This window comes from Kitasatospora sp. NPDC001527, assembly GCF_040298605.1.
GTDB lineage: Bacteria > Actinomycetota > Actinomycetes > Streptomycetales > Streptomycetaceae > Kitasatospora.
Window position 1 is genome coordinate 1 of the sequence record NZ_JBEPAM010000056.1, and the last position, 47,756, is coordinate 47,756.

42 protein-coding genes and 5 pseudogenes are annotated in these 47,756 nt (G+C 71.9%); 20 read left to right on the top strand and 27 right to left on the bottom strand.

Annotated elements, in window-relative coordinates; translation table 11 throughout:
- Window positions 1-432: 432 nt before the first annotated feature.
- Both ABT238_RS33305 and ABT238_RS33310 read right to left on the bottom strand, forming a co-directional pair.
- A complete protein-coding gene (locus ABT238_RS33305) occupies window positions 433-1,098 on the bottom strand; it encodes an alpha/beta hydrolase (RefSeq protein ID WP_350802827.1) in 666 nt (221 codons plus the stop codon).
- 331 nt (window positions 1,099-1,429) lie between these two features.
- Window positions 1,430-2,164 (bottom strand): annotated as a pseudogene (locus ABT238_RS33310) (AfsR/SARP family transcriptional regulator); the annotation flags it as partial.
- Here ABT238_RS33310 and ABT238_RS33315 point away from each other — a divergent pair.
- Window positions 2,145-2,450, top strand: a complete 306-nt coding sequence (locus ABT238_RS33315) for an RICIN domain-containing protein (RefSeq protein ID WP_350802833.1) — start codon at window positions 2,145-2,147, stop codon at window positions 2,448-2,450. The pseudogene ABT238_RS33310 and the gene ABT238_RS33315 overlap by 20 nt on opposite strands.
- A 363-nt stretch (window positions 2,451-2,813) precedes the next feature.
- Here the strand turns inward: ABT238_RS33315 and ABT238_RS33320 are convergent, their stop codons facing one another.
- Window positions 2,814-7,271, bottom strand: a complete 4,458-nt coding sequence (locus ABT238_RS33320; RefSeq protein WP_350802844.1) for a LamG-like jellyroll fold domain-containing protein — start codon at window positions 7,269-7,271, stop codon at window positions 2,814-2,816.
- Between the two features lie 283 nt (window positions 7,272-7,554).
- On the opposite strand from ABT238_RS33320, the gene ABT238_RS33325 reads away from it, so the two are divergent.
- Entirely contained in the window at window positions 7,555-14,889 is a 7,335-nt protein-coding gene (locus tag ABT238_RS33325) for a polymorphic toxin-type HINT domain-containing protein (protein ID WP_350802849.1), read from the top strand.
- Between the two features lie 532 nt (window positions 14,890-15,421).
- Window positions 15,422-16,011, top strand: a pseudogene (locus tag ABT238_RS33330) (IS5 family transposase); the annotation flags it as partial.
- 181 nt (window positions 16,012-16,192) lie between these two features.
- Here the strand turns inward: ABT238_RS33330 and ABT238_RS33335 are convergent.
- Window positions 16,193-16,486, bottom strand: coding sequence for a hypothetical protein (locus ABT238_RS33335; RefSeq protein ID WP_350802852.1), 294 nt, complete (start codon window positions 16,484-16,486; stop codon window positions 16,193-16,195).
- Between the two features lie 487 nt (window positions 16,487-16,973).
- On the opposite strand from ABT238_RS33335, the gene ABT238_RS33340 reads away from it, so the two are divergent.
- Window positions 16,974-17,528: a hypothetical protein gene (locus ABT238_RS33340; protein ID WP_350802858.1), complete on the top strand. Its 555-nt coding sequence runs from the start codon at window positions 16,974-16,976 to the stop codon at window positions 17,526-17,528.
- A gap of 260 nt (window positions 17,529-17,788) precedes the next feature.
- On the opposite strand, the gene ABT238_RS33345 is transcribed toward ABT238_RS33340, so the two are convergent.
- Window positions 17,789-19,075: an alpha/beta hydrolase family protein gene (locus tag ABT238_RS33345; protein WP_350802862.1), complete on the bottom strand. Its 1,287-nt coding sequence runs from the start codon at window positions 19,073-19,075 to the stop codon at window positions 17,789-17,791.
- Window positions 19,076-19,338: 263 nt separating this feature from the next.
- Between ABT238_RS33345 and ABT238_RS33350 the strand changes: the two genes are divergently transcribed.
- The 3 genes from ABT238_RS33350 to ABT238_RS33360 all read left to right on the top strand — a co-directional run bounded on the left by ABT238_RS33350 (window position 19,339) and on the right by ABT238_RS33360 (window position 22,105).
- On the top strand, window positions 19,339-20,559 hold the full coding sequence (locus ABT238_RS33350) for a sensor histidine kinase (protein WP_350802869.1): 1,221 nt from the start codon (window positions 19,339-19,341) through the stop codon (window positions 20,557-20,559).
- The gene (locus ABT238_RS33355; RefSeq protein WP_350802874.1) at window positions 20,556-21,227 is read left to right on the top strand and encodes a response regulator transcription factor; all 672 of its coding nucleotides are present in this window, start codon (window positions 20,556-20,558) and stop codon (window positions 21,225-21,227) included. The genes ABT238_RS33350 and ABT238_RS33355 overlap by 4 nt, the downstream gene beginning before the upstream one ends.
- Window positions 21,228-21,730: 503 nt before the next feature.
- Window positions 21,731-22,105, top strand: a complete 375-nt coding sequence (locus ABT238_RS33360; RefSeq protein WP_350802878.1) for a hypothetical protein — start codon at window positions 21,731-21,733, stop codon at window positions 22,103-22,105.
- A gap of 196 nt (window positions 22,106-22,301) precedes the next feature.
- Here the strand turns inward: ABT238_RS33360 and ABT238_RS33365 are convergent, their stop codons facing one another.
- The 5 genes from ABT238_RS33365 to ABT238_RS33385 all read right to left on the bottom strand — a co-directional run bounded on the left by ABT238_RS33365 (window position 22,302) and on the right by ABT238_RS33385 (window position 25,953).
- Window positions 22,302-22,769 carry an RICIN domain-containing protein gene (locus tag ABT238_RS33365; protein WP_350564709.1) on the bottom strand — a complete coding sequence of 156 codons (468 nt, stop codon included), beginning with the start codon at window positions 22,767-22,769 and terminating at the stop codon, window positions 22,302-22,304.
- A gap of 471 nt (window positions 22,770-23,240) precedes the next feature.
- Complete coding sequence (locus tag ABT238_RS33370) at window positions 23,241-23,936, bottom strand: hypothetical protein (RefSeq protein ID WP_350802888.1); 696 nt, start codon at window positions 23,934-23,936, stop codon at window positions 23,241-23,243.
- A gap of 342 nt (window positions 23,937-24,278) precedes the next feature.
- On the bottom strand, window positions 24,279-24,830 hold the full coding sequence (locus tag ABT238_RS33375) for a hypothetical protein (protein ID WP_350802893.1): 552 nt from the start codon (window positions 24,828-24,830) through the stop codon (window positions 24,279-24,281).
- Between the two features lie 189 nt (window positions 24,831-25,019).
- On the bottom strand, window positions 25,020-25,268 hold the full coding sequence (locus tag ABT238_RS33380; RefSeq protein WP_350564703.1) for a hypothetical protein: 249 nt from the start codon (window positions 25,266-25,268) through the stop codon (window positions 25,020-25,022).
- Window positions 25,243-25,953, bottom strand: a complete 711-nt coding sequence (locus ABT238_RS33385) for a hypothetical protein (RefSeq protein ID WP_350564702.1) — start codon at window positions 25,951-25,953, stop codon at window positions 25,243-25,245. Before ABT238_RS33385 ends, ABT238_RS33380 begins: the two co-directional genes overlap by 26 nt.
- Window positions 25,954-26,063: 110 nt before the next feature.
- On the opposite strand from ABT238_RS33385, the gene ABT238_RS33390 reads away from it, so the two are divergent.
- The 5 genes from ABT238_RS33390 to ABT238_RS33410 all read left to right on the top strand — a co-directional run bounded on the left by ABT238_RS33390 (window position 26,064) and on the right by ABT238_RS33410 (window position 28,167).
- The gene (locus tag ABT238_RS33390; RefSeq protein ID WP_350564700.1) at window positions 26,064-26,498 is read left to right on the top strand and encodes an Hsp20/alpha crystallin family protein; all 435 of its coding nucleotides are present in this window, start codon (window positions 26,064-26,066) and stop codon (window positions 26,496-26,498) included.
- 70 nt (window positions 26,499-26,568) lie between these two features.
- Complete coding sequence (locus tag ABT238_RS33395) at window positions 26,569-26,940, top strand: STAS domain-containing protein (RefSeq protein WP_350803022.1); 372 nt, start codon at window positions 26,569-26,571, stop codon at window positions 26,938-26,940.
- A gap of 46 nt (window positions 26,941-26,986) precedes the next feature.
- Entirely contained in the window at window positions 26,987-27,391 is a 405-nt protein-coding gene (locus ABT238_RS33400) for a DUF2267 domain-containing protein (protein ID WP_350564696.1), read from the top strand.
- Between the two features lie 56 nt (window positions 27,392-27,447).
- Window positions 27,448-27,846 carry a DUF2267 domain-containing protein gene (locus tag ABT238_RS33405; protein WP_350564694.1) on the top strand — a complete coding sequence of 133 codons (399 nt, stop codon included), beginning with the start codon at window positions 27,448-27,450 and terminating at the stop codon, window positions 27,844-27,846.
- An 87-nt stretch (window positions 27,847-27,933) separates the two neighbouring features.
- Window positions 27,934-28,167, top strand: coding sequence for a DUF6296 family protein (locus ABT238_RS33410; protein ID WP_350802910.1), 234 nt, complete (start codon window positions 27,934-27,936; stop codon window positions 28,165-28,167).
- A 559-nt stretch (window positions 28,168-28,726) separates the two neighbouring features.
- Here the strand turns inward: ABT238_RS33410 and ABT238_RS33415 are convergent.
- The 3 genes from ABT238_RS33415 to ABT238_RS33425 form a co-directional block, all read right to left on the bottom strand.
- Window positions 28,727-28,879: a hypothetical protein gene (locus tag ABT238_RS33415; protein WP_350564691.1), complete on the bottom strand. Its 153-nt coding sequence runs from the start codon at window positions 28,877-28,879 to the stop codon at window positions 28,727-28,729.
- A 423-nt stretch (window positions 28,880-29,302) separates the two neighbouring features.
- Window positions 29,303-30,493, bottom strand: a complete 1,191-nt coding sequence (locus tag ABT238_RS33420) for a GDSL-type esterase/lipase family protein (protein ID WP_350564864.1) — start codon at window positions 30,491-30,493, stop codon at window positions 29,303-29,305.
- A 584-nt stretch (window positions 30,494-31,077) separates the two neighbouring features.
- Entirely contained in the window at window positions 31,078-31,536 is a 459-nt protein-coding gene (locus ABT238_RS33425; RefSeq protein WP_350802919.1) for a hypothetical protein, read from the bottom strand.
- A gap of 226 nt (window positions 31,537-31,762) precedes the next feature.
- Between ABT238_RS33425 and ABT238_RS33430 the strand changes: the two genes are divergently transcribed.
- The 5 genes from ABT238_RS33430 to ABT238_RS33450 all read left to right on the top strand — a co-directional run bounded on the left by ABT238_RS33430 (window position 31,763) and on the right by ABT238_RS33450 (window position 35,610).
- On the top strand, window positions 31,763-32,185 hold the full coding sequence (locus tag ABT238_RS33430; RefSeq protein ID WP_350802924.1) for a hypothetical protein: 423 nt from the start codon (window positions 31,763-31,765) through the stop codon (window positions 32,183-32,185).
- 169 nt (window positions 32,186-32,354) lie between these two features.
- Window positions 32,355-32,570, top strand: a complete 216-nt coding sequence (locus tag ABT238_RS33435; RefSeq protein ID WP_350802929.1) for a hypothetical protein — start codon at window positions 32,355-32,357, stop codon at window positions 32,568-32,570.
- A 698-nt stretch (window positions 32,571-33,268) separates the two neighbouring features.
- Window positions 33,269-33,835 (top strand): tyrosine-type recombinase/integrase, encoded by a 567-nt coding sequence (locus ABT238_RS33440; protein ID WP_350802934.1) that lies wholly within the window; start codon window positions 33,269-33,271, stop codon window positions 33,833-33,835.
- Window positions 33,835-34,158 (top strand): helix-turn-helix domain-containing protein, encoded by a 324-nt coding sequence (locus ABT238_RS33445; RefSeq protein WP_350802941.1) that lies wholly within the window; start codon window positions 33,835-33,837, stop codon window positions 34,156-34,158. The genes ABT238_RS33440 and ABT238_RS33445 overlap by 1 nt, the downstream gene beginning before the upstream one ends.
- A gap of 3 nt (window positions 34,159-34,161) precedes the next feature.
- Complete coding sequence (locus ABT238_RS33450; protein WP_350802945.1) at window positions 34,162-35,610, top strand: hypothetical protein; 1,449 nt, start codon at window positions 34,162-34,164, stop codon at window positions 35,608-35,610.
- A gap of 31 nt (window positions 35,611-35,641) precedes the next feature.
- On the opposite strand, the gene ABT238_RS33455 is transcribed toward ABT238_RS33450, so the two are convergent.
- From ABT238_RS33455 to ABT238_RS33485, 7 genes are all read right to left on the bottom strand, one after another.
- Window positions 35,642-37,036, bottom strand: coding sequence for a cytochrome P450 (locus ABT238_RS33455; protein WP_350802955.1), 1,395 nt, complete (start codon window positions 37,034-37,036; stop codon window positions 35,642-35,644).
- A 260-nt stretch (window positions 37,037-37,296) separates the two neighbouring features.
- On the bottom strand, window positions 37,297-38,073 hold the full coding sequence (locus ABT238_RS33460; protein WP_350802960.1) for a hypothetical protein: 777 nt from the start codon (window positions 38,071-38,073) through the stop codon (window positions 37,297-37,299).
- 47 nt (window positions 38,074-38,120) lie between these two features.
- Window positions 38,121-38,405: a hypothetical protein gene (locus ABT238_RS33465; protein ID WP_350802964.1), complete on the bottom strand. Its 285-nt coding sequence runs from the start codon at window positions 38,403-38,405 to the stop codon at window positions 38,121-38,123.
- Between the two features lie 333 nt (window positions 38,406-38,738).
- Window positions 38,739-39,227 carry a ricin-type beta-trefoil lectin domain protein gene (locus ABT238_RS33470; RefSeq protein WP_350802968.1) on the bottom strand — a complete coding sequence of 163 codons (489 nt, stop codon included), beginning with the start codon at window positions 39,225-39,227 and terminating at the stop codon, window positions 38,739-38,741.
- A gap of 801 nt (window positions 39,228-40,028) precedes the next feature.
- Window positions 40,029-40,823: a cytochrome c biogenesis CcdA family protein gene (locus ABT238_RS33475; RefSeq protein ID WP_350802974.1), complete on the bottom strand. Its 795-nt coding sequence runs from the start codon at window positions 40,821-40,823 to the stop codon at window positions 40,029-40,031.
- 385 nt (window positions 40,824-41,208) lie between these two features.
- Window positions 41,209-41,799, bottom strand: coding sequence for a hypothetical protein (locus ABT238_RS33480; RefSeq protein ID WP_350802980.1), 591 nt, complete (start codon window positions 41,797-41,799; stop codon window positions 41,209-41,211).
- A gap of 173 nt (window positions 41,800-41,972) precedes the next feature.
- A complete protein-coding gene (locus ABT238_RS33485; protein ID WP_350802987.1) occupies window positions 41,973-42,659 on the bottom strand; it encodes a GNAT family N-acetyltransferase in 687 nt (228 codons plus the stop codon).
- A 109-nt stretch (window positions 42,660-42,768) separates the two neighbouring features.
- Here ABT238_RS33485 and ABT238_RS33490 point away from each other — a divergent pair, with 109 nt between their 5' ends.
- Window positions 42,769-43,050 carry a hypothetical protein gene (locus ABT238_RS33490; protein ID WP_350802993.1) on the top strand — a complete coding sequence of 94 codons (282 nt, stop codon included), beginning with the start codon at window positions 42,769-42,771 and terminating at the stop codon, window positions 43,048-43,050.
- Here the strand turns inward: ABT238_RS33490 and ABT238_RS33495 are convergent.
- Window positions 43,028-43,153, bottom strand: a complete 126-nt coding sequence (locus ABT238_RS33495) for a hypothetical protein (protein ID WP_350802996.1) — start codon at window positions 43,151-43,153, stop codon at window positions 43,028-43,030. The genes ABT238_RS33490 and ABT238_RS33495 overlap by 23 nt on opposite strands.
- A gap of 130 nt (window positions 43,154-43,283) precedes the next feature.
- On the opposite strand from ABT238_RS33495, the gene ABT238_RS33500 reads away from it, so the two are divergent.
- Complete coding sequence (locus tag ABT238_RS33500) at window positions 43,284-43,748, top strand: hypothetical protein (RefSeq protein WP_350803000.1); 465 nt, start codon at window positions 43,284-43,286, stop codon at window positions 43,746-43,748.
- Window positions 43,749-43,791: 43 nt separating this feature from the next.
- On the opposite strand, the gene ABT238_RS33505 is transcribed toward ABT238_RS33500, so the two are convergent.
- The 6 genes and pseudogenes from ABT238_RS33505 to ndhC all read right to left on the bottom strand — a co-directional run.
- The gene (locus tag ABT238_RS33505) at window positions 43,792-44,622 is read right to left on the bottom strand and encodes an IS5 family transposase (protein ID WP_350803004.1); all 831 of its coding nucleotides are present in this window, start codon (window positions 44,620-44,622) and stop codon (window positions 43,792-43,794) included.
- A 270-nt stretch (window positions 44,623-44,892) separates the two neighbouring features.
- On the bottom strand, window positions 44,893-45,777 hold the full coding sequence (locus tag ABT238_RS33510) for a hypothetical protein (protein WP_350803008.1): 885 nt from the start codon (window positions 45,775-45,777) through the stop codon (window positions 44,893-44,895).
- Window positions 45,778-46,183: 406 nt separating this feature from the next.
- Window positions 46,184-46,309: a hypothetical protein gene (locus ABT238_RS33515; RefSeq protein WP_350803013.1), complete on the bottom strand. Its 126-nt coding sequence runs from the start codon at window positions 46,307-46,309 to the stop codon at window positions 46,184-46,186.
- A pseudogene (locus tag ABT238_RS33520) lies at window positions 46,310-46,548 on the bottom strand (NADH-quinone oxidoreductase subunit C); the annotation flags it as partial. It lies immediately after the preceding gene.
- A 97-nt stretch (window positions 46,549-46,645) separates the two neighbouring features.
- Window positions 46,646-47,078, bottom strand: a pseudogene (locus ABT238_RS33525) (NADH-quinone oxidoreductase subunit B); the annotation flags it as partial.
- Between the two features lie 33 nt (window positions 47,079-47,111).
- Window positions 47,112-47,360 (bottom strand): annotated as a pseudogene (gene ndhC, locus ABT238_RS33530) (NADH-quinone oxidoreductase subunit A); the annotation flags it as partial.
- Between the two features lie 54 nt (window positions 47,361-47,414).
- Between ndhC and ABT238_RS33535 the strand changes: the two are divergent.
- Window positions 47,415-47,741 (top strand): hypothetical protein, encoded by a 327-nt coding sequence (locus ABT238_RS33535; RefSeq protein WP_350803017.1) that lies wholly within the window; start codon window positions 47,415-47,417, stop codon window positions 47,739-47,741.
- Window positions 47,742-47,756 lie beyond the last annotated feature (15 nt).

A 47,756-nucleotide genomic window follows, 5' to 3' on the forward strand; every position in this document is an offset into this window, starting at 1 on the left:
GGGTTGTTTGCGGGGGGCTTGTCCGCCGTGCGGCTGGGCCGGGGGGACCGGTGCGGTCACGGTCTGGCGGAGGGCGGAGGGCGGAGGGCGGAGGGTGGAGGGTGGAGGGTGGGGGAGCGGGGTGCGGGTGCTGGTTCGACGGGGCGTGGCCGCCGTCGGTGCCCGCGCCGCTGTCGGTGCCCGCGCCGCTGTTGGTGGCCGGGGCCGCTGGTTGTCCGGTCTGTCGTGGTGTTGCGGGGGCGTGGCAGACGGGTCGTCTGCCGTGCGGGCGTGTGTGTCGGCTGTGGGCTATGGCCAAGGTTGTGCGGGCCGCGGGGCCGCGGGGGCGCGGGGGCGCGGGTTCGCGGGTTCGCGGGTTCGAGGAAGTGGTTGACGAGGCTGTCGGGGACGGCCGTGCCGCCCGGCGCCACGAGGGGTGCCGGGCGGGCCGGTTCAGCGCAGTACCTCCAGCTCCGGCCAGTCGTCGCCGGGCCGGTCGAGGAAGCCGGTGGGCCGCCCCGTCAGGTACCGCGTGAAGAACGCGGCGACGGTGGTGCGCTGGGCGGCCAGGGAGCGCTGGGGGTCGACGGTGCCGATGAGTCCGGCCGTGTCGGGGACCGGGAGGCGGTGGACGAGCTGGGGCAGGAGGACCTGGAGGTCGGTGTACGAGCCGTGGGCGGAGTTCCGTAGCCGCAGGGCGTGTCGGGGGCCGGTGGACGCCGCCCAGCAGGAGGCCCAGCTCGGTTCGGTGCGCAGGGTTTTCGTCCCGGAGGCCATCAGCAGGAAGGGCTTGGTGAGGCCGCTGTCGGCGACGGGTGGGAGGAGGGCGCCGTCGAGGTCGGCCGCCGCGCGGACGCGGGGCTCGTCGTGGGCGAGCTGGGCGGCGACGGAGCCGCCGAGGGACTGCCCGAGCACGCCGGTCCTGGCCGGGTCGGCGGCTTCGGCGAGCCCGTCCGGGAGCGGGGCGGTGCCGGTGTCGGGGCGGTCTCCGCGGGCGAGCCGGTCGAGTGCGTCGAGGACGAAGCGGGCGTCGGCGAGGCGGGCCCGGCAGGGCGCGGACGATCCGGTCGACGGGATCCCCGGCCCGGTCGCCGGCGGGCAGGCCGCCGGCCAGTACACCGGCCTCCGCCGGACGGCAGACAGCAGCCAGCACGACCTGGGCCGGCCCGTCCGGCCCGTCAACGCCCGCGAGTTCGGCAAGCCGTACGTCCGTCGCGGGCGGGGCGGCCATCGCGGCCGCGATGGCCAACCGCGTCTTGCCGACGCCGCCCGGCCCGGTCAGCGTCACCAGCCGGGAGCGGTGCAGGCGCTCCCGAACCGCCGCCAGCGCCTCGCCGCGGCCGACCAGAGCGGTGAGCCAGGTGGGCAGTGCCGCCCGCCCGGCCGGGTTCCCGGCGCAAGCCGGCGCCGGCCCCGGCCCGGGCGACTTCGCGCCGGACAGCACACGCAGGTGGACGTCCCGCAGTTCGGCGCACGGGGCGGCGCCCAGTTCCTCGGCCAGTGCCCGCCGGGTACGCTCGAACACCTCCAGCGCCGCCGCCTGCTGCCCGTCCGCGTGGAGCGCGCGCATCAGCCTGACGGCGGCCCGCTCACGCAGCGGGTGCGTGACGCAGAGCCCGGTGAGCTCGGCGACCAGCCGCGGCAGTGTGTCGCTCCCGCCGAGGGCGAGCAGGGCGTCGGCTCGCTCCTCCACCGCCGACAGCCGCAGCTCCGCCAGCCAGGCCGTCGGCGCCGCGGTGAACCCGGCGCCTTCGGCGTCCGCGAACGGCGTTCCCCGCCAGAGTTCCAGCGCCCCGCCCAGCAGAGCCACCGCCTCGGCGAACCCGCCCGCCGCCAGCGCCGCCCGCCCCGCCGCCACCCGTTGCTCGAAATCCCAGGCGTCCACGTTCCCCCGGGGCACATCGAGCAGGTATCCGGCGGGGTGCGAGCCGATCACGCTCCGGTCGGCGCCCAGCGCCCGGCGGAGCCGGGAAACCAGGGACTGCAGGGCGCCGGCAGGCCCCTGCGGCGGGGCGTCTCCCCAGAGGTCGTCCACCAGACGCTCACGGGTGACCACGCGCCCGGGGTCGAGCGCCAGCCGGACCAGCAGCAGCCGAAGCCGCGCTCCGCCGACCTCGAAAGCCACCCCGTCCCCACCCCGCACGACCTGAAGCGGCCCCAGAACATTGATCCGCACCCCGCCCACCCCTCACCCGGCACCAGCCGGCATCCAAGATCATTGTCCCGATGTCGCGCCGGACCCCGAGCGGCACGACACGACCCGACGCGAGGTCCCATGGCCACGCTCCAGCAACGTCCACAGCGGCAAGTGCCTGGACGTTGCCGGCGGCCGCCTCGACAACGGCACGCCGCTGATGCTGTCGGACTGCCACGGGGACACCAGCCAGCGGTGGCACTGGGGCAGTCAACGGGATCGGCGAGTCCTGGATGATGATGACCGCTCTGGGCGAGCTCACCGTCGAGACTGGTGACCTGTGACCTGTGACCTGTGACCGGCGCACGGACAACGGCTCATCGGCCGACATGCGGGCCCCCTACGCCAACCCTAACCACTGTCTGGATCACGAGGGGCGGCGCGTGTTGTTCGCTGCGGTGGGCAGCGTCGTGTGGGCAGCGTCGTGTGGGCAACGGCGCCGGGGCGGGGTGGAGTTTGCCGCGCTGTGCTGTTCGGCGTCGGGCTGGTCGTAGAACTGCTCGTGGGTCGGGTCGGGTCGGGGGAGTGGTGGGTGGTGCGGTAGTGGGTCCGGGTGGCCATGGTGGTGGGGTGGGGATGGGGTGGGCCCCCGCCGCGGTGGTGTGGCGGGGGCCCGGTGGTTGGGTGCGGGCGGGTGGGGTCAGGGGGTGGGGTTGAGGGTCCAGCGTTGGTTGGCGCCGGTGTGGCAGTCCCAGATGCCCAGGCGGGTGCCGTTGGTGGTGTTCCAGCCGGGCAGTTCGAGGCAGCGGTTGGAGTGGGGGTTGTAGAGGCTGTTGTCGGCGCGGCGCAGCCATTTCTGGCCGCCCTTGAGGTTGTCGCAGTCGGTGAGGATGACGGGGGTGCCGTTGGCGGTGCCTTCGTCGCGGACGGTGACGCACTTGTTCTGGATGATGAGGGCGTGGTTGTCGGTGTTGAACTTGAACTGCTGGTTGGGGCCGTTCCAGCAGTTCCAGACGCCGATCTCGGTTCCGGCACCGAGGTTGTCGAGGCATTTGCCGCCGTCGAGGGCGCTGCTCACGGAGATGGTGGTGTCGTTGATGGCGAGGTTGCTGACCTGGGGGTCGGTGAGGGCGTAGGGGTAGGCGCGGACGTCGCTGATGGCGCCGCGGAAACCGCCGTCGTCGGGGTAGTAGACGTTGGTGACGGCGCCGATGGTGAGGGGGCCGCCGCTGTACCAGGGGTGGGGGTTCTTGGCGGCGCCGACGGCGCGTCCGTTGACGTAGAGCGTCATGGTGGTGGTCTCGGCGTTGTAGGTGCCCACCAGGTGGGTCCACTGGCCGGCCTGGGGGCGGGCGTGGGTGGAGTCGGCGGCGGTGTAGTAGGTGGTGGTGTTGCGCCAGTCCTCGTGGGGGGCGATGAAGGCCCAGGTGCCGGTGGCAGCGGAGTGCTGGAGGTAGAAGGGGCTGCGGTCGTTGCCCCTGATCGAGAGCACGGTGCCGTAGCTGTCGGCCTGGTCGAGTCTGACCCAGGCGGCGACGCTGTAGCTGCGGCGGGTGTCGATGCCTGGGGCCTGGGAGCTCTGGTAGTAGCTGCCGCCGTCGAGGAGGGTCGCGTGGTCGGCGGTGGCGTTGCGGTCGGCGGTGAAGGCGGGGTTGCCGCTGCGGGTCAGGGGGTTGGTGGCGTTGCTGTCGGTCACCGGGGTGCCGGGGTCGGGGCGGAGGGTGTTGGGGCGGTCGAGGGTGTACCAGTCCGGGGTCACGCGGGTGTTGGCGATCTTCTCGGGGCCGGCGTCCCACGCCATGCCGGGGTTGGTGGCGTTTCCGGTGCGGTGGCCCCACCAGATCTGGAGGTCGCCGGTGTCCTTGTTGAGGCCCCACAGGCCGGGCGCACCGATGCCCAGGAGGTCGCCGTCGGAGCCGAGGACGGGCCAGGTGTCGACAGGGACGCTGCCGATGGTGGTGGTGCCGGCGATGCCGGTCAGGGTCGGGACGACGAGGGGGTTGCCGTTCTCGTCGAGGACGGGGTCGCCGAAGTCGGGGTCGACGACGTCGAGGGTGCCGGGGGTGAAGGTGTAGGCGGTCAGGTCACCCGAGGTGGCGGAGGCGTTGCGCGGGCGCAGGTCGCGGGCCCACAGGCCCGGGCGGTTCTGGCCGGCCCAGTCGCCGGGGGTGATGAGCTCCATGTCCTTCCAGCCGCCGGAGGCGAGGCGCACGGGCTGGCCGAGCTGGTTGGTCATGGTGGCGGGAAAGAACCACAGGGAGGCGTCGCTGCCGTCGCTGTTGGCTTCCACGGTCACGAGACCGGTCTTGTTCTTGAACTCGAGCTTGATGTCGAGATCGGTGTGGGCGGGGTCGCCGAGGGCGGCGACGCGCAGGGTACGTGACCAGGTGTCGGCGTAGCCGGTGCAGTAGGCGGAGTCGTTGGGCGGTGTGACGCAGGCCGGTCGACCGAGAGGGACCTTGCTGTTGTAACGGCCGATGGAGCGGCTGTTGCCGGGGTTGCCGTAGACGTAGAGGTTGGGGTCGTCCTTGACGTGGACGAACAGGTCGTCGACGTGTTTGCCGCCGGTGAGGGCGCCGCGGTGGCTGTACTGGACGGCACTGGTGGCCCAGGTCTGCCGGTTGGGGGTGTCGGAGGGCAGGGCGGCGAGGGCTGCGGTGGGGCTCTTGGCGACGGTGTTGCCGGGGATGCTGTAGGTGCGCAGGTTGCCGGCCTGGTCGGCGGTCAGGATGTCGGCGGCGCCGTCACCGGTGACGTCGCCGAAGACCGGCTGGGGGCCGTCGGGGTTCCAGGGGACGTAGAAGGCGTACTGGGCGACGGGGGAGATGTTGCCCGCGTTGTCGGCGACCTGGATGTAGAGGATGTTGGTGCCCCAGGCGGTGGGGTAGATGGGCAGGCCTCCGTTCGGCATGGCGCTGCCGCACTGCCAGGTCGCCCCTTCGAACTGGGGGTCCAGGCTCCAGCGGGCGCAGACGACGCCGGAGGTCTGGCCGCCCGAGGGGTTGGGGTCGAGGGGGGAGTAGGGGACGTACCCCCACTGGTGGGTGCGCAGCTTGGTGCTCTGCCCGTTGCCCGAGGGCGGGAACTGGGTGGCGAGCGCGTCGTCGGACAACTGCTCGTAGAGGGAGGGGACCTGCACGGTGGGCGGGGTCAGGTCGATGCCGAAGTGGCAGGTGGGGGTGGAGCCCGACGGGCCGACCAGCTGGTCGCTGGCCATGATGCTGTAGCCGTAGACGTGGCCGTCCTTCAGGACGCCGGCGGGGACCGGGAAGGCCGCGAAGGAACCGCTGGCAACGAGACTGCTGTATCCGGAGGCGACGTCGGGGACGCCGGGGACCATGTAGTCCCAGATGTGGCTCCAGGAGTACAGCTGCTGCTGGACGGAGCTGCTGACCCTGGCGTTGAGGGAGACCCCGCTCAGGTTGATGCCCGCGCCGAGCCAGCCCCAGCCGTTGCCGTCACAGCCGTGGATCAGCCGGTCGGGCGAGGTGGTCCTCGGAACGGGGTAGGCGTACGGATCGGTGGGGGTGTTGGGAGTGCGGTCGTACTCTACGACGACGGTCGGCCGGTAGTCGAGGCGCTTGAAGGCGAGCTTGTCGCTCTCGTTGCCCTCGACGGTGAAGGTCAGGTTGTTGTTGGAGCCCGCGTAGGAGCGGTAGACGGAGGTCACGTCGAACTTGAAGTCGATGCCGTTGGGACAGCCCGGGTTGCCGGACCCGCCGACCCAGGCGGTGTCCCCGACCTGCCCGCCGTAGTGCTGGGGGGAGTTGTTCCACGTCGTGCCGTAACCGATCGGCCGGTCCACGAGGAACAGGTTGAGCGGGAACTTCCTGTTGCAGTCGAACAGGGAGGACTTGGCCTGCCACATCGTCATGATGGCGGAGTTGATGATGGCGCCGCCGAAGCCGCTGGTGTCGATTTGGAAGAAGGAACGCTCGATCCCGGTCTTGGCCTTGTAGTCCTGCAGCCCGACACCAGGTCGGTTGTACGGTTCCTGGACGGTGACGGTCTTCAGGTAGTTGTTCGTGTCATCGTAGGCGGACTGGGTCCAGGTCCAGCCGTGGCCGGTGCGGTCGTCGTAGATCCAGCCCGGGTCGATGAACCACGGCCCCTCGCCGTGGGCGAGGAGGTCCTGGTCGGGGCTGAGGGTGATGCCGGCGGCGCCGGCGCTGGTGGGCATGACCGACACCCGGGCGCTGCTGCCCGGCCCGTCGACGGTGCTGGTGGCCGGGCCCTCCAGGTCGCCGGCTGCGGAGGCCGTCTCGGTGGAGGAGGTGGCGCCGCCCGTCAGCGCAGCCGGGGAGCCCGGGGTGTCCTGGGCGCCTTGGGGGGTCGGGGCCGGGGGAGCGGTGGTGCTGTCCCACATCCGCGGAGCGGGGGCGTGCCAGCGCACGGTACCGTCCTCAGCGGCGGCCGTGAGGCTGAAGTCGGCGTTCGACGTCACGCTCACACCCGTGGTGCTCACCGGGAAGGTGACCGACTGCAGTGCCGGGTTCGCGGCGGCCTCGGGGGTCTTCACGACGAGGACGGTGCTGAGGCCGCCGAACTTGGTGGCGGTGGCCTTCAGATCGATGCCGGGGGCGACCTCGGGGTAGAGCAGGCCGTCCCCGTCCTCGTCCACGTGCCCCTGGGTCAGCGGAAAGGGCGAGTGGAGGGTGAGCTGCTTCCCGTCGTCGCTGATGAGGGTCGCCAGCGCCCCGGAGCCGCCGGCCGACAGACGGACGCCGGCACCAGAGGCCTTCGGACGGAACCCGCCCTGCGGGTCGGCCACCAGAGTGGCGTCGAGCTGCGCCCACTCGCCGTTCTGCTTGACCCGCTGCCGCTCCACGTGCTGCGTCTTGCGCAGATGGCCCTCGGGGGTGGCGACGGTCTCGCTGTAGTCGTCGGTCAGTGATTCGACCGGCACCGCCACGCCGGTGGCCTTGGCCTGGGCGATCGCCTTCTCGGTCTCCGTCGCGGGCGGACGGGTCTTCACGTGCTCGGCGTCGGCCTCGGCCATCACCTCGGCCAGGCTCTTGGTACCGGGCTGGGATTCGGCCAGCGCGAAAGGCGCCGGAAGACCGGCGCACAGGACGAGTCCGAGGCCGAGCGCGGGCAGGCGCAGGGCCGCGGCCCGCGTTCGGCGCCGGGCGGGGCGTGGGCGGGGGGACGTGGGCATGGCGAAGCCTTCCCGACGAGGAGAGTGGGTGCGGACGCGGCCGGCTGGCGCTGCGCGCAGGACAGACGCAACCTCCCGTGACCCACGACGGCGCGTCAATGGTTCGTCCACGGCGGCGAACTGATTTGACACCAGTTGGCACGATTCGCTCGCGGAGTGATTTAAATCACGTCATACGGTTCTTTGTCGACTCCTCGACTTGGGATGTAAACGACCCATAAGGTCGGCTGGCCTTGATCGACTCGCCGTGTCCCCGGGGCGCGGTCACCAACGGAGGGTGACGGTGCTCTCTCACCGTGCTCACTCGGCCCGCACCCGGGCCGCCAAGCTGCGACGCTCACGGACCGCCCTGCTCGCCACCCTGACGGTCATCGCCTCACTCGTGGTGCCCGCCGGGGGAGTGGCCTTCGCCCAGGCCCCGGACTACCACCGTGTCTGGTCACCCCCGAACACGCCCCTGCCCGGTACCGCCTCGGTCACCGGCAAAGACGCCCCGGCCCCCGCCGCGCCCGCCGCGAAGGCCGCCCCGGCCAAACCCGCGGACAACAGCGGCCGCACCGCACCCGCCGGCACGGCGACGGTCGCCCTCGCACCGGCCCCCGCCACCGAAGCGGCCACCGCGCGCCCCGACGGCCTCGGCACCACAGCGCGGGAAGCGCCCGCGGCGCCCGCCACCAAGGCCGGCGACCTCCCGGTGTGGGTGGCCTCCATAGCCGACGGCGCCACGACCCCCACGCCGCGCTCGGGCGCCGCGAGGACCCAGGACACGAACCCGAAGGTCAACGTCACGGTCGCCGACGCCGCCACCACCAAGGCCGCCGGCGTCAGCGGCGCGCTCCTCGCCCTCTCCCTCGCCGACCAGCACCCCGCGACCGGCGCACGCGTCAGCCTCGACCCCGCCCAGCTCGCCCCCGCCTACGGCGGCGACTGGGCGAGCCGCGCGACCCTGGTCGCCATGCCCGCCTGCGCGCTCACCAGCCCGGGCGACCAGCAGTGCCGCACCCGCACCCCCGTGCCCTCGCGCTACGACCCGCAGAGCGCCAGGATCGTCGCCGACATCGACCTGCCCGCCGCCCAGCCCTCGGCCTCGCCGCTCGCCAAGGCCCCGACCGCCCCCGCGCAGGGCTCCGCCACCACGGCGCCGGCGACCGTCCTCGCCCTGCAGGGAGCCGCCGGCGGCGAAGCCGGCACCTACAGCGCCACCAGCCTGAACCCCAGCCAGGGCTGGTCCGCCGGCGGATCCTCCGGCTCGTTCACTTACAGCTACCCCGTCCAGATGCCCCCGAGCCTGGGCGGCGGCGTCCCGCAGATCGGCCTGTCCTACGACTCCGCGTCCGTCGACGGCAAGACCTCCGCGACCAACTCCCAGGCGTCCTGGATCGGCGAGGGCTGGGACCTCGGCTCGGGCTTCGTGGAGCGCTCCTACCAGCCCTGCCCGAAGGCCGGCATCGACAACTCCGCCGACCAGTGCTGGGCCGGGGCCAACCTGACCATGTCCCTCGCCGGCCACTCGGGCCAGCTCGTCCCCGACGACGGCTCCTGCGACACGGCCGACCCGCGCAACGAACTGTCCAAGTGCACCTGGCGCCTGCAGTCCGACGACGGCACCACGGTCCAGTTCCTCACCGGCGCCGACAACGGCACCTGGAACGGCTCCTACCTCAAGGTCACCGACACCGGCGGCACCGTCTACTACTTCGGCCTCAACCACCTCCCCTCCGCCCAGGGCACCCCCACCAGCACCGGCCCCGAGACCCGCTCCGCCTTCACCGTCCCGGTCTTCTCCCCCAAGCCCGGCGACCCCTGCTACGACCCCGCCAAGGCCAACGCCTCCTGGTGCCAAGCCGCCTGGCGCTGGAACCTCGACCACATCGTCGACCCCCACGGCAACCTCACCACCTTCACCTACGCCCCCGAGACCAACCACTACGCTCGCGGGGCGGGCCAGAACCACGGCACCGGCACGAACACCCCCTACACCCGCGCCGGCACCCTTAAGTCCATCGCCTACGGCCAGCTCCTGTCCGACCAGCTGAGCGCCAACGGCAACCACCCCAGCGCCTCCCAGGTCGTCTTCGACACTGCCGAGCGCTGCCTCGCCGGAGGCTGCCAGCCCGACCAGCGCATCCCAGCCAACGCCGGCAACTGGCCCGACGTCCCCCTCGACCAGCAGTGCTCGGCCACCGACCCCTGCGCCAACGCCGGCCCCAGCTTCTGGACCACCCGCTGGCTCACCACCATCACCACCAAAGTCCGCGTCAACGGCGAGTACCGCCCCGTCGACACCTACCAGCTGACACACACCCTCGAAAAGACCTACGACACCAGCACCAACCCCAGCAGCCCCTCCGCCATCGAACCCCGCATCCCCTGGCTCGTCTCCATCCAGCGCACCGGCCACAGCACAGGCCAGAGCGACGTCACCCTGGAACCGGTCACCTTCTCCGCCCTCCCCCTGCGCAACCGCGTCGACGGAACCACCCCCGCACGCTCGGAGTTCCACCGCCCCCGCATCTCCGCCATCACCACGGAGACCGGCGGCGCCATCCGCGTCGAGTACATCGGCCAGTCCTGCTCCCGCACCAGCAACGTCATGCCGGCCTCACCGGAGAACAACACCCTGGCCTGCTACAACGTCAAGTGGAACGAGCCCAACACCCACGCCCTCGTCGACGACTGGTTCCTGCGCTACCCCGTCAGGACCGTCACCGTCGACCCGCGCGACTTCATCCGGGGATCGCTGGGCCAGACCACCACCTACACCTACGGCCCCGCCGCCTGGCACCGCAACGACGCCGAAGGCATCGACACCGACTACCGCACCTGGGACCAGTTCCGCGGATTCGCCTCCGTCACCTCCGTCACCGGCGCGCCCAACCTGCCGCAGGAACCGCAGACCAAGACCGCCACCTACTACCACCAGGGCATGCAGGACGACGCACCAGGCGCCGCCACCCGCACCGTCCAGGGCCCCACCAGCGGCCCGGTCACCGACCACGACTGGCTCGCCGGCCAGGTCCTCGAATCCGACACCTACGCCGACGCCAACGCCACCACCCCCACCGCCAGCAGCGTCAACACCAGCACCAACCCCACAGGCGACGACGGCGGACCCAGGATCACCGCCACCCACAGCCGCGGCCCCGCCCTGCCCGCCCTCAAGGCCCGCTACGCCGCGCCCCAGCAGAGCACCGTCACCGCCAGGGCCAAGAAGGCCGACGGAAGCTGGCGCACCACCACGGACACCACCTTCACCGACACGGCCCTGCCCTACCTCCCCGGCAAGGTCCTCCAGCAGGCCGACGGCACCCCCGACGCGTGCGTGCGCACCACCTACGCCACCAGCCCCGGCTCCCCGATCACCAACGCCGTCGCCGAGACCTACACCATCTCCGGCCCCGACGCCTGCAACGCCACCCCCACGGCCGCGAACACCGTCTCCGCCGGCCGCACGCTCTACGACAACCAGCCTCACAAAACCGTCGGCGCCACCGCGTCCGCCACCAGCCTCCAGGTGCTGGAGAAGTACGACGCCGCCGGCACCCCCCAGTGGACCACCACCGGCACCAGCGCCTACGACGCCTACGGCCGCCCCACCACCGTCACCGACCCCACCACCACCGACACCACCCACCCCAACGGCGCCGCCACCACTACCCTCTACACCCCCGCCGCGCCGGGCGAACTGCCCAACAAGAACACCGTCATCGCCCCCGCCCCGGCCGGCACCCCCGAAGCGGCCACCGGCTGGACCTCCACCGTCACCCTCGACCCCACCCGCTCCCTGCCGCTGACCACCACCGACGCCAACGGCCGCACCGTCACCCAGACCTACGACGCCCTCGGCCGCCTGACGGCCGTCTGGCAGGCCGGACGCACCACCACGGAGCCCGCCGACTACAAGTTCACCTACCAGCTGCGCAACAACGGCCCCTCCTCCATCACCACGCAGACGCTGCGGGCCAACAAGACCTACCAGCAGTCCATCCAGATCCTGGACGCCCTGGCCCGCGTCGTGCAGACGCAGAGCGACCCGGCGATCTCCGCCTACGCGGGCCGCCTGGTCACCGACACCTTCTACGACACCCACGGCCGCCCGGCAGCCACCAACAACACGTACTACAACAGCCTCAACCCGCCGAGCACCACACGCTTCGAGCCCGACAGCTCCAAGGTCCCCAGCCAGACCCGCAACGTCTACGACGGCATGGGCCGCGTGATCGCCGGCCAGTCCCTGGCCTACGGCGTCCTGCAGACCACCACCGCCACCTCCTACCCCGGCGCCGACCGCGTCGACGTCACCCCGCCCCCGGGCGGCCGGGCCACCACCACCGTCAGCGACTCACGCGGCCGCACCCTGCAGCTGTGGCAGTACCGAACGCCCGCACCCACCGGCAACCCCGCCGACGCGGACGTCACCTCCTACGCCTACTCCCAGCTCGGCACCGAGACCTCCCGCACCGACGCCGCCGGCAACACCTGGACCTACGCCTACGACCAGCGCGGGCGCCGCACCACCACCAGCGACCCCGACGCCGGCACCAGCACCAGCACCTACGACACCGCCGGACGCGTGGCCACCACCACCGACGCCCGCGGCAAGAAGATCGTCTCCACCTACGACCTGCTCGGCCGCCGCACCGGCACCTACCAGGACACCACCGACCCCGCCAACCGCCTCACCGGCAACACCTACGACACCGTCGCCAAGGGCAAACCCGCCACCTCCACCCGCTACGTCGGCGGCCAGAACGGCACGGCCTACACCACCGCGATCACCGCGATGGACACCGCCTACCGGCCCACCAAGACCACCATCACCATCCCCGGCAGCGACGTCGGCAAGACCGGCCCCCTCACCTTCACCTACCAGGCCCTCTACAACCCCATCACCGGCGCACCCACCAAGCAGTCCCTGCCCGCCGTCGGCGACCTCTTCACCGAGACGGTCACCTACAACTACGAGGAATACGGCCTCCTGCACGACATCGGCGGACTCGGCGGCATCGCCTACGACGTCCAGTCCGACTACGACGCCTACGGCCGCACCATCCGCTCCACGATGAACCCGTACGGCACCCAGATCGTCACCACCAACACCTACGACGAACCCACCGGCCGCCAGATCAACCAGTTCGTCGACAAGCAGACCGCCACCACCGGAACCGTCCAGCACACCACCTACGCCTACAACCAGGTCGGCCGCATCACGGCCATCCGCACCATCCCCAACAACACCCCCGCCGCCACCGACCTGCAGTGCTTCACCTACGACCACCTCGGACGCCTCACCACCGCCTGGAGCGACACCGGCCGCCTCAACCAGGACCCCAACCCCGCCGTCGGCGGCCAGGGCCGCTGCGCCAACACCACCCCCACCAGCGGCGCCCAGGCCCCGGCCCAGACCACGGTGGGCGGCTCCGCCCCCTACTGGCAGAGCTACCAGTACGACCTGACCGGCAACCGCACCGGCATGGTCGCCCACAACCCCGGCGGCGACACCTCCCAGGACGTCACCACCACCCAGACCTTCCCGGCCCCCGGAACCCGCAACACCCCCACCACCGCGCCCGGCACCGGAGGCGGCACCGGAGGCCCGCACGCCCTGCTCACCTCCACCAACCGCGTCGGCACCAACACCCCGACCACCAGCAGCACCCAGTACGACGCCGCCGGCCACACCACCGCCGTCACCGACACCGCCGGCACCACCACCCTCACCTGGAACGGTGAGGACCGCCTCGAATCCCTTACCAGCACCAGCGCCGGCACCACCACCTACGTCTACGACGCCGACGGCAACCAACTGGTACGCCGCAACCCCGGCAAGACCACCATCAACCTCGCCAACGGCGACGAACTCGTCTACAACACCGTCACCCAGACCCTCACCGCCTCCCGCTACTACGCCATCCCCGGCGGCATCACCCTGGTCCGCCAGGGCGGCAACGAACTCACCTACCAGTTCGCCGACCACCACGGCAGCAACACCCTGGCCATCAACGCCAGAACCCTGACCGAGAGCCGCCGCCCCACCGACCCCTTCGGCAACCCCCGCGGCACCCAGCCCTCCATCTGGGCCGGCGACCACGGCTTCGTCAACGGCACCAAGGACGACGTCACTGGCCTCACCAACCTCGGCGCACGCCAGTACCAGCCCACCACCGGCCGCTTCCTCAGCCTCGACCCCGTCCTCGACGCCGGCGACCCCCAACAGTGGAACGGCTACGCCTACTCCGAGAACGACCCGGTCAACAAGTCCGACCCCAGCGGCCTGATATCCGATGAGTGCATCAATTATCGATGTGGCCGCACGATTATGAGCAACGTGGATGAAACCACCGCGCCAGCTGTTCCATGGTTCGGTTCCGGCACGGTGGGCAGTGGCGGTGGACCCGCCTTTTCTGAGGTGAACACGAGCGCCAAGAAGGCTTCGGACGCCAAGACGAAGGTCATGGATGTCGGCAAGAAGCTTGCTAAGATCGTTGCCGACGAACTGGGCATCACCGACGCCATCGACTGCGTCACCACGGGCGACCTCGGCTCCTGTGGCGAAACTGCCCTGAACGTCGTGACCAGTATGTTCAGCGGTGGCCCCCTCACCAAGCTCCTCGCCAAGTACGCCTTCCGCTGGAACAAGGCCTACGAACTTGCCAAGACCCTCAAGACCCTCGCCGGCGAACTCTTCGACGGCCTAAAGACCTGGCGCCGCGAATCTAAGGCCGCTAAGGAAGCTGAAGACGCCGTAGCCGCTGCTTGCCCGCTCCCCATAAGTGCCCCCCACAGCTTCCCACCGACCACACCTGTCCTCCTGGCTGACGGAAGCACCAAACCCATCGGCGATATCACCGCCGGCGACCAGGTCCTCGCCACCGACCCGCAGACCAACGCCACCTCCGCCGAAACCGTCATCAACACCATCGTCACCCCCGACGACACCCTCTTCACCGACGTCACCCTCACCTCCAGCACCCTCACTTCCACCCAGCACCACCCCTACTGGGATACCGCCACTAACCGCTGGACGCCGGCCGCAGACCTCCAGCCCGGCCACACTCTGCTCAGCGACGACGGCACCACCGTCACCGTCCAGTCCATCCGCAACTACGAGCTCCCCCCGACAGAGGCCCGCGACCTCACTGTCTCCAACCTCCACACGTACTATGTGCTCGCCGGAGTTGCCCCGGTTCTGGTCCACAATGTCGATCTTCGTGCGCTTAACGCCTGTCCAACCACTTCAAAGACACATTATGCGCAGGTGACAGTTCATGATCCGGACGGCAATATCCTGCATGACTATGACATTCGCAGCGGTGCACAGAGGCCTTCAGAGAAAGCGATGGGGCCTCGGGGTGCCGACGCTCTCAGTCACACTGAGAATAGGGCTGCTCGTATGGCTGGTGGAGTACCGAGCTATGGCAGGAAGGTTGTCAAGGATGATGAATTTTTCATGGATGCGCCAGTGCCGCTGGATGGCTATGTAGTCATTGATGGAACTGCGTCACCTTGTCCAAGTTGCATGGGTGCTATGAGGCGTGCAGCTGAAGATACGGGATCGACATTTACATATATCTGGGACAATGCAGGGAAGCCAGCCTGGTGGAGTGTTTCCGGATAGGCCTAATTGGCCAGAAATAAACCCTCCGTCTCAAAGTTTTACAAGGAAAGAGAATGCCGGAAGATCGCGTGGACCCTGTGCAGATTCTTGCGCGCGTTGGCGGGGCCGTCAGAAGGAATAGAGATGTAGAAAGGGCGTTTGAGGTCTGGGTTCATCTGGCACGGAAGGCTGGGTGGGACGTAGTCGAGTCTCCTGAAGATCGCGAATCGGGTGATTCGACGGACCTTGGGTCTGTTTTGATCGAGGGGATTAAGTATCGGATTCGCTATTCTCCCAGAGTGCGTCGCCTCTTGGTTGATGATTCTGTCGCTGAGCATCTGATCTACAGGGACATCCTCGGCTATGCGGCATGGGCGGAGCCGGATCTAACTTCATATAAGCTGGATTAGCGGGCTAAGTTTGCGCTGTGGAGTCGCTCAGGATTTGATATTTCTGGAGGCTCTCGAATGCGAAGATGGGTCGAATAGTTAGAGGAGCTAACGGAACAACGCGGTGCCCATGTCTGTTCGTCCATCGGCTCGTTGAGTAGGCCGTGGGGAAGGGACCGCCGTGGTTGGTGTCGGACGACCCGTGGGGCCGGATCGAGCCGCTGCTGCCGAATCGGCAGCAGCGGCTTCGCAGGATCGGTCGCCCGCCGCTGAACGACCGGGGCTGCCTGCAAGGGATCCTGTCCGTGCTGCACACAGGGATCCAGTGGGAGTGGCTGCCGCAGGAGCTCGGCTTCGGCTCGGGCATGACCTGCTGGCGACGTCTGCGGGACTGGCGCGAGGCCGGAGTCTGGGACCGTCTGCACCAAGGGCTGCTGACCGAACTGCACAGCGCCGGCGAGCTGGACTGGTCACGGGCGGTGATCGACGGCTCGCACCGCCAGGCCCGTCGTGGCCGCCCCAAACGGGGCCGAGCCCGGTCGACCGAGCCCGGCTGGGCTCGAAGCACCACGTGATCATAGGCGGCCGCGGCACACCGCTGGCGATCACGCTGACCGGCGGCAACCGCCACGACGTCACCCAGCTGCTACCGCTCCTGGACGCGATCCCGCACATCCACGGGAGAACCGGTCGGCCGCGCCACCGGCCGAGGCGGCTGTTCGCCGACCGTGGCTACGACTTCGACAAGTACCGCTGACTGCTCTGGAAGCGAGGCATCAAGCCGGTCAACGCCCGCCGGGGTGTGCCGCACGGCTGTTGTTCGCTTACCGGCAACACTCCCACCACCCTGCGCCCAGTGCGGGCGCGCAGTGCAACGGCCGGTGAAGTCGAACGATCCGGAAGAACGACCCCTCTGAAATAGTCCTGACGATCCGTCATGCCATGCCAGAGTTGATGTCATGGCCCGGGCGGCAATCCCGGGCCGCAGCGGCACCACAAGCCCGGATCAAAGGAACGTGACCACCGTGAACACCCTCCCCACCACCACTGCACACCCCTGCCTGGACATCGCGCCGCCCTCGGGCCAGCACCTGGCCGTGCCAGCTGTCCTGCCGCTCGTCGTAATCGTCATCGTGCTTCTTGCCTGCGGCCACGACATCGTCTCCGCGACCGTCGTCGTCGTCGGGATCGGGCGGGGCCCAAGCGGGGCCGGACACGTCGGTCATCATGACTGCAGACGGTACCGAGCCAGGACCGAAGCCGAAGCGGAATCCGGACTCGGCAACTCCATGGTGTCTGCTCCTGACCCACCCTCAGGCCACGGCTGGGCCGTCCGGGTGGCGGGCAGGTTCGGCGCGACAGTGGGGCGGGCCGGACGGCGGCATGACGACACCCCCGGCCAGGCGCCGCCGCCGTCCGGCCCGCCGTGCCTGCCTCGCCGCCCCAGCCCGTGCGGCGAGGCCGCCGGCACACGCCCGCCTGCAGCCGAGGGGCGGGTGTTGCCGGACCCGGTCGAACGAGCACATCTCCCCGGGCGGGCGGTGGCCCGGACGACATGGCACGAGCCCGCCTGTCAGGGCTGGAGCCGCCGGTGACAGCCACCACCTATCGCGCTGAACGTACCCCGGCCCCGCCGGGTACCGCCGGGTTCCTGGCGGAGACGGGGTTTTCGCCGGATCCGCCCGCCGGTCGCCGTAGGGCCGGGATACTCGCCCCGTGACGACGAAGAGCCCGGCGGGTCTGGAGCTGCCCCGGATCCTGCCCGGCAACCCGGCCTGGATCCAGCACGCCGCCTACCTCTCGGAAGTCCTCGGCCTGACCGCCGCGGCGGCCGACGTCCGTCCGTACGAGTACCCGCTCCCGGCCCTGACCCTGGAGATGGCGGGCGAGGTCATCGGGGAGATCGCCGCCGAGCTCACCGCCGCCGCACAGGACACCGCGCCCCCCGTTGTCCTCTACGTCCTCCCCGCCTGGGTTCTGAGGGCCCTGCGGGAAGTCCTCGAGGCGCTGCGCGCCGCGGCCGGGGAAGAGGCGGAGTCGTCCCTGCGGCCGATGCTGGTGCTGCTGGGGGAGAGCCTGGACTACCCGAGGGGCTGGACACCGGCCGAGATGGCGGCGGACCTGGAGCCGGTGGTGGCGGTCCTGGCCCTCGACAGCCCGGCGGTACGGGCCGCGGCCACCGATCTGGCCCTGAACCGCTGGCGGCCCGGCACCGAGACGGCGCTCACCGCGGCTTTCGCACAGTGGGTCCACCTCGGGGTCCAATTGTAGGCGCAGCGGTATCCGGCGCCGCGCCGGTTGGTGGACCGCCCGGCGGCTGAGCGGGCGGTAGGCAGCCCGGTGACGGCCGACCTCTCCTCGGCCGTGGGCTCCGCCCAGCGCCGGACTACGCGGCCGCGCCCGCCGCCGGGGTTGCGGGAAAGCACAGAGGGTCCGTCCTCCGGTCGTGCCGGCTCCGTGTCTCGGCCCGCCCCGCTACTGGCCGGACGGCCGTGCCGCCCGGCGCCACGAGGGGTGCCGGGCGGGCCGGTTCAGCGCAGTACCTCCAGCTCCGGCCAGTCGTCGCCGGGCCGGTCGAGGAAGCCGGTGGGCCGCCCCGTCAGGTACCGCGTGAAGAACGCGGCGACGGTGGTGCGCTGGGCGGCCAGGGAGCGCTGGGGGTCGACGGTGCCGATGAGTCCGGCCGTGTCGGGGACCGGGAGGCGGTGGACGAGCTGGGGCAGGAGGACCTGGAGGTCGGTGTACGAGCCGTGGGCGGAGTTCCGTAGCCGCAGGGCGTGTCGGGGGCCGGTGGACGCCGCCCAGCAGGAGGCCCAGCTCGGTTCGGTGCGCAGGGTTTTCGTCCCGGAGGCCATCAGCAGGAAGGGCTTGGTGAGGCCGCTGTCGGCGACGGGTGGGAGGAGGGCGCCGTCGAGGTCGGCCGCCGCGCGGACGCGGGGCTCGTCGTGGGCGAGCTGGGCGGCGACGGAGCCGCCGAGGGACTGCCCGAGCACGCCGGTCCTGGCCGGGTCGGCGGCTTCGGCGAGCCCGTCCGGGAGCGGGGCGGTGCCGGTGTCGGGGCGGTCTCCGCGGGCGAGCCGGTCGAGTGCGTCGAGGACGAAGCGGGCGTCGGCGAGGCGGGCCCGGCAGTGCCCGGCGAGGAGGGCGGCGATGACCTCCGGGGTGAGGTCGTCGGGGAGGGGGAGGGCGCGTTCGACCCGGCCGCCGGGGAACTCGACCTGTTCGGCCTCGTAGGTGGAGTCGAGGGCGACGACGAGGTGGCCGCGGCTCGCCAGTTCCTCGACCAGGGTGGTGCCGAGGGCGCGCGAGCCGCCGTCGCCGGAGGAGAACAGCACCACGGGCAGCCGGCCGGCGCGGCGGGCGACGGGCGCGCCGGTGCGGGCGTGGGTCCTGATCCCCGGCCAGTCGGCGGCGCCGGCGGGGACACCGAGGGCCGGTGCGCAGTGCGCGTCCCAGTCGGCCGCCGCGGCCGGGGGCAGCCAGGGGGCCGTCGGGTGCCCGGTGCCGGGTTGCGCCGGGTACCAGAGGCCGGCCATGAGTTCCCGGTAGGGCTTGGCGGGGAGGAGGGGGTCGGGGCGGCTGTCGTCGATCAGGTGCAGCGCGACGGTGCCGACGGGCCAGGGCCCGGTGGGCGCGGGAAGGTGCGGCGGGACGGGGGTGCCGGGGGCGTGTGCGGGGCCGTGTCCCCCGGCCGGGGCGGCGGGGCGGCTTCCCGGGGCGGGGGCCCCCGGGCGGTGTCCGGGGGCGGGGGCGGCGGCCGTGGTGGCGAGCGCGGCGGCGCCGAGCGTGCCGAGCAGGGCGCGGCGGGTCGGGGGCATGGGCGGGCTCCTCGGGCGGTGCGGCTGCGGGGTCGTTATCAGGGTTCCGCCGCCGGGGGGTGCGGGGCGCCCTGCCGGGGGACGATCTTGCCGGCGGGCGCGGGTCGCCCCAGGGCTCCTCCGCTCCTCCGCGCGGAGGAGCCGCCGGTGTCCCGGGGGAGCCCCCGGTCTCCGCCGGTGGGCGGACGCCTTCGCGGGCGCGGGGGCCCTACGGTGGGGCTCCGGCGAGGACGCCGGACGACGCGGACGTGAGGACGGACACGATGACGGGGACCGGCGCGGTACGGACGGGCCCGCCGGGCGCCCTCGCCTGGCCGGCGGGGCGGGTGCCGCCCCTGGTGGCGGACGCCGCGCTCGCGGTGGCCCTGTTCCTGGTGACGCTCGGGCCGGGGCGGGTGGCGGACGGTACGGGCTTCGTGCTGCAGACCGCTCTGGTGCTGCCGTTGGTGTGGCGGCGGCGGGCGCCGCGGGCCGCGTTCGGGGTGATCGCCGCCGCGGCGCTCGGGCAGTGGCTGCTGGGTGTTCAGCTGCCGGCCGACGCGGCGTTGCTGGTCGCCCTCGGGACGGTGACCGCGCGGGCGCCGTCCCGGTCGGCGTGGGCGGCGGGTCTGGTGGCGGTGGCCGGGGCGGTGCTGGCGGCGGCGCGCTGGGCGCCCGAGGGCCGTTTCCTCGCGTCGGCCGCCGCGATGACGGCGGCGGTCGCCGCGAGCGCGCTGCTCGGGGCGAACGCCCGGATCCGGCGGGCCGCGCTGGCGCAGCGGCTGGCGCGGCTGGAACGGGACCGCGACGAGCGGGAGCGTCGGGCGGTGGAGGAGGAACGCGCCCGGATCGCACGGGAGTTGCACGACAGCGTGACGCACGGCCTGTCGGTGGTGGTGGCGCTGGCGGACGCGCTCGGGCACGCGCGGCCGGCCGACGCCCGCGCCGTGACGGCCCGGATCGCGCAGACCGGGCGGCAGGCGCTGACCGACATGCGGCGGGCGCTGGGCCTGCTCCAGGACACCGGTCCCGACGCCGGGCCCGGCGCCGGTCCCGGCGCGGGGCCCGGGGACGACCGGCGGTCGCCGCCGGGGATCGGGCAGCTCGGGGCGCTGTGCGAGCGGATGGAGGCGGCGGGCCTCGTGACCCGGCTGCGGGTGGACGGCGGGGCCGCCGGGGTACCGGCCGCGGCGCAGCTGACGGTGCACCGGCTCGTCCAGGAGTCGCTGACCAACGCGCTGCGCCACGCGCCGCAGGGGTCGCGCGCCGAGGTGCGGGTGTCCTGCGCGCCCGGGGCGGTCACGGTCGAGGTGACCGACGACGGGCCGGCCGCGGGGACCGGGCGGCCGGGATCCGCCGGGCGCCCCGGGTCCGCCGGGTCCGGGCGGGGTCTTACGGGGATGCGGGAGCGCGCCGCGGCCTTCGGCGGGGTGCTGGAGGCGGGCCCGCGGCCGGGCGGCGGCTGGCGGGTCTTCGTACGGCTGGATCTAGGGGGCGCGCCGTGAGCGTGCGGGTGCTGCTGGTGGACGACGAGGAGCTGCTGCGGCTGGCGTTCGGCATGATCCTGCGCGCCGAGCCGGACATGGAGCCGGTCGGGGAGGCGGCTGACGGGGCGGCGGCGGTGGAGCTGGCGCGGCGGCTGCGGCCGGACGTGGTGCTGATGGACGTGCGGATGCCGGGCACCGACGGCATCGAGGCGACCCGGCGCCTGCTGCGCGAGGTGCCCGGGACGCGGGTGCTGGTGCTCACGACCTTCGACCTGGATGCGTACGCCTTCGAGGCGCTGCGTGCCGGGGCCTGCGGTTTCCTGCTGAAGAACAGCCGGCCGCAGGAGCTGCTGGGGGCGGTCCGCGACGTGGCCCGGGGGGACGCCGTGCTCTCCCCCCGGGTGACCCGGCGGCTGCTGGACCGCTTCGCGCACCGGCTTCCCGCCGCCGGGGAGGGCGGCGGCGGGGGCGACGCGGAGCGGCTGCGCGTGCTGACCGCGCGCGAGCGGGAGGTCCTGCTGGGGGCCGCCCGCGGCCTGACCAACACGGAACTCGCCGCCGCCCTCGATCTCGCGGAGCCCACGGTGAAGAAGCATCTCGGCCGGGTCATGGCCAAACTGGGTCTGCGGGACCGGGTACAGGCGGTGATCTTCGCGTACGAGTGCGGGCTGGTCGGGCCGGGGTAGGCGCGGGCGGCCGTCGGGCGGGGCCGGCGGCTCAGGCGGCGTCGACGGCGGTCCCGGCGGCGGCGACCGTGGCGTACTCGGCGCTGGCGGCGCCGTAGAGGTCCTTGGCCGCGTTCAGGGCCGCGGTGCGGGCGCCGCGCACCCGCACAGCGTGAGGACGTGGTCTCCTTGTGCCGCGCCTCCCGCCAGCCCGTACGGAGCGCGCTGTCGCCCGTCCCGCCCTGGCCGCGATGACCGACGGCGAAGCCACCGTCAAGTGCTTCGAACGCGGGGACGGCCGAGCCTGGCTGATGCCCGATAGCCCGGCCCGGCCGCATCGTCGCCGACCGCTTCAGCTGTCCCCGGACCTACCGCAGTGCCGGCCTCGCCCTCGATGTCTTCCTCCGGCGCCCGCTCCGGCGATCCCGCCCTCCGCGCCCGCTCCGGCGATCCCGCCCTCCGCGCCCGCTCCGGCTTCGGCTCCGGCGCCCGCTTCGGCACCGGCCGCGTCCGGCGGGGTGCCGGTGCCGGACCTGGCGCTCGCGGCCGCCACCGGCTCGACGCCGCCGACCCTGTGCGGCCTGGGCGGCCTGGGCGGCCTGGGCGGCCCGCGCCGCGACTACGCGTTCGGCGCAGGACTGGTCCGCCTCACCTGGCCCGGCCACCCCGACACCCAGGTCCCCGAACACCGCGGCCGCCTGGCGGGAGGGACCGAGGTCTACGACGGCGCGGGCAGCTGGATCGCCCTCATCTCCGGCCGCCCGGTCGCCGGCGCCGCCGACGGCATCCCCTGGCTGTCCGCCGGCGCCGCCGACGCCCTCACTCTGCTGCGCCTGGCGCTCGATCAGGGCCTCGCCGCCGCCGGTCCGGCCCGGCCGCTCCTTCCCGTCCAGGGGTGATCCCGGTTCCGGGGAACCGGGTCGCCGGGTACGTCCGGGTCGGATCCGGCCGCGTGCGCACGGCAGGCGCACCGGGTCATCCAGCTTCTCGACCACCGCGGTGCCCGCCGGCTCCTCCGGCGCACGCGGGAGCCGTTCCGGGATTTCGCCAGGTCCTCTCCTGGGAACGGGATGCCCGGGCTCTGCGGTCCTGGGGTCAGCCGACCACGCTGATCACCCAGCGGGCCGCCGCCGAGGCGGTGGGCTGGAAGCCGACCTCGGCGCCGGCCCTTCCGCTGGCGTCCAGGTACTTGCCGCTCCAGGTGTGCCTGATGGACTTCGGGCTGCCGGACGTGGTCGTCCACTTCTGGTAGGCGCCACCGTTGCACGGGTACGTGTAGACGTCCGCGCCGTTTCCGTCCAGGCAGTGGTTCGAGGCCGGGTTCGTGAAGACGCCGCCGCTGATCGTCCACACCTGCTTGGCGCTGCGGTCGCAGGTGCCGAGGATGACGTTCCCCGGGACCGTCGAGGCGTTCACCTGGAGGCACGAGTTGGTGTTGTAGACGGCTACCTGGTAGTAGGTCACCGCGTGCGCCGGGGTGGCGCCGCCGACCAGCAGCGTCGAGCCGAGCGCGACCGCCGCACCCGCACCGGCGATCCGGACGAGGTTTCCCTTGAGCTCCACGGTTGATCCCTTCGTGTTCGGAGTGGTCGGGGCGGCGCGCGCACCGGCCACCGGTGGTGGCTTCGTCCCAGGCGCATGCCGTGGCCCGGGAACGGGCGGCAAGGCGTGAACAGCACACCCTCGACCGCCGGGGCGTGCTGCGACACGTGTCCCGCTGTCGATCCTGAGGGCCGGTGTCGTTCGCCGCTCGTGCTGAGGAAGTGCGTGCGGCTGACCGAGTGGGGCCCGCCGGCCCGCTGCGCCGCCTCGGTGAGCGGTCCGGTCAGGTCAGGTCTGGACCTGGCCAGGAGCGTCGAAGGGCGTCCCTGGACGGGGCGTCTTTCGGGTCCTCGTGTGCTTGTCACCGGTCCTCGAACGCGAGTGGCGCCGCGCTCGGTCAGGACAGGTCGGCCGGCTGCCCGGGGAGCGGCACCCGGCGCCGGGCCCGGGACAAGGGGTGGGGCGTCCCGCCGCCCGGACCGCCGGTCGTCGTCAGGTCTGCCGGGACCGGACCAGTGGCGGGTGCGCGACGGCGTCCGGATCGGCCCGCGGGTCGTAGGCGGCGAGTTCGGCCGTGCGCATCCGCTCGGCGATCCGCAGCCACTCGCGGTGGTCCGCCGCGCGGGGGAGCACCGCGTGGTCGGCGTTCGGGTCCTCCAGCGCCAGGCCCCGGACGTGGTGCAGTTGCTCCGGCGCCTTGCCGGCCGCCCGGTCGATCTCCTCCGGTGTCATGCCGTCCGTGTCCCGGCACACCGGCGCGCGGTGGAAGTGCTCGGTGTCCGGGTGGAGCCCCAGCCGCTCGCGGGCCGGGCGCGGCCGGCGGGCCGGGACGGTGCGGGTGACCGTGCCGGGGAAGGTGAGGGCCTGGCCGTCGGCGTCGGTCCGGTGCCGGTGATTCGTACTCCTGGCCTCCTGGCCCTCGGCGAGACCGAGGGCCGCGGCCTGTTCGGCGGTCAGCCGCAGCGCGGCCCTGCCGACGGGGACGTCCCGGCTGGCGGCCACCGTGTCCGGCTCCTCGCGGGAGCCGCTCACGGTCACCGTGATGCGCCGGCCGCGGGCGAGGTGCGGCTGCGTCCCGGCCTGCCACCGGGCGGCGGTCCTGACCGGCTCGTTGCGGATCCGCGCGGGCAGCCGCTGCGGAATGCTCGCGATGCGGGTCTCACCGAGAACGACGTCCCCGGCACGCATCGCCCACCGCTCGCCCGTGCCCTGTCTCCCCTCGTGCCCGGCCCGGTGAGCTCCGCCCCGCACGGGCGGTGACTTCCGCCCCGCCAAACTCCCCGCCGCAGGTCAACGCGCGTGCGGTGCGCACCGCACCCTGCCCGCCACACCGCCGGCCCGCTGCGTGGGCACCGCGCTGCTGCGCCCGCGCGACACGGCGTCGTCGCGATCGGCCGCGAGCTGGACGTACGACTCCGCGACGAGGACGTCGCGGGCGGCAGACGGTGCCCGGAACGGCTGAGCGGCTGGAGGCGTGCGTGTGCGGCCTTCCGTCCGCACCGGCCCGGCCACCGCCGAGGCCGGCGTCCTTCAGGGGAGCGGGCGCTGAACCGGCGGGCCGTGCGCCGAGCTGCGGCCGGCTTGGGCGGCGGCGTCCGTCGTGGCGGCCGGCACGGCCGGCTCGCGCTCCAGATCGCCGCGCACCGTGCGGGGCATCGCCGCGGCCGGCGCACACCGCCGCCAGCGCGACCCGCTGACCGACCGCCGGCTCGGACAGTCCGGCGGCGAGCGGACTGCCGGTGACGACCCGGCGCCGAGGTCGTAGGCCAGTTCCCCGTCCGGCTGCCCCTCGCCGCCCGGCACGACCTCCCGCCCGCGGGCCTGCGCGACGGCGCCGGCCGCCCGCCCCAGCACCGTCCGGTGTGCCTCCGCCCCAGCACTGTCCGGTGCGTCTCCTCGGTCTGCCGCCCGGCGAGGTCGCGCACCCACCGGGCCGCCCGGCCGCCCGGCCGCCCGGCGGCCCGCCTCGCCCGCCTCGGCGAGCGGCCCGTTCACCGCGTGCTGCCGCGCCCGGTCCTCGTCCCCGGTGGGCGGATCGGTGGGCGGATCGGTGGGCGCGGGCAGAGTGATCACGTTCGTCATGGCCGGTGAACCCGGCCAGGCCCTCGGAAGTCGCGCCCGGCCCCACCGAGCGGGCCGCGGCGGACACCGGGGCCGCCCGGAGCCGGTACGTCGCCGAGACCCCAGCGCCGACCGGCCACCTGGGTGCGCCGGCGGGACACGGGATCCGGTTGCGGCGGCCCGGGGTGGTTGCGGTGGTTCCCGGCCTCGTCAGGCCGGCCGGTTGTTCGCCGGTGCGGTCCGCGGAGTGCCCGGATCAGGGGCGGGCCGTGGCCAGTTGGGGTGGGCGAGGTGGCGGCGCAGGGCGTCGAGCCGGGCGAGGTGGTGGTCGAGGGCGGCGTTGACGGTGCTCGTGGTGGCGGCCACTCGCGCTTCGAGGCCGTGGATCTGCTCCAGGAGGTCCTGCCAGCGCCTTTCGGCGGCGGCGACAGGGTCAGGCGCGGCGTCGGTCGCTGTCATCGCGGAGCCGGGTGGTGTGGTGGGTGAGGGCGTCGAGGCGGCTGGCGAGGTCGCCCTGGCCGGTGCCGAGGTGGGGGCGGATGGCGGTGAGGGGCTCTATGAGGTCGGCGGGGTCGGTGGCGCCGAGGGCGGCGGTCAGGGCGGCCTGGGCGGGACGGGCGCCGGGAGCGAGTGCGGCCGTGGTGATCTGGGCGGCGAGGACCCGCAGCTCGGCGGCGTTGTCGCGGGCCCAGACGGTGACCGACCGGTCGGCGGCCCGCCGGTCGCGGACGGCCTTGACCCGTTCGGCGCCGGTAGCGGACCGCGAAGCGTCGCCGGCGGCGGGCTTGAGGCGCAGGTAGCGGTTCTCGGCGGCCTGGCGGCTGGCGACACCCATGGGCTGGGCGAGGTCGGCCCAGGTGGCGCCGGCCTGCCGGGCGCTCTCCACCAGGCCGGCTTCCCAGCCGGCGAGCCGGCCGCGCAGTTCGCGCAGCAGGACGAGTGCGGCCAGGGCCTGCTCGGGGCCTTCCCGCCCGTCCTGCCCGTCCTGCCTGGCAGGGGCGGCCGGGGGCCGGGACGCGGGGTTCTGGGCGGTGCGTACGGCGTCGTCGATGGCGGCCAGCGCGGCGGCGGCGGCGAGAAAGGAGACCGGGCCGGGCGGCGGGGCCGGGGCTGCTGCGGCGGGCGTGGGAGGCTTCTGGCTCATGCTGTCATTCTATGGACGACGCCCAGAGTTTGTCATCGGATGGATGACGTGCTAGAACGGTGTCAGGTGAAGCGCACTGGCACCCATTCGATCCATGGAGGTGTTTCGCGATGCTGCTGCGCACTGACCCGTTCCGCGAGCTGGACCGCCTGACCCAGCAGTTCCTGGGCAACACGGGGACCTGGTCGCGTCCGGCTCCGATGCCGTTGGACGCCTACCGGGCCGGCGACGAGTACGTGATCTGCTTCGACCTGCCCGGGGTGGACCCGGAGGCGATCGACATTGACGTCGAGCGGAACATGGTGACCGTCAAGGCCGAGCGCCGCCCGCGCCAGGAGGGCGAGGGCGTGAAGTGGGAGCTGTCCGAGCGCCCCCTCGGCGTCTTCTCCCGCCAGGTCATGCTCTCCGACACCCTCGATCCCGCCGGGATCACCGCCGACTACGACGCCGGCGTGCTGACCCTGAAGATCCCGGTCGCCGAGAAGGCCAAGCCCCGCAAGGTCGCGATCAGCCACAGCGGCGAGCGCAAGCAGATCCAGGCCTGACCGGCCCGCTGCCGTTCCGGCCGCCCCCTGATCGCTCCCCCCTCGATCAACGGGGGCGGCCGGAACCCCGATTGCCCGCAGCGCCACCCCGACCGGCCTACCCGCGGCGACGCGCAAACGCCATGAACAGCCGGAGCGACCCGCCCTTCATCGCGCGAGCGCACGGCGGGACCGACCTCGACACCGCCCGCACCCGCACCGCACCCGCGCCGCACCGCGCCGCACCGCGCTCCGGCCGGCCGCGCTCGACTCGTACCAGGAGGTGGTGCTCGATCTCGCGGAGGTGACGTTCATGGACCGCGCGGGCCCGGGCGCCCTGGTCCGGGCCCGCACCCAGGCCGACCGCGGGGGCAGGCGCCTGGTCCCGCACGGGGCCGGCCGCCGTGCGGTGCGGCCGCTGAAGCTCACCCGCTCTCACCGGCGCCTGACCGCCGAGCCCTGACAGGGCGCCGGCCGCGCCGGCCCCTGTCGACGAAGGGAGAACCGCAGTGACTCTTCGATGGGAGGCGTTCCTGGACGAGATCCGGGAACGCGGTGAGTACGACACCCCGCAGGAAGCCGAGCGCGCCGCCCGGGTCGTCCTGGCCCTGCTCGGCGCCCATCTGATCGGCAAGGTACGCGCGGAACTGGCCGCCCGACTGCCGGACACCATGGCCCTGATCCTGCTCAACCCCTTGCAGGCCGCCGAGCCCCTCAGCGCCAAGAGGTTCGTGCGCGCCACCGCGGCCTGGATCGAGGGCGCCACCGAAGCCACGGCCCTGTGGGACATCGGCGCCGTCCTGTCCACGGTGGCCGACGCCGCCGGCGACGACCTCATGGACCAGGTCCTGCTCCAGCTGCCGCCCGGCTACGACCTGCTGTTCGGCCGCCCGGCCACAGGCGGACGGCCCTGACCACGCACACGCCGCCGTTCCGCCGACGGCCGCCCCCCTTGGAAGGCCCCACGGTCATGACCCGCTACCGCCACCTCCTCCAACAGGTCCGCAACCTCGGCCGCTACCCCACCGACGAGGAAGCCGAACGCGTCCTCGACGCCGTCCTGGCCCTCCTCGGATCCCAGCTCACCGGCGAGGAACGCTGTGACCTCGCCGCCGCCCTGCCCGAGCGGGCCCGCGCCGTCCTCGCCGCCCAGATCCCCCTGCCCCGTCCCGTCACCGCCCCCGCCTTCGTCGAAAGCCTCGCCCACACCCTGGGCACCAGCCTCACCGCCGCCCGCTGGGACGCCTCCTCCGTCCTGGCCGCCCTCACCACCCTCACCGACGACACCCTCACCGACCGCCTCCTCACCCACCTGCCCCGCGGCTACGCCCTGCTGTTCGGCCGCGCGGACCTGGCCGCCGTCGCCTGAAGCAGCGGGCCCCACCCGCCAGCGCGGGAGCGCTCCGCGCCGCCCTGGCAAGCACCCCACCGCACACCGGACGAGGCGAGGCGACCGATGGACAGACCCCAGCGCTACGCGGTCACCCGGCCCGGCCCGCCCGGCCGGCACGGGCCGCCCGAGGTCGTCGTCGTCCACCTCACCGGTACGTACACCGCTGCCGGGGAACCGGTGTACGCGGATGAGGCGGGCGCATTCCGGGTGGCGATCGAAGGAGAGGAGGCCCGGCCGCTCACCGCGCTGCCGGGGCCCGGCCGCCATACCTGCCTTGACGCCGTGCCACTGCCCTGACCCGGATGCCCCGGCCCGCGGCCCGCGGCCCGCGGCCCCCGGCCCGCGGCCCGCGGCCCGCGGCCCCCGGCCCGCGGCCCCCGGCCCCCGGCCCCCGGTTCCCGGGCGCCGCGCCGCACCCCCCGAGCCGGTGGGCGGCCGTCTACGGGCCGAGCAGCCGGGCGTGGACGGCGCCGGCCGCTTCCCGGGCGGCCGGGTCCTCGCTCGTCAGCTGCGGGGCGATCAGCGCGGCGGCCGCGGCGAGAACCGGCACCGGGACGGCCACCGACCGCAGGCGCAGGACCTGGGCGGCGGCGAGCTCGCCGGGCGTGGCCTGGGTACGGCGTTCGGGATCAGGGCGCTGATACCGCGGGGCAAGGACGGCTGGCTGCTGCGTCCTCGTCCAACTCCTCGAAGGACTCCCGCCACGGCCCGGCGCTCCGCCCGCACTCCTCCAGCACGGCGCGCAGGGCCCCTTCGACGGCGGCCGGCGACCACGGCGGCGCACTGCGGGGCGCCCGGACGGTATCGGCCGGCACCCGGGCGGCGCCGGGACCGAGCACCCGGCGCCCGCTCACGCTCACCCCGCACAACCGGCGGCCGTGGTGGCGGCGCGGCCGGCGGTGGTCGCGGCGGCCAGTTCGCCGCCGAGCGGGGTGAGCACGCGCGGCAGGTCGCCGAGCACGCGGGACGGCATGGCGGCCGCGAGCGCGCACACCGCGACCAGCGGCATCCGCTCGCCCGGCGCGAGGTCGGGCAGGGGGCGGTGTGGGTGGCGCCCAGCAGCACGTCCGCGCAGAGCGAGTAGCGCGGTTCCTCGGCGAGCCGGCCGTCGCCGCCGGGAATCACCTCCTGACGGCCGGCCCGCTCGATCCCCGCGGCCGCGTGCTCCAGGGCCCCGGGCGTGGTCCTCGTTCCCCTGACGGCCGGCCGGCTCCCGCACCCACACGGCCGCGGCCTGCCCGGCGTCCCGGCCCCGGCGGAGCGCGGCAGGGTCGGTCGGGGAGGACAGCGGCAGCCAGGACAGCGGAAAAGTCGCCGTGCCCGCGCAACCGCCCGCCGGACCGGACGGCCACGGGTACGGCAAGGCCACCCTTGCTGCACCCGGGCGTGCTGCCGCTCCCCGCGCAGCAAGGCGACCCTTGCTACACCCCTGCTACACCCCTGCTGCGCCCCGCTGGTAGCCGGTGGGTTCCGCGTGTCGGTGGGCCCGGAACGGGCCCTGATCGGCGAAGGCGTGGGCGGCGAAGCGCTCGCCCATCCGGCGGTACGCGGCCGCGGAGGGGTGCAGCCCGTCGGGAAGGTCGGCGGCCTCGGCCGGACCGAGCAGGTCGCGCCCGTCGAGGTGGTGCAGGTGGGGATCGTGCGCCTGCCGGAGGGCCACGATCCTCGCCAGCTCCTCCCGGACCATCTGCAGAGACAGTGCCCCACCGGCCGGATCGGCCGGGTCGCCCAGCGCCGTGATCCTCCCGTCCGGGCCCACCGAGGTCGGGCCGGGGCGCGCCTCCAGCGCCGGACAGCTCACCGGGGAGATCACCAGCAGCGGTGTGTCGGGGTGCCCGTCCCGGATCGTGTCCAGGAACCCGTGCACCGCCGGGCCGAAGGTCCGCAGCCGGAAGGCGGCCCGCGCCACGATGTTGACGCCCGTCTTGAGGCTGATCAGATCGGCGGGCATGTCGCGGATCGTCCGGGCGACATAGGGGTCCAGCATGGCGTTGCCCGGCTGGCTGAGGTTGACCACCTCCACGCCCCCGAGCGACGCCGCCACCACGGGCCAGGTGCCGGTGGGGCCGTCGGCCTGGAGGCAGTGGCTGATGGAGCTCCCGTGGTGCACCCAGCGGGGCCGGCCGTCGGGCAGCGGCGCCAGGACCTCCCCGTCGGCACGCAGCGCCACCAGTTCCGTGGGGGTCTGCTGCGGCAGCCACAGCTCGATGGTCTTCAGGCCGGCCGGCAGCCCGTCGAACCGCGCCGTTCCCGGCTCTCCCGGTATCAGCCGCTGCGCGGTCCCGGGGCCCGCCATGCGCACCACATGGCCCAACGGCGCCCGTTGGCGCCCGACCAGAGCGCCGTCCACCGTCAGATCCAGCATCCCGGTCGGCCGCGGCCGGGGCTCACCGTCGAGCTGCCCCGTGGAGGTGAGGAGCTCGAACTCCAGCACCCGCGCATCGGTGCGGAACACCAGCCGCACGCCGGAGGGCATCACCGTTCCCCCGTAGATCGACGGGTCCTGGTACTGCTCCGTGGTCCACGCCGGTAACCGGCGCGGCAGCACCCCCGCCGCCGTCCTCTCCAGCTCCAGCGCACCCCGCACCTCCACCGGTCCGCCCACCAGCGGATACTCCCGCATCGCCACCGCCACCGCTCCTCACCGTCGGCCCGTTTGGCCGAGCGGGTACCCGGCCGGAGCCATCGGGCCCCTCCCCGAGCCTAGGGGGTCGGCCGGAGCTCCCCCCCGGGTCCGCCCCGCCGGGGCGAGCGCTGGACGGGGAGGACGTCGTGGTCCGGGCCGGGGTGCGTTGGGTGTGCTCGCTCTCCTGGTGGTGCTGCTGGCGCGGCCGGAGGGTCGGGACGGGTTGGGTGAGGGTGGGTGACCACACGGTGTCACATTCGGCGGCCGTCCCAGCGCCGCCCGCCGCGCCGTCGCCGGGTGCGGCCCTGGGATCGTGCGGCTGGATCCGGCTCCTTTGTGCCCAGCGGCCGGTGCCCGGCCGACCGGCCCGGGGCCGGGTTTCGGTAGCGATTGCGTGCTGGGCCCGGCGGTGACCACCGGCACGGTGACCGGGCCGGTCCGGGAGCGGGTGCGCGCGGCCCTGGTCCACGACGGCGGGGTGTGCCTGATCCGGCGCCGGCGCGAGACCGGTCTTCGGCACTCCCTGCCCGGTGAAGGGGCCGAGGACCGGCACACTGTCGGTACCGCGCGCCGCCGGGGAGTCAGGACGCGTCCGTGCGCGCCGCCTCCAACTCGGCCACCTGCCGCTTGACCCGTTTGTTGGTACAGCCCGAGCCGTGGCCCGCCAGCATGTGCAACTGGTCTGTCCCGCCGGAGGCCAGCACCAGTTCCGGGACGTCGGACGAGTAGACCGTGCCCTCCAGGACGGCCACCCGCACCTCCCGGATGTCCGCCCACACGTAGGAGCGCGACCCGAGCAGCCCGGAGTACTTCAGCCCGGTCGGCCCGTAGGAGACGCCGAACACCGGCGCACGGAACGTCAGCACCACGCCCGGCGCGCCGAGGATCAGGAGCACGATCAGGTATTCCGGGTGTTCCACCCCCTCGCGGGCCCACTTCGCCGCCAGGCCCATCGCCATCATCACGGCGACCAGCAGACACGCACCGCCCAGCAGGAAGTAGGTGATCGACCAGGCCGTGCGCCTCGTCCGCTTCCACATACCCACGCCCCTCTCCGCGGCGCGCGGCGCCGTTCCGAGTTCGGGGGTGCCGCCACCGCCCCTGCACAAGCATACGAACGGTGGCCGCGCTGTCGGGGGCAAGGCACCGGCGTGACCCCAACCCCCTCGTCGTCCTGCCCCGCCCCTGTTCCTGCACGTCACCCCACGCTCTCGCGCCGGCCGCCATCGTCGTTGCTCAACCCTCGCCGAGTCGCTGCGGCTGCGGATGCGCACCGGCGAGATCGGCGACATCCGCGTGGACCTCCTCGCCGACGAACTGCTGCTCTGGGCGCGGCTCGGGCGCGAGTTCCCGCGGCCCGGCGAGCGGGGCTGGCCGGCCCCGGACGGGCCGTACGCGGACCGCTGGGACGCACTGGCCGATGTGCTGATCGCGGGCACTGATCGGGGCCGGAGCGTGGTCAGGGCCGTGACCACCGTGCTCAAGGAACTGGAGTTCATCGCGCGCTCCCGGCCCTACCTGCAGGAAGCCTCACGGGCCGCCCTGATGGAGTACCGGTTCGCCGCGCAGGGCTGCGACACGGTGACGCTCGCCGAAGTAGCCCCGGCACTCGGGGTCAGCCCCGTCCCGGTCCAGGACATCGCCTGGTACGCCGGGTTCGCCGGCCTGGAGGGATTGCCTACGGGCTGACCGCTCCCGCAGCGGCGAGAGCAGCGGTATTGCCGGCCGCCGCAGCCGACCACCGACGGCGTTCCGGCTGTCCGTCGTCGCCGTCGAGGGCTGCGCCCTACGAGATCGCCTTCGCCACCCATAGCGCTTTGGCCTACCCAGCCGCGCCCAAACTGCGAGGATGGTGATCATGACTGACCGCCGTCCTCTTGCGATGCCCGCCTTCTCCTCCGACACCGCCGACGCGCCCATGCTCGCTCATCTCGGCGGGCGCCGACTGCTGCCAGTCGAGCAGGGCGCCGACTTCCGCCAGCCGCCCGGAAAGACCGCAGCCGTGCCCGCACCGGCCCGGCGTCCGCTCGCGGCCGGCGGCCTGACCTTCTCCGACCCGGACCGGCAGATCTGATCGGCCCGACCGTCCCCGCCACAGGCCCGTGATCTGCGGCGGTTTCAAATTTTGGCCCTCAAATGAGGGCCAAAAAGTAGGAGTGTCGCAAGTCGCAGCAGATGCGAATACGCGACGGCCTGAACCGGAAGGTTTCCGGAGGAGTTCCTGGCCGTTGGCCTGGAGGATCGTCAGCCAGCCAGTGGCGGGGAGGAGCGTGTTCCCCTGCCGTGCGCTCGCTCTATCGGGGGAATGAGCTGGGAAAACGCCGGGCGGTCGCATCGGATGCGAGAAACTCGCGTCGGATGCGATGCGCGGAGAGTGATGAGACGTGGCCGAAGGTCCCTGCCCGCCCGGTTCGGTCAGGCTGCAGCTGGTCGAGGGTCTCCCGCTGCTGCGGCCTGAGCAGCAGGTGTTCGAGGCGATGTTGGAAGGCTGGCGCAACCAGCAGCTCGCCCGGAATCTGTCGGCCGGGTACGTTCAGGCCCACGAGCGGGCGGTGAGGGCTCTGGCCGATCACGCCGACGCGATGCCGTGGGAGTGGACTGCGGCGCACGCGGACGAGTGGTTCGCCGATCTGCGGGCCGTGCAAGCCGAGGGGGAGCCCGAGCGGCGGGCCTTCACCCGGCCCGAGCTGGAGGCGTTCTTCGACCACGCCGACGACCAGGTGCTGCGTGTGCGGGGGAAGGGCCGCAAGGGGTGGCTGCCGGCCTTCCGGGATGCCGTGTTGTTCAAGACCGCCTACGGCTACGGCCTGCGCCGCAACGAGACCCGGATGCTCGACCTCACCGACTTCGGACGCAACCCGCACGGCAAGGAGTTCGGCGAGTTCGGCACGCTCCTGGTCCGCCACGGCAAGGCCAAGCGTGGCTCGCCGCCCAAGCGCCGCAGCGTGCTCACCGTCTGGCTGTGGACCCCCGACATCCTGGACGAGTGGATCACCGAAGTCCGCCCGGGCATGCGGCACGCCGAGGCTCCCGGCCTGTGGCCCTCGGAACGCGGCCCACGGCTGGGACTCCAGCGGCTGGACTCCCGCTTTCGCGGCCTACCGCGACGCCATCGGCCTGGACCCCGCCCTGGAGTTCCACTCGCTCCGCAGGTCCTACATCTCCCACCTGCTGGAGGACGGCTACGACGCGCTGTTCGTCCAGCAGCAGGTCGGTCACGAGTACGCCTCCACCACCGCGATCTACACCTGCGTCTCGTCCGACTACCGCACCCGCACTCTTCGCCGGGCTCTGGACGCCGGAATCGCTGCCGCCCTGGGAACCGGGAGGACTTCCTGATGGCCCGCCGGATCGCCTACCAGTGGCGCCTGCGCGAGATCATGGCCGCCCGCGGCATGTTCACTGTCACCGCCCTGATGCCGCACCTAAGCGAACGCGGCATCACCCTCTCCTCGTCCCAGGTCCACCGCCTGGTCTCCGGCGCTCCTGAACGCCTCTCCCTGCCCGTGCTCGCCGCCCTGTGCGACGTCCTGGACTGCACGCCGTCCGACCTGATCACCACGACCGCCGAGAACCTCTCCGCCCGCCGAGCCGTCGGCGCGGACACCCCGCCCGACCCGAGTGCCCGCCGCCCCAAGCGGGTCCGGCTCACCGGGAACTGACCGGTGGGCACCGCCCAGCCCTGCGCCCGCTGCCAGCAGACCAAGCCCACCAGCCACCACTTCGAGGGCCCGGTCTGCCGCAGCTGCTTCGGCAAGGCCGTGCGAACCCGCGGCCGGTGCCCAGCGTGCGGCACCGAGCGGCTGCTGCCCGGGCGCGACGAGCATGCGGTGGCTGTCTGCCGCGACTGCGCCGGCCTCGACCGGGACTTCTCCTGCGAGCGGTGCGCGCACGAGGGCGATCTGTGGCCGGGACGGCTGTGCGAGCGGTGCACGCTGCACGACCTGGTCGCCCGACTCCTCGCCGACGCTGACGGTCGGCCGCAGCCGTTCCTCGCACCCGTGATGGCCGCCGTGGTGGACACCGACCGGCCGCGCAGCCGCCTGATGTGGGTCCGCTCCCCTCACATCTCCCGCCTGCTGGAAGACCTGGCGGCCGGACGCGTCCCGCTCAGCCACGACGGCCTGGACGCCGCCCCGGTGAGGACCGCGGCACTGCTGCGCGACCTCCTCATGGACACCGGCGTCCTGCCACGGCGCGACCGTCAGTTCCTGCTCTACCAGCGGTGGCTGGCCGATCGGCTTGCCGCAGTCCACAACCCCGATCACCGACAGCTCCTGCGACGGTTCGACACCTGGCACGTCTCCCGCCGGTTCCGCACCAAAGCCGCCAAGGAACCGCTCAGCCAGTCCCAGATCAAGTACGCCCGCAACCAGATCAGCCAGGCGGCCGCCCTGCTCGCCTGGCTGGACCGACGCGGACTCGACCCGGGGCAGTGCACACAGGCGGACCTCGAAGCCTGGCACCGGGAGCACTCCAACACGGCCGCCCAGATGTTCCTGCGATGGGCCATGCACAACGGCTGCATGCCCAAGCTGAAACGAGCCGCGCAGGCTTCCGGCGGTCGACCACAGGCCGCACCCCCATACGTTCCGGAGGGGCAGCTCGCCCGAGTCCTCCGCGACGAGGACCTGCCCCGGCGCACCAGGGTTGCGGGAACGCTTGTCCTCCTCTACGCCCAGCCGGTCACCCGCATCGTCAACCTCACGACCGAGCACATCGCCGACGACGGCGCCGCGCTCACGATCACGCTGGGCGAGCCGCCCATGCCGGTTCCCGAACCCGTCGCCGGCCTGATCCGGGACTACCTGAACACCGACCACCACCGCCTGCCCTACGCCAGTGCGCGAAGCCGGCGGTGGCTCTTCCCCGGGCGCCAGGCTGGCCAGCCCATGACGGCACGGGCCCTCCAGACCATCCTCAGAGACGCCGGCATTGCGCCCGGCGTCGGCCGCGCCGAGGCACTGCGCCGGTTCGTCGAGCACACGCCGCCGCCCGTCGCCGCGAAGGCCCTCGGCTACACCGACTTCACCACCGAGCAGGCCGCGGCAGACCGGGGCGTCACCTGGAGCCGGTACGCCGCCGGCGGTCACGGACACCGGCCACCGCCCTGACACGGGCATCGGACACCGCTTGCCGGGGACATCAGGCTCGATGTCCCGGGCGCGCTCCCGGTCGGCGCAGGGCCACCTTCATGATCACTCGGCGAGGGTGCAGCAGCATGGCCGATTGGGCGCGCAGGGGATCGCGGTTGACGGTGATCAGGCGGACGGTGCGGGTGATGGAGGCGAGGGCCGCGGTTGCTTCGGCGAGTGCGAGGCGGTCGCCTACGCACTTGCGGGGGCCGGCGCCGAAGGGGATGTAGGTGGTGCGGTCGGGCGCGTGGGACCAGCGGTCGGGGTCGAAGCGTTCGGGGTCGGGGAAGTGGGCGTCCTCGCGGTGGAGCGCGTACGTGCTGAATCCGATGAGGGTGCCGGCGGCCAGCGGTAGTCCTGCGAGTTCGGTGGTGTGCGTGGCGGTGCGCGTGAGGAACCAGCCCGAGGAGTACAGCCGCAGGGTCTCGGCGATGACCTGGCCCAGGTAGGGCAGGTCGTCGAGGTGCTCGTGGGCGGGAGCACCGTCGGCGAGGACGCGGTCGACCTCGTCGTGGACACGGGCCTCCACGTCGGGGTGGGCGGCGAGCAGGGCCAGGGCCCAGGTCAGGATGTAGGCGGTGCTCTCGACACCGGCACCGTAGAAGGTGACGACCTGGTCGGTGAGCTCCTCGTCGCTCAGCCCCGGCGCCGGGCCCGGCTGGTCGGGAGGCGATTCGCTGTTGATCAGGGCGTCCAGCAGGTCGTGCCGCTGTTCGCCGGAGCCTGTCCTGCTCCAGTCGTCCTCGTGGGTGCGGCGGGTGTCGATGATGTCGGCCAGGACCGCGCGAAGGCGGGTGGCGGCGGCCTGGTGCCGGCGGTTGGTTGGCAGGGGGAGTGCGGTGATCCAGTTGGGCGCGAACGCCCTGGGCAGGAAGCCCTTGATGAGGGTGTTCAGGTCGGCGGCGACGGCCGCGCGGACCGCTTCGGGCAAGTCCGTGCCGAACAGGTTGGCGACGGTGGCCCGGGTGATGAGGTCCATCATCTGCACGCCCAGGTCGATGACCGATCCGTCCTGCCAGCCTGCGAGCAGGGAGTCGGTGGCGTCGGTCACCCGCGCGGCATAGGCGGGGATCCTGGCGGGGTGGAAGGAGGGCTGCACCAGGGTCCGCAGTCGTTTGTGCTCTGCGTGGGGGCAGCTGGCCAGCCCGCTTCCGGTCACCTCGCGGGCGCGCTGCCACATCGGGCCGTGCTTGTCGAAGGTGCGGGGGTTGAGGAGCACGTGCCGGACGAGAGCCGGGTCGTACACCATGACCAGGGGGTGCGGTCCGAGCTGGAGGCGGACCAGGGGACCGGTGCGGTGCAGGCTGGTGATGAAACCCAGCGGGTCCCGGGCGAGAGGAAGGAGATGCCCGATCAGCGGAAGGGCACCGGGCGCCAGCGGCACTCCCACGACACTGTCGACCATCACACGATCGTCCTTGTCTCTGCGCGTCGGGGACGGGGGCCTGCATCACACCCCACCTTCGGGCCCGCTTCCGCCCTCGACCGTGACTGCCACATGCATGGTCCCTGGGTTCACCCCGATGCGCGGACCAGAAGGCTGTTAGGTGCCGCCGAGCTCACGCCGATCACTCGGTGCGAGCCCCGCCCCGGCTCGGACGGGAATACGTGATACCTGAACCTGTGGACTTACCAGTCAAGCCCCCGCCGCTGGCCTGCTGGTTTCTACCAGCCGTCCATCGCCCGAACGTCCCCGGAAAGGGCGTAGCGGCGGCAGGCGAGGATCTCCTCGGTGGTGATGCCGATGTCGTTGGCGAGGCGGGCGAGGCCTGTGTCCTCGGCCTGGCGGTCGGAGACGTGGGCCGGTACCACCTCGAGGGCGAGCGCGCCGATGCCGAGCTGGGCGGCGCGGTGCTGGGTGATCGCGTCGCGGCCGGTGGTGACGTGGCGGCGCCAGGCTTCGGTGGTGATGCCGTCCGGGGCGGGGCCGGTCTCCAGCTCGGCGGCCGGGATGTCGGGGCGGGCGCGGATCTCGGCGATGGCGGCGGCGACGATCCCGCCGACCGTCCCGGTCGGGATCGCGGCGCCGCCGGCGTCCTGGTGGGCGGCGGTGAGGCGGTCGGCGATCAGGTCGGTGAGCTCCGCGGTGCGGCCCTTGAGGTCGACGACCGCGCGCACCGGCAGGACCAGGTCGGTGCCGTCCCACGCGTGGGACACCCCGAGCTCGGCCTGGACGGTGCCCTCGATCGCCTCGGCGACGGCCGCCAGGTCGAGCAGCCGGTAGGCGGTCGAGCGGCCGATCCGGAACTCGGTGAGCGCGTACGCCGGCCACGACGGATGCCCGAGGACGGTCCACACCCGGGCTTGGTGGGCCGCGCGGACCCGGCGGGCGAGGACCAGAACGGCGGCACGGACGTCCTCGGTCACGGTGCGCAGTTGCTCGGTCAGTTCCCGGGCCCGCGCCGCGTTGACCGGGCCGGCCTGCTCCTGGTCCTTGTCCATACTCGGATCGTTCCTGCGGCTGGCCGGGGAGAACACGTTGGCCTGGGCTACAGGAACGGCCGGGCGAGGATTCGCAGCTGCTGCTCGGCGATGGCGCCCATGGGGCCGGCGGTGCCGAGGTGGGTCACGATGGTGGTCTCGAACAGTTCCAGCATCGACTCGGCCTCGTGGAGGGACCGGCGGGCGAAGTCGGCCCGGGCCTCGGGGGAAACGCCGAGCTCCACGCCGATCCGGCCGTCGGTGAAGGCGGTGAAGATGTTCTCCTGCATCTCGATGTTCCTGCGGTACTTGTCGCGGAGGAAGTCGACCATCGCCTGGGTGCTGTTGTTCATCGCGTCATCGTGGCGCACCTGCCGCCGCGCCCGTGGCCTCGACGTCGAACTCAACGACGTTGCCTGGATGGAACATGGAGCTGTAGACCGGCCCCGGCACCCCTCGTTTCGCCCAAAGAAATGTGGTCGGGCGGCCGGTCACGTTGCCGTGACCGGCTACCCGACCACAGAATGAAAAGTCCCGACCGCCTCTCGGAGGCCGGGACTTTTCTATTTTTTGCTATTATTGCGTGAATTCACCGACGGAAGTCGGGAGAACTGGCAATGATCAACACCAACGACCACCGCAGTTCCGCCGGTGCGCCCGGCACCTGGGTTCTTCCTGAGGCGGGATCAGTACCAGCGCTGGTTCGCGTTGTTCCAGTCGGTCCCGTTCACGTAGACGCCTCCCCAGCCGCCGTTGCCGCTGTAGTCCAGGAATCCGCCGCTCCAGACGTTTTGGAGCTTGAATCCGGAGCCGGTGTTGATTTCGCGCCACCTCTGGAACGGGTTGGTCTGGTCACGGCCGGAGTTGCAGTCCTCCGTGTAGGCCTGGTTGCCGTACCCCGTCAGGCACCGCCCGTAGGAGTCGACTTCGTTCCAGGTGCCGTCACTGTTCTGGACGTCGTGCCAACCGTAGGCGTAGTTGGCGACTGCGACGGGCCCGCCAGCTGAGTTCGCGAAGAGGTAGAGACCTGCCCCGCTACTGGTGTGGGACGGGTTGCCGACTCCGTTCTTCCAGGTGACGTTTCCGTCCGCCGAGGCAGGCCCGGCGAATCCGATGGTCAGGACAGGGATGGTCGCGGCGGCCGCGATGAATTTGAAGATACGGGCCTTGATCATTAGAAACCCCCCAATGAATAAGACATCTTCTGCGGTAGGGATTTAGTCGAACCCTCTGATCGATTTAACGGTACCACTAGATCGTACGGAGAGATGTCCTATTGTGTCTTCATTGTCTGCATTGAGTTCGAATATCACCAACTCCTGCCCGGGTAGGGAAGCGGTGGGCGGTGATCTAGCAGCGTTTGTTGTTTCGGCTGGTCGGGGGCCATGTTTTGAATTCGGACGCCGATACGTCGTCGGTGCGGGGGCAGCCGAGAAAATCATCCGCTGGGATGGTTTGCGGGTGGACTTGATGCCCCTGATCAGCTCCTTCGGGTGATGGGGGCCGAGCGTGGGAGGAGCTTGAGAAGTTCGCTGCCCGACCAGCCGGCGGCGAGCGAGGCCGGTCCTGTCTCCATCTGGTGCCAGTGGTCGTGTCGGCCCACGCCTGCCTCTGTGCGGTGACTGCTGGCGCGGCGGCACGGGACTACAGAAGCCGGTCCCGAGCCCTGGCGTCGCTCGCTGCAGCAGAAGCCCGTCGGCTCACGGTCATTTGTCGGCCCGGTGGCGCGACATCACCGGCATGGACTGAGGCGCGCAGTCTCCTTGGTTGTTCAGCCGGCGTTCAGTATCAGGCTCTCGCTTGCTTCCTGCAGATGCCGCGCCACCCTGCCGGATGCTCTTCGTGCCGAATCTCTCGCCCCCGACACCACGTCACCCGCTGAACGCGGCTGTCGCCGCTGAGGCGGCGAGCGTGAGATAAATGAGGCGCCTACCGGCCTTCCGGTGAGCGCCTCACTGTCTCGTCAGGCCGAGGCGCTAGATCGACACGAGTCCGGACTGGTCGAAGTCGCTTGCCCAGTCCCGAATAGTTCCGATTACCTGGTCCCAGGCGCCTGTCAGCAATAGGACTCCTGTGAGAACGAGCATGCCGCCACCCAGCCTCATGATCAACAGGTAGTGCCGCTTCACCCAGCCGAAAGTCCCCAGTGCCCCACGAAAGGCGATCGCCGTAATCAGAAAGGGGAGGCCTAGGCCAGCGCAGTAGGCGATGCCGAGCAGGGCTCCACGGCCAGCACTTGCCTGCTCCATAGCCAGCACCTGCACGGCGCTGAGGGTCGGCCCCAGGCATGGTGTCCATCCGATGCCGAAGACCAGGCCGAGTACAGGAGCGCCGACCAGGCCGACGATCGGTCGTCGGTGCAATCTGAATTCGCGCTGAGCGAAGTTCGGCAGCAATCCAGCGAACGTCAGACCCATGAGAATCGCAAAAGCTCCGGAAGCTTGCTGAATAATCCGCTGATGCTGCTGGAGGGCGTGCCCGAATGACCCAAAAAGCGCGCCTGCGGATACGAATACAAGCGTGAATCCTGTAACGAACAGGGTGGCGCCAAGAATGACCCGGCCCCGCTTTCTGCCCTCTGCGTCGGCGAGGTCTGAAGCGGAAAATCCAGTGACGTAGGATAAATATCCAGGAACCAGGGGAAGGACGCACGGGGAGAGGAACGATACAAGGCCCGCTAGCATCGCTACCGGTATCGCCAGGGCGAGGGCGCCGCTAAAAATTGTCTGGCTCCCATCGAAAGCCAGAAACGCTTGCCCAGTCTCACTCACGGCGTCACCGCGATCACGGCACAGCGCGTCTCCTGGCGGCATCCGGGCGACGAGACGAGCGCGTGAGGGCGCTGAATCAAAGTGCAGCACATGGGACAGAGCCTCGCACATGCCTGGAGAGGGCTTGAAGGCAGGGACACCGCACTTCGGCCTCGCCACTCGGTGAGGACGTTCCGGCCGCTGGTCGGCCGAGGCCCGGCGCTGCCGGACTGCGGTCCGTTCCACCCGGGCAGCGACCTGGCCCCTACGCTGAGCTGCTCACCGACCCGCTGATCGGGGCGCTGCGGCGGATCCTGCACGAGGACGACGGCGAGACTGGCATCATCCGCGACATCTATGAAGCGCTGCTCGCCGACGAGGGAAGGCCGGTACCGCGCGGCTGGGCCTACGACATCCGGACCATCCCGGCACCCTGACCGCCCCGCACCCCGTCCCGGCCTCTGCGCCGCACGCCCCGGCGGCGCTCACCGTTTCCGCCGTGCCGGGCGAGGACGTCGCGGGCCTGGCGGGCGCGGTGGTCGTTCTTGACGGCGCGCCAGTCGCCGGTGATGACGTACCGGCGGCAGGCCAGGAACAGCTCCGGGTCCTCCCCGGCGTCGTCGCTGTAGACCGTCAGGACGGTCAGGGCGCTGCGGCCTGAGAAGTACGCGGGCGCGAGGCGCAGGGCGACTTCTCCCAGCGCCCGGTCGCTGCGCTGCTGCACGGCGACCAAGGTCCGGCCGGTTGTGATGTGGCGCCGCCACTGTTCGCTCTTGTACCCGTCCGGCCCGTCGGCGACAGCGAACTCGGCGACCGGCACATTCGGGCGCTCGCGCAGTTCGGCGACGGCCCCGCCGACCAGGCCGGGCAGCGGCGTGCCGTCGGCCTCGGCCTGGGCGTCGGCCAGGCGCTCGGCGATCAGGTCGGTGAGCTCCGCGATCCGGCCTTTGAGATCGACGACCGCCCGCACCGGCAGGACCAGGCCGGGGTGTCCCACGCGTGGGACACCCCGAGCTCGCCCTTCACGGTGACCTCGATCGCCTCGGCCCCAGCCGCCAGGTCGAGCAGCCGATACGCCGTCGAGCGGCCGATCCCGAACTCGGCGAGCGCGCGACGCCTCGGCGATCTCGGCCGGGTGGCCGGGCACGTCGCTGGATGCGCCGGCGGTGGTCATTGGGGGGTGAACAGGCCCCGGCCGGGGAGGAAGACGGCGTTCGCGGGGACGCGGTACGGACCGACGAGGCCCTCGACGATCGGATCGGCGGTGCCGGGGACCTGGCATAGGCGCACCCGGCCGCTGATCGGCTGCACCGCGATGGCCAGGCCCGGGGAGGGCGGCTGGGTGAGCAGCGGACCCGGGGTGTGGATCGTGAGTTGGCCGACGGTGGTGAAGCCGAGCCGCCGGTAGAAGTCGGCCAGGTCCTCTCCGTGCTCCAGGGACAGCAGCAGGTGGCCGGCGTCGGCGAGCCGCTTGCGCGCCTGCTCCAGCAGGGCCCGGGCGACACCGCGGCGACGGTGGTCGGGGTGGACGGCGATGCCGTGCACGTGGGCGATCGAGCGGGCGAGCAGGCCGCGCCCGCCCTCGTCCGGGATGCCGGGGTGGGTGACGACCCACTCCGGGACGGAGACGTTGAGCACTCCGATGATCCGCCCGTTCTTGCGGGCTGCCAGCAGGAGCGTGATGCCGTGGCTGAGCGGCCCCTGCGGGCCACGGGCGAGCAGGACGCGGACCGCGGCGTACGGCTCGGGGGCGTCCGGATCGGCGAGGGCGAGCAGTTCCATGAACGGCTGCTCGTCCTCGGCGGCGGGCGGCTTGATGCTGAACGGGCGGGGCTGGGGCTTCCTGCGCTTGCTCATCTCTCCCCTGTGGTTCGTGCGGTCGAAGCCAGAAGATGCTGCCCGCCGACCGATACCGTCGACTCTGCACACCGCCGCCACGGCGCCCGCCACCCAGGAGGAAGACCAGGTGACCACCCAGCCCGACCACCAGGCCCCGGCCACCCCGAGGCCGGCCACCCTGCACGAGCTGCGCACCGCGCTCTCCCGCTACGGCCTGCCCGGCGACCGCGAGCAGTACCTGGCCGCCGCCCTCGACGCCTCCCCGATCGGCGACCTCGCCGCCGTCACCGAGGTCATCGCCACCTACCGCCACCGCGAGTGGATGCGCGGTGGGGCGCCCATTCCGGGCACCCCACCGCGCATCAGGGACTGCGACTCGGCGGCGGTTACCTCTCCCTGGTCTTCTTGATCTCCTTGGAGAGGATCTTGGCTCCCTCGATGGTGTTGATCCAGTTCACGACCGCAATGAAGCCGCGGCCGACAGCCAGCAGTCCGGAAACGATGATCTCCATATGTTCTCCTGAGAGCGTGGTGGTGAACCGACCTGTAGCTCGATGACCCGCAGCTTTCGGGTGGCCGTGGTGTCGGGGTGACCGGCTGCGGGCAGCCAGCGGAGGGTTGGTCTGGTCGTGGAGGTGCGGTGTGCCGTCGGTGATCGCGTTGCTGGAGGTCCGGGAAGCGCGGGCCCAGGAGGATCTGGATTCGTGGCTGGAGGTGTTGCGGGAGGCCGAGGTTCAGGCGGAAGCCGCCCGACAGCGGCTGGAGCACGCGCGGATCGCCCGGGCGGAGGTCGCGCTCATGTTCGCCGAAGGAGTGGTTCCGATCCACGAAGGCGACGAGGTGTCACGTGCGGTGGTCGCGCCCCCGGTTCCCGCTCCCGTGGAGCGGCCGGTGCCTGCGCGCCCGGTGCTGCGGGAGGGGTACGATGCCCGGCCGCCGCAATGGCAGGCCGGGCTGGACGCCGCCGCTTTGTGTGGGGCCTATCGGCAGGTCTTCGAGACCACGCTGGCCGCGTCGGGGCCGGTCACGGTGCAGGAGCTGACGCGGGCCCTGGGGCGGGACGCCTCGCGGTTGAACGAGGTGGAGAAGGTGCGTCACCGTGCCTAAGCACTGGAGGCGCGTGGCTGGCTCGTGCGTGAGCGGGGCGTGTTCAGGCCGGCCGCGGGGCCAGCCGCTCGGGGCGGAACTCCGGCCAGTGCAGACGTTCTCTCGCCAGCTTCCGCGTCAGGGTGATCAGGCCCGCCCACCACACCATCTGCACGTGGTGGTCGGGCCGGCGCTCGTGGTCGCGGTTCAGCCGCCGGGCCCGCGAGAGCCACCCCAGCGTGCGTTCAACTGTCCACCTGCGCGCGAGGACCACGAATCCCCTGGTCCCGTCGGGGCGCTTGACGACCTCGACCCTGACGCCGTGGGCGGCGAACGCGTCCGCCAGGGCCGGGCCCTGGTAGGCGGTGTCCGCCCAGACCAGTTTCAGCAGCCTTCCGGGCTCGGCCATGAACGCGTCGATCAGTTCCGGGGCGGCCACCGAGTCGTGCACGTTTGCGGGCGTCACGGTGACCTCCAGCAGCAAGCCGCCGGTGTCGGTCAGGACGTGGCGCTTGCGTCCGTCGCGGAGCTTGTTGCCGTCCATCCCACGCGTGGCCGCGGGGCAGGTCTCCGAACCGTCCACCGACTGCGCGTCCATGACGCCCGCGCTCGGCTCGGCCGCCCGCCCCTCCCGCTGACGCTGCAGGCGACGTAGTCGCTGGTAGAGCTCGCGCACATACCCGTGGCGTGACCAGCGGCGGAAGAAGTCGTAGACCTTGCGCGGGGCCGGCAGGTCGACGGGCATCGCCCGCCACTTCGCGCCGTTGTCGACGAGGTAGCGCACCGCGTCGGCCATCTCACGGTGGCAGTGAGCCTCGGGGCGTCCGCCCCGGCCCTCCAGCCAGGCCGGCACCGGCATCGAAGCCCTGACCTGGGCCCATTCCGCGTCCGTCATGTCGGACGGGTAGTGCGGTGCCCGCCGTCCCGTCGCGATCGCTCCGTACTGGTGAACGTAGCAGTCACACGGCAGAGTGGCCGAAGTGGCACCGAAGGCATCGGCGATGGTGAACTGGGGCGGCAACAGGCCTCCTGGGCCGGAGGGTTGGTCTCGACAACCGCACTCCTACCAAGAGGCCCGTTCTTCTACGCCCACCGAGCGGCCAGCACGAACGTTCGAGATTTTCTCAAAGAAATGATCCTCGGAGCAGTCTGTCGGTGGACACCATCACGCCCCTGGCGGGATGGCGAACGGGTCGTACTCCTCGGGCATGAAGCAGCCGTAGTCCTGGAGTGGCTGCGGATCGTTCAGCACGATGTGCTTGCGCTCGCCCGCAGGTGAGAGTCCGTCTGGGCGGTCCAGAATACGTTGGCCGGGGAGTCCGGTGGACCCTGGTGCGTCGGCTGCGAGTCGACCGAAGCGATCCAGCAGAGCCCACACAGCATCGTAGACATCGCGGATGTCCTCGGCCGCTCTCTCCTCGGTGATTTCAGGGGAGGCTTCGCGGTACGCCGCACGGGCCGTAGCGACAAAACGCTCCGGATCGACGATCACTACGTCCTGGCGCGTCCGAACGCTGATCGTCATACCCGCCGTCGGGACTGTCATCTCATCCACCGGCCCACGGTACTGCGTCGGAAGCGCGACCGACCGGGGCATTCGCAAGCCGACCCCACCGAACACCACCCGGTTCACCACCACGCTCTCAGTCGTTGGAGCAGGCGGGATAGGTTGTGTGACCGGCGGGAGCGGGGGCCATTCGTAGAGCGGGAAGACGAGGACCGCAGCCACGCCGCCGACGAGGAGCATGGTGCTGCTGACGGATAGGTGGCCCACGATGACGCACACGGCGGTCGCCGCGTAGAGAGCCAACATCGTCGACGAGAAGAGCCAGGCGGCAGCAGCCCCGGTCCGCCTCCACCGCCCGCCCATGGTCCAGAAGGCGATCAGTGGAAGGAACGGAGCGACCAGTACGGCCATCTCGTCGGCTGAAAGCTGCGTACGTACAACGAGCGCGAGCAGCAGGCAGATCATCCCGGCCGCCCAGGTGCCGAAGGTGGCCACCTGCACCGCGCAGGTCTCGCGCCGGATCTGAGGTATATCGTCATCCATGGAGGACCTCCTACGGGTCCGAAGAAGAGGGCCGGCCGCCGTGATCTGTCGAGGACCTGCGGCCGGCCCTCTGGCGTCGGCTCGGTGATCGTGATCTGGATCACAAAGCCCGGAGTGAGCGCATCCTACGCCCGTTGTTTTGTGATCTGCGACACGCAGTTCGCCGGGGCCTTTGTGATCTACGCCACCGGATGCGAGACTCAATTCGGCAAGTCGGTAGCACGCGGGAAAAGGTCGTGCACTATCTGTCACGCACAGGGGTGAAATGGCTGTTCAGGGGCCTCTGTCCTAGCCAATGATCCGGCGGTTAAGGCAAATCTCCGGGTGCCCATGTTGACGTGTTATAGAGGCTCACACGCTGCGGGATGGCCGGTTGACCTTTCGTTCACAAGCCCACGAGCGATGATCAGCACCGAGCTGCAGGACCGAGGCGGAATCGGCGGGGCAGTACGTGGTTCATCCGCAGGCCGAACCAGCTGTGGGTCACGAAGGTGATGCGGCTGCGGAACTCCATGTCCTTCTCGATGCTCATTCAACACCGCTGGTCGGGCGCCGGGATCTGCGCGCCCTTGTACTCGACGGGGAGGCCGTCGAGCGGGTATTCCTTGCGCTGCGGGTGGCCCAGCCAATCCGTCCGGCATCAGGTGAGCTTGACCAGGCCGAAGAAGTCGTAGGCCCCCCACGGAGGGGTCGTAGATCGGCGTCGGGTGCGGTGGTCTCCGGCCGGATCAGCCAGCCGTGGGTGATCGAGCACGGGTGGTAGACCAGGTGCGTGCGGACCTTGTCGCAGTGCCGCCCCTGACGCCGACCACCTTGACCATGATCTCGCGGTGCGGCTGCTCGCGGGGGGTCTCGGGTACCTGCTCGTTCATCGCAGCAGCCCCCGCATCTCGCTGACCGGGGTGGCCTGCAGGGCGAGCGCCTCGCCCAGCTCCTCGGCGCGGCGCTTGTTCACGCCGAGCGGCTCGTGCTGGATCTTGTCGTGCAGCTTCAGGATGGCGTCCATCAGCATCTCCGGGCGGGGCGGGCAGCCGGGCAGGTAGTTGTCCACGGGGACGATGTGGTCGACGCCCTGCACGATCGCGTAGTTGTTGAACATCCCGCCGGAGGAGGCGCAGACGCCCATCGAGATGACCCACTTCGGATTGGCCATCTGGTCGTAGACCTGACGCAGCACCGGGGCCATCTTCTGGCTCACCCGGCCCGCCACGATCATCAGATCGGCTGGCGGGGGAGCCGCGGAAGACCTCCATGCCGAACCGGGCCAGGTCGTAGCGGCCGGCCCCGGTGGTCATCATCTGGTACGTCCGGCCCGTTCGGGCTTGTCCGCTCGTTCACAAGGGCGGCGGCCACCCCGCGCTCAGTCCCACCAAACCGCCGCGGCGCCACACGTAGGCGTAGGCGATGACGGTGGCGATGAACAGGAGCATCTCGACCAACCCGAAGATCCTCCGGGCGTCGAAGGTCACCGCCTACGGGTAGAGGAAGACGATCTCGATGTCGAAGACGATGAAGAGCATCGGCGTCAGGTAGTACTTGATCGGGAACCGGCCGCCGCCCACGGGTTGCGGGGTCGGCTGGAGGGAACGGTCGGGCTGGACGCGGCCGCCGCCGTGCTCGGGATGGTCCGCTCGGAGATGGGCTCAACGGCCCGGGGCGCCGGCCGCTCCGGCGCCCAGCACGCGATGGCCGTCAACGAGACGATCGCCGCCTTCGTCCTCGGCGGCAGCGCGCCCGGGGCCGCGGGCGGGGTCGGCACGGTGCGCTCCTGGTCGACCGAGACCGAGTTCCTGCTGCCGGGCGGCAAGCGCAAGGTGCGGCCGGACGGTGTGTGGCAGGCCCCGGAGATCGGGGTACCGGTGCTGATGGTCGAGGTCGACCGCTTGGCTTTGTTCATGGGTTTCGACAGCGGTTGTTCAGTACTTCGGGAGGCACCCGTATGGCGGCGTGTTCGATGTTCATGAGAAGCGACAACACCT

Bases quoted from the DNA above. Each gene is read 5' to 3' on its own strand.
- ABT238_RS33320 (WP_350802844.1), bottom strand. From the start codon at position 7,271: ATGCCCACGTCCCCCCGCCCACGCCCCGCCCGGCGCCGAACGCGGGCC.
- ABT238_RS33335 (WP_350802852.1), bottom strand. From the start codon at position 16,486: ATGATGACCGACGTGTCCGGCCCCGCTTGGGCCCCGCCCGATCCCGAC.
- ABT238_RS33345 (WP_350802862.1), bottom strand. From the start codon at position 19,075: ATGCCCCCGACCCGCCGCGCCCTGCTCGGCACGCTCGGCGCCGCCGCG.
- ABT238_RS33350 (WP_350802869.1), top strand. From the start codon at position 19,339: ATGACGGGGACCGGCGCGGTACGGACGGGCCCGCCGGGCGCCCTCGCC.
- ABT238_RS33370 (WP_350802888.1), bottom strand. From the start codon at position 23,936: ATGCGTGCCGGGGACGTCGTTCTCGGTGAGACCCGCATCGCGAGCATT.
- ABT238_RS33375 (WP_350802893.1), bottom strand. From the start codon at position 24,830: ATGACGAACGTGATCACTCTGCCCGCGCCCACCGATCCGCCCACCGAT.
- ABT238_RS33380 (WP_350564703.1), bottom strand. From the start codon at position 25,268: ATGACAGCGACCGACGCCGCGCCTGACCCTGTCGCCGCCGCCGAAAGG.
- ABT238_RS33385 (WP_350564702.1), bottom strand. From the start codon at position 25,953: ATGAGCCAGAAGCCTCCCACGCCCGCCGCAGCAGCCCCGGCCCCGCCG.
- ABT238_RS33390 (WP_350564700.1), top strand. From the start codon at position 26,064: ATGCTGCTGCGCACTGACCCGTTCCGCGAGCTGGACCGCCTGACCCAG.
- ABT238_RS33405 (WP_350564694.1), top strand. From the start codon at position 27,448: ATGACCCGCTACCGCCACCTCCTCCAACAGGTCCGCAACCTCGGCCGC.
- ABT238_RS33410 (WP_350802910.1), top strand. From the start codon at position 27,934: ATGGACAGACCCCAGCGCTACGCGGTCACCCGGCCCGGCCCGCCCGGC.
- ABT238_RS33415 (WP_350564691.1), bottom strand. From the start codon at position 28,879: ATGCCGCTGGTCGCGGTGTGCGCGCTCGCGGCCGCCATGCCGTCCCGC.
- ABT238_RS33420 (WP_350564864.1), bottom strand. From the start codon at position 30,493: ATGCGGGAGTATCCGCTGGTGGGCGGACCGGTGGAGGTGCGGGGTGCG.
- ABT238_RS33425 (WP_350802919.1), bottom strand. From the start codon at position 31,536: ATGTGGAAGCGGACGAGGCGCACGGCCTGGTCGATCACCTACTTCCTG.
- ABT238_RS33430 (WP_350802924.1), top strand. From the start codon at position 31,763: ATGCGCACCGGCGAGATCGGCGACATCCGCGTGGACCTCCTCGCCGAC.
- ABT238_RS33435 (WP_350802929.1), top strand. From the start codon at position 32,355: ATGACTGACCGCCGTCCTCTTGCGATGCCCGCCTTCTCCTCCGACACC.
- ABT238_RS33440 (WP_350802934.1), top strand. From the start codon at position 33,269: ATGCCGTGTTGTTCAAGACCGCCTACGGCTACGGCCTGCGCCGCAACG.
- ABT238_RS33445 (WP_350802941.1), top strand. From the start codon at position 33,835: ATGGCCCGCCGGATCGCCTACCAGTGGCGCCTGCGCGAGATCATGGCC.
- ABT238_RS33455 (WP_350802955.1), bottom strand. From the start codon at position 37,036: ATGGTCGACAGTGTCGTGGGAGTGCCGCTGGCGCCCGGTGCCCTTCCG.
- ABT238_RS33460 (WP_350802960.1), bottom strand. From the start codon at position 38,073: ATGGACAAGGACCAGGAGCAGGCCGGCCCGGTCAACGCGGCGCGGGCC.
- ABT238_RS33465 (WP_350802964.1), bottom strand. From the start codon at position 38,405: ATGAACAACAGCACCCAGGCGATGGTCGACTTCCTCCGCGACAAGTAC.
- ABT238_RS33470 (WP_350802968.1), bottom strand. From the start codon at position 39,227: ATGATCAAGGCCCGTATCTTCAAATTCATCGCGGCCGCCGCGACCATC.
- ABT238_RS33485 (WP_350802987.1), bottom strand. From the start codon at position 42,659: ATGAGCAAGCGCAGGAAGCCCCAGCCCCGCCCGTTCAGCATCAAGCCG.
- ABT238_RS33495 (WP_350802996.1), bottom strand. From the start codon at position 43,153: ATGGAGATCATCGTTTCCGGACTGCTGGCTGTCGGCCGCGGCTTCATT.
- ABT238_RS33505 (WP_350803004.1), bottom strand. From the start codon at position 44,622: ATGACGGACGCGGAATGGGCCCAGGTCAGGGCTTCGATGCCGGTGCCG.
- ABT238_RS33510 (WP_350803008.1), bottom strand. From the start codon at position 45,777: ATGGATGACGATATACCTCAGATCCGGCGCGAGACCTGCGCGGTGCAG.
- ABT238_RS33515 (WP_350803013.1), bottom strand. From the start codon at position 46,309: ATGAGCATCGAGAAGGACATGGAGTTCCGCAGCCGCATCACCTTCGTG.
- ABT238_RS33535 (WP_350803017.1), top strand. From the start codon at position 47,415: ATGGGCTCAACGGCCCGGGGCGCCGGCCGCTCCGGCGCCCAGCACGCG.